General features: G+C 49.2%; 43 protein-coding genes (1 of these 43 cut by a window edge). 25 read left to right on the plus strand and 18 right to left on the minus strand.

The window, feature by feature from the left end; all coding sequences use genetic code 11:
* The 9 genes from P6910_RS26430 to oppF form a co-directional block, all read left to right on the plus strand.
* A protein-coding gene (locus P6910_RS26430) for a gamma carbonic anhydrase family protein (protein ID WP_317144207.1) crosses the window boundary here: on the plus strand, nt 1-103 show its 3' portion. 437 nt of this gene lie to the left of the window's left edge; only the last 103 of its 540 coding nucleotides appear in the window; its start codon lies beyond the left edge, outside the window; the stop codon is at nt 101-103.
* A 119-nt stretch (nt 104-222) separates the two neighbouring features.
* Nucleotides 223-444, plus strand: coding sequence for a hypothetical protein (locus P6910_RS26435; RefSeq protein ID WP_317144208.1), 222 nt, complete (start codon nt 223-225; stop codon nt 442-444).
* 65 nt (nt 445-509) lie between these two features.
* Complete coding sequence (locus P6910_RS26440) at nt 510-920, plus strand: hypothetical protein (RefSeq protein ID WP_317144209.1); 411 nt, start codon at nt 510-512, stop codon at nt 918-920.
* 157 nt (nt 921-1,077) lie between these two features.
* Complete coding sequence (locus P6910_RS26445; protein ID WP_317144210.1) at nt 1,078-1,668, plus strand: YhgN family NAAT transporter; 591 nt, start codon at nt 1,078-1,080, stop codon at nt 1,666-1,668.
* Between the two features lie 662 nt (nt 1,669-2,330).
* Nucleotides 2,331-3,968, plus strand: a complete 1,638-nt coding sequence (locus tag P6910_RS26450; protein WP_317144211.1) for an ABC transporter substrate-binding protein — start codon at nt 2,331-2,333, stop codon at nt 3,966-3,968.
* Nucleotides 3,969-4,144: 176 nt separating this feature from the next.
* The gene (oppB, locus tag P6910_RS26455) at nt 4,145-5,071 is read left to right on the plus strand and encodes an oligopeptide ABC transporter permease OppB (protein ID WP_317144212.1); all 927 of its coding nucleotides are present in this window, start codon (nt 4,145-4,147) and stop codon (nt 5,069-5,071) included.
* Between the two features lie 18 nt (nt 5,072-5,089).
* Nucleotides 5,090-6,034 (plus strand): oligopeptide ABC transporter permease OppC, encoded by a 945-nt coding sequence (gene oppC, locus P6910_RS26460; RefSeq protein ID WP_317144213.1) that lies wholly within the window; start codon nt 5,090-5,092, stop codon nt 6,032-6,034.
* A 1-nt stretch (nt 6,035) separates the two neighbouring features.
* A complete protein-coding gene (locus tag P6910_RS26465; protein WP_317144214.1) occupies nt 6,036-7,031 on the plus strand; it encodes an ABC transporter ATP-binding protein in 996 nt (331 codons plus the stop codon).
* Nucleotides 7,028-8,053 (plus strand): murein tripeptide/oligopeptide ABC transporter ATP binding protein OppF, encoded by a 1,026-nt coding sequence (gene oppF / locus P6910_RS26470; RefSeq protein ID WP_317144215.1) that lies wholly within the window; start codon nt 7,028-7,030, stop codon nt 8,051-8,053. The genes P6910_RS26465 and oppF overlap by 4 nt, the downstream gene beginning before the upstream one ends.
* Before the next feature lie 47 nt (nt 8,054-8,100).
* Here oppF and P6910_RS26475 read toward each other — a convergent pair whose 3' ends face one another.
* Together P6910_RS26475 and P6910_RS26480 are read right to left on the minus strand one after the other, a co-directional pair.
* Nucleotides 8,101-8,715 (minus strand): DUF4143 domain-containing protein, encoded by a 615-nt coding sequence (locus P6910_RS26475; protein ID WP_317144216.1) that lies wholly within the window; start codon nt 8,713-8,715, stop codon nt 8,101-8,103.
* Nucleotides 8,702-9,097: an AAA family ATPase gene (locus P6910_RS26480; protein ID WP_317144217.1), complete on the minus strand. Its 396-nt coding sequence runs from the start codon at nt 9,095-9,097 to the stop codon at nt 8,702-8,704. The genes P6910_RS26475 and P6910_RS26480 overlap by 14 nt, the downstream gene beginning before the upstream one ends.
* Nucleotides 9,098-9,518: 421 nt before the next feature.
* Between P6910_RS26480 and speE the strand changes: the two genes are divergently transcribed.
* Genes speE through speB form a run of 4 tightly spaced genes read left to right on the plus strand, consistent with a single transcriptional unit; the run spans nt 9,519 to nt 14,232 of the window.
* Nucleotides 9,519-10,397: a polyamine aminopropyltransferase gene (gene speE, locus P6910_RS26485; protein WP_317144218.1), complete on the plus strand. Its 879-nt coding sequence runs from the start codon at nt 9,519-9,521 to the stop codon at nt 10,395-10,397.
* Nucleotides 10,390-12,372 carry a biosynthetic arginine decarboxylase gene (gene speA, locus P6910_RS26490; protein ID WP_317144219.1) on the plus strand — a complete coding sequence of 661 codons (1,983 nt, stop codon included), beginning with the start codon at nt 10,390-10,392 and terminating at the stop codon, nt 12,370-12,372. Before speE ends, speA begins: the two co-directional genes overlap by 8 nt.
* On the plus strand, nt 12,372-13,301 hold the full coding sequence (locus tag P6910_RS26495; protein ID WP_317146595.1) for an adenosylmethionine decarboxylase: 930 nt from the start codon (nt 12,372-12,374) through the stop codon (nt 13,299-13,301). The genes speA and P6910_RS26495 overlap by 1 nt, the downstream gene beginning before the upstream one ends.
* 4 nt (nt 13,302-13,305) lie before the next feature.
* Complete coding sequence (gene speB, locus P6910_RS26500) at nt 13,306-14,232, plus strand: agmatinase (protein ID WP_317144220.1); 927 nt, start codon at nt 13,306-13,308, stop codon at nt 14,230-14,232.
* Between the two features lie 12 nt (nt 14,233-14,244).
* On the opposite strand, the gene P6910_RS26505 is transcribed toward speB, so the two are convergent.
* From P6910_RS26505 to P6910_RS26520, 4 genes are all read right to left on the minus strand, one after another.
* Nucleotides 14,245-14,910 carry a YiiX/YebB-like N1pC/P60 family cysteine hydrolase gene (locus P6910_RS26505; RefSeq protein ID WP_317144221.1) on the minus strand — a complete coding sequence of 222 codons (666 nt, stop codon included), beginning with the start codon at nt 14,908-14,910 and terminating at the stop codon, nt 14,245-14,247.
* A gap of 158 nt (nt 14,911-15,068) precedes the next feature.
* Nucleotides 15,069-15,428 (minus strand): type II toxin-antitoxin system ChpB family toxin, encoded by a 360-nt coding sequence (locus P6910_RS26510; protein ID WP_317144222.1) that lies wholly within the window; start codon nt 15,426-15,428, stop codon nt 15,069-15,071.
* Nucleotides 15,425-15,682: an AbrB/MazE/SpoVT family DNA-binding domain-containing protein gene (locus P6910_RS26515; protein WP_317144223.1), complete on the minus strand. Its 258-nt coding sequence runs from the start codon at nt 15,680-15,682 to the stop codon at nt 15,425-15,427. Before P6910_RS26515 ends, P6910_RS26510 begins: the two co-directional genes overlap by 4 nt.
* A 336-nt stretch (nt 15,683-16,018) precedes the next feature.
* Nucleotides 16,019-16,162 carry a hypothetical protein gene (locus P6910_RS26520; protein ID WP_317144224.1) on the minus strand — a complete coding sequence of 48 codons (144 nt, stop codon included), beginning with the start codon at nt 16,160-16,162 and terminating at the stop codon, nt 16,019-16,021.
* Between the two features lie 43 nt (nt 16,163-16,205).
* Between P6910_RS26520 and P6910_RS26525 the strand changes: the two genes are divergently transcribed.
* A complete protein-coding gene (locus P6910_RS26525; protein WP_317144225.1) occupies nt 16,206-16,460 on the plus strand; it encodes a hypothetical protein in 255 nt (84 codons plus the stop codon).
* Between the two features lie 256 nt (nt 16,461-16,716).
* Here P6910_RS26525 and aroE read toward each other — a convergent pair whose 3' ends face one another.
* The 7 genes from aroE to P6910_RS26560 all read right to left on the minus strand — a co-directional run bounded on the left by aroE (nt 16,717) and on the right by P6910_RS26560 (nt 23,176).
* Complete coding sequence (gene aroE, locus P6910_RS26530; protein WP_317144226.1) at nt 16,717-17,553, minus strand: shikimate dehydrogenase; 837 nt, start codon at nt 17,551-17,553, stop codon at nt 16,717-16,719.
* A gap of 31 nt (nt 17,554-17,584) precedes the next feature.
* Nucleotides 17,585-18,553, minus strand: coding sequence for an oxygen-dependent coproporphyrinogen oxidase (hemF, locus tag P6910_RS26535; protein WP_317144227.1), 969 nt, complete (start codon nt 18,551-18,553; stop codon nt 17,585-17,587).
* A 54-nt stretch (nt 18,554-18,607) separates the two neighbouring features.
* On the minus strand, nt 18,608-19,153 hold the full coding sequence (locus P6910_RS26540; RefSeq protein ID WP_317144228.1) for an L-threonylcarbamoyladenylate synthase: 546 nt from the start codon (nt 19,151-19,153) through the stop codon (nt 18,608-18,610).
* A gap of 66 nt (nt 19,154-19,219) precedes the next feature.
* Nucleotides 19,220-20,371, minus strand: coding sequence for a 5-(carboxyamino)imidazole ribonucleotide synthase (locus P6910_RS26545; RefSeq protein WP_317144229.1), 1,152 nt, complete (start codon nt 20,369-20,371; stop codon nt 19,220-19,222).
* A gap of 4 nt (nt 20,372-20,375) precedes the next feature.
* Complete coding sequence (gene purE, locus P6910_RS26550; protein ID WP_317144230.1) at nt 20,376-20,861, minus strand: 5-(carboxyamino)imidazole ribonucleotide mutase; 486 nt, start codon at nt 20,859-20,861, stop codon at nt 20,376-20,378.
* 149 nt (nt 20,862-21,010) lie between these two features.
* Nucleotides 21,011-22,141 carry a DNA-processing protein DprA gene (gene dprA, locus P6910_RS26555; RefSeq protein ID WP_317144231.1) on the minus strand — a complete coding sequence of 377 codons (1,131 nt, stop codon included), beginning with the start codon at nt 22,139-22,141 and terminating at the stop codon, nt 21,011-21,013.
* Nucleotides 22,142-22,147: 6 nt separating this feature from the next.
* A complete protein-coding gene (locus P6910_RS26560) occupies nt 22,148-23,176 on the minus strand; it encodes a LysM peptidoglycan-binding domain-containing protein (RefSeq protein WP_317144232.1) in 1,029 nt (342 codons plus the stop codon).
* Between the two features lie 359 nt (nt 23,177-23,535).
* Between P6910_RS26560 and P6910_RS26565 the strand changes: the two genes are divergently transcribed.
* On the plus strand, nt 23,536-23,760 hold the full coding sequence (locus P6910_RS26565) for a hypothetical protein (protein WP_317144233.1): 225 nt from the start codon (nt 23,536-23,538) through the stop codon (nt 23,758-23,760).
* A 207-nt stretch (nt 23,761-23,967) separates the two neighbouring features.
* Here P6910_RS26565 and P6910_RS26570 read toward each other — a convergent pair whose 3' ends face one another.
* The gene (locus tag P6910_RS26570; RefSeq protein ID WP_317144234.1) at nt 23,968-24,744 is read right to left on the minus strand and encodes an SPRY domain-containing protein; all 777 of its coding nucleotides are present in this window, start codon (nt 24,742-24,744) and stop codon (nt 23,968-23,970) included.
* A 394-nt stretch (nt 24,745-25,138) separates the two neighbouring features.
* On the opposite strand from P6910_RS26570, the gene P6910_RS26575 reads away from it, so the two are divergent.
* The 10 genes from P6910_RS26575 (at nt 25,139) to P6910_RS26620 (ending at nt 37,967) form a co-directional block, all read left to right on the plus strand.
* Nucleotides 25,139-26,977, plus strand: coding sequence for an extracellular solute-binding protein (locus P6910_RS26575; protein WP_317144235.1), 1,839 nt, complete (start codon nt 25,139-25,141; stop codon nt 26,975-26,977).
* 278 nt (nt 26,978-27,255) lie between these two features.
* Nucleotides 27,256-27,765 carry a peptide deformylase gene (gene def, locus P6910_RS26580; RefSeq protein ID WP_317144236.1) on the plus strand — a complete coding sequence of 170 codons (510 nt, stop codon included), beginning with the start codon at nt 27,256-27,258 and terminating at the stop codon, nt 27,763-27,765.
* A gap of 126 nt (nt 27,766-27,891) precedes the next feature.
* Nucleotides 27,892-28,839, plus strand: a complete 948-nt coding sequence (gene fmt, locus P6910_RS26585; RefSeq protein WP_317144237.1) for a methionyl-tRNA formyltransferase — start codon at nt 27,892-27,894, stop codon at nt 28,837-28,839.
* A complete protein-coding gene (rsmB, locus tag P6910_RS26590) occupies nt 28,839-30,215 on the plus strand; it encodes a 16S rRNA (cytosine(967)-C(5))-methyltransferase RsmB (RefSeq protein WP_317144238.1) in 1,377 nt (458 codons plus the stop codon). The genes fmt and rsmB overlap by 1 nt, the downstream gene beginning before the upstream one ends.
* Nucleotides 30,212-31,585: a Trk system potassium transporter TrkA gene (gene trkA, locus P6910_RS26595; protein ID WP_317144239.1), complete on the plus strand. Its 1,374-nt coding sequence runs from the start codon at nt 30,212-30,214 to the stop codon at nt 31,583-31,585. Before rsmB ends, trkA begins: the two co-directional genes overlap by 4 nt.
* Nucleotides 31,586-31,767: 182 nt before the next feature.
* Nucleotides 31,768-33,216: a TrkH family potassium uptake protein gene (locus tag P6910_RS26600; protein ID WP_317144240.1), complete on the plus strand. Its 1,449-nt coding sequence runs from the start codon at nt 31,768-31,770 to the stop codon at nt 33,214-33,216.
* 220 nt (nt 33,217-33,436) lie between these two features.
* Entirely contained in the window at nt 33,437-34,402 is a 966-nt protein-coding gene (gene glyQ / locus P6910_RS26605; RefSeq protein WP_317144241.1) for a glycine--tRNA ligase subunit alpha, read from the plus strand.
* On the plus strand, nt 34,402-36,519 hold the full coding sequence (glyS, locus tag P6910_RS26610; RefSeq protein ID WP_317144242.1) for a glycine--tRNA ligase subunit beta: 2,118 nt from the start codon (nt 34,402-34,404) through the stop codon (nt 36,517-36,519). The genes glyQ and glyS overlap by 1 nt, the downstream gene beginning before the upstream one ends.
* Before the next feature lie 130 nt (nt 36,520-36,649).
* Nucleotides 36,650-37,210 (plus strand): D-glycero-beta-D-manno-heptose 1,7-bisphosphate 7-phosphatase, encoded by a 561-nt coding sequence (gmhB, locus tag P6910_RS26615; RefSeq protein ID WP_317144243.1) that lies wholly within the window; start codon nt 36,650-36,652, stop codon nt 37,208-37,210.
* 16 nt (nt 37,211-37,226) lie between these two features.
* Nucleotides 37,227-37,967 (plus strand): lysophospholipid acyltransferase family protein, encoded by a 741-nt coding sequence (locus P6910_RS26620; RefSeq protein WP_317144244.1) that lies wholly within the window; start codon nt 37,227-37,229, stop codon nt 37,965-37,967.
* 71 nt (nt 37,968-38,038) lie between these two features.
* Here P6910_RS26620 and lpcA read toward each other — a convergent pair whose 3' ends face one another.
* The 4 genes from lpcA to dnaN all read right to left on the minus strand — a co-directional run bounded on the left by lpcA (nt 38,039) and on the right by dnaN (nt 43,550).
* On the minus strand, nt 38,039-38,617 hold the full coding sequence (gene lpcA, locus P6910_RS26625) for a D-sedoheptulose 7-phosphate isomerase (protein ID WP_317144245.1): 579 nt from the start codon (nt 38,615-38,617) through the stop codon (nt 38,039-38,041).
* A gap of 146 nt (nt 38,618-38,763) precedes the next feature.
* Complete coding sequence (gene gyrB, locus P6910_RS26630; protein ID WP_317144246.1) at nt 38,764-41,178, minus strand: DNA topoisomerase (ATP-hydrolyzing) subunit B; 2,415 nt, start codon at nt 41,176-41,178, stop codon at nt 38,764-38,766.
* Nucleotides 41,171-42,325 carry a DNA replication/repair protein RecF gene (gene recF / locus P6910_RS26635; protein ID WP_317144247.1) on the minus strand — a complete coding sequence of 385 codons (1,155 nt, stop codon included), beginning with the start codon at nt 42,323-42,325 and terminating at the stop codon, nt 41,171-41,173. The genes gyrB and recF overlap by 8 nt, the downstream gene beginning before the upstream one ends.
* A gap of 121 nt (nt 42,326-42,446) precedes the next feature.
* Nucleotides 42,447-43,550: a DNA polymerase III subunit beta gene (dnaN, locus tag P6910_RS26640; RefSeq protein ID WP_317144248.1), complete on the minus strand. Its 1,104-nt coding sequence runs from the start codon at nt 43,548-43,550 to the stop codon at nt 42,447-42,449.
* Nucleotides 43,551-43,635 lie beyond the last annotated feature (85 nt).

The raw sequence follows: 43,635 nt of genomic DNA on the forward strand, positions 1-43,635 counted from the left end.
TCCAGCCCAGAAGGCTCGCCCAATCAGTGAAAAAGAGAAGGCCCTCTTCTCTTACGGTGCTGACAACTATGTGAAGTTGAAAAACGAATACTTAGGCCTTTGAAAGGTTATTAAAAATAAATTTAATATAATTAAAATTCACTTTCGCCCAAAGTATTACAGACGCTTGAACTATCCAGACCTAATCTTCCCATATCAGCAAATGATTTGGGGAGATTCACTATGAACGAAGCCATTAAACCCATCAACACAGCGGCCACTCAACAGTCCCACTGGATCGCCGACAGCCAACTGGATAAGCAGGAAATCTACAACGCTGAGAAGCAGGCTGAGAAATTCCATGAAAACCTCAGTGCCCAAACCGCTGAACAGCATTCTGGATATACGAAAGATAAACAATCCAGGCTGGCATTGTTGCTGAGCCAAAAGAATTTTGTTATCTAAGCCTATGCAAGTTAAAAGGTCTGCTAAGCTGACGACTCAATTCACCTAAACAGGCTCCATGATTTATGTCCTTAGAAGTAAGACTCGAAAAGCTTGAAGCCCAGCATAAAAATCTTGACGCAGATATGCACAGTCTGGCCAGGGTGTGTGCAGACATAAAAAACATTGCGCTCACTAATCAGCATGATATTACCGGATTAAAGTTAGATGTCTCAGGGGTGAAGACGGATCTTGCTGCCGTGAAGGCATGCATAGCCGCTCTGACAGAAGCGACCCACGTAGGGTTCAAGAGGGCGGATGAACAACACAACACGTTCGTCAAGGAAACCCGGCAACGCTTTGATGAACATGATAAACGCTTTGACCAAGTCGATCAGCGCTTTGACAAAGTCGATGAGCGCTTTGACAAGGTCGACGAGCGTTTTGATCGGCTCGAGTTACTCATTCGTCAGAGAATTCCCAATACGCAAAACTAATCACTTTCGAAAACTCACCCTCCACAAAAAGCCCGCCAGATTTTAATGGCCGGGCTTTGTCGTGTAAAATCGACAAATCAGGATTGGTTTTTTTAAAGGCCAGATGTTATAAGCCCGCTCAATTTTTTTATTCTAATTCTGAGTTTAAGCTAAACCGATGGAAATCTACTCCACAGCCATATTGCTGTTCCTGATTATGGATCCGCTCGGCAATATGCCAATCTTTATCTCTGTTCTAAAAGCTGTGCCCCCCAGGCGTCGGGTCAAAATTCTGATGCGGGAAATGCTGATCGCCCTGTTGATTCTGGTGATTTTCCTGTTTGTCGGTGATGCCATGCTGCAGGTACTGCACCTCAGGCAGGAAGCGGTCAGTATTGCAGGGGCGATTATCCTCTTTATTATCGCCATCAAGATGATTTTCCCTCCCAGCCGAGGTGGTGGCATCATGGGTGACACCCCCGATGGCGAGCCTTTCATCGTACCTCTGGCCATCCCTTTGATTGCCGGTCCTTCCATACTGGCCACCCTGATTCTGCTGGGTAATCAGCACCCGGGAGAACAGGCCAAACTGGTGACGGCACTACTGATCGCCTGGGCTGCATCCGCAGCCATCCTGATGTGCTCTAATCAATTTATGAGAGTCCTGGGCAACCGAGGTGTATTCGCTATTGAGCGATTGATGGGGATGATTCTGGTGATGCTTTCTGTGCAAATGTTTATGGATGGTATTGCCAAATATCTGGGATGATTCTCAACCGCTTGGAGGCTGTCACATGTCAGCCTCCAACGTCAGAACTCGTGAAATTATTCTTAATTTATATCTTCCATACAAAATACTTATCGCCTGCTGCGCTGTAAAAAAAGTGTAACTTCACCAGCATAAAAAAACTTCATTACCCTTATGAAAAAAACTTATAACCATAGATCAAAGAAAAGTAAGTTTATTCATCTGTATTTTTGTAAATTTCAACAAGTCTAACTTTTTTGAACGATTCAATTTTTACGCACTTACGTTCAAAAACCTTCTTGATCCTTTTTACAACTTTTAGTTATATTCGGTTACCCGACCACTGTGATTCGGTTTTTCTGTATTAAAAACACATAATCCGAAGAGACGATGACCAGGGTTGGGGAAGATTTCCGTGATCTGTTTTTCGGGATCAATGCTACACCCGGCGGAATTGACGACAGTAGTCCATCAAATAAAAACAACCACCAGTAGATGACTCTTTACTCAGGTTGAGAACATTGAACAAGGTGTTATAAAACGGCAATACACAGGATCGTGTGTTACTCGTCTTGCTCTGACACATCCGTCAGCAGCAACAGCACCCGCCCATTACCATAACTCCAATCAGAATTATGCGTTGACCGTTATCAAACCGGTCATCGAATGAAGGGGATAACAATATGAAGAAGCCACTCAAGGCTCTGACACTTGCCGGTATTCCGGCTTTGACTCTGACCGCCAGCCTCATGGCCGTCACCAGCGCCAACGCCGCTGTCGTTCCAGCAGGCACACAGTTGGCACAGGCCCAGGAACTGGTCCGCGGTAACGGCTCAGAACCTGCTTCTATCGATCCTCAGAAAGTAGAAGGTGTTCCAGGCTCTAACATCACCAAAGATCTGTTTGAAGGTCTGGTAACTCAGGATGCTGAAGGCAACACTATCCCGGGACAGGCTGAAAGCTGGACTGTTTCCAAAGACAATAAAGTATTTACATTTAAAATTCGTGACAACGCTAAATGGTCCAATGGTGACCCGGTAACAGCGGGCGATTTTGTCTTTGCTTTCCAGCGCGCGGTTGATCCTGAAACAGCCTCCCGTTATGCCTGGTTCATGGAAATCCCAACCATCGTTAACGCTTCTGCTATTGTCAAAGGCGAGAAGCCAGCAGACAGTCTGGGCGTTAAAGCTATTGACGACAAAACCTTTCAGGTCACTCTGGAACAGCCTGTTCCTTACTTCATCAAAATGTTGGCTCACCAGACCACTTTCCCTGTTCCCCAGAAAGTTGTTGAAAAGCTGGGAGACAGCTGGACCCGCCCGGGCAACATGGTATCCAACGGTGCATACAAACTGGCTGACTGGCGTGTAAACGAAAAAATCGTTCTGGAGCGTAACAATAACTACTGGAACAATAATGAAACCGTTATCAACAAGGTGACATACCTGCCTCTCCAGAACACTCCAGAGCTGAACCGCTACAAGGCCGGCGAAATGGACATGACTTACGTGATTCCTATTGAACACTTCAAGTCCCTGAAAAAGCAGGCACCCAGTGAAGTGAAGGTAACTCCATACCTGGGTACCTACTACTACAGCTTTAACACGGAACGTAAGCCTTTTGACGATGCCCGTGTTCGTAAGGCTCTGTCCTACGCCATCGATCGTGATGCGATCACCCAATACGTGAAAGGTCAGGGTGAGAAGTCTGCTTACACCTTCACCCCTGATACCATCAGCGGCTTTGTACCACCAACCACTGAATACAGCAAAATGGCCCAGGCAGAGCGTAATGCAGAAGCCAAACGCCTGATGACTGAAGCTGGATACGGTCCAAACAAGCCGCTGGAACTGGAAATCCTGTACAACACTGACGAAGCTCACAAAAAAATCGCTATCGCCATTTCTCAGATGTGGAAGCCACTGGGTGTGAAAACAACATTGGTTAATCAGGAGTGGAAAACATTCCTCGACTCCCGAAACGACGGCAAGTTCGAAGTAGCCCGTGGCGGCTGGATCGGCGACTACAATGAAGCCTCTACCATGCTGGATCTGAATACCTCCACCCACGGTCAGAATGACTCCAGGTTTGTTAACGAGATGTATGACAAGCTGATGGCGGAATCCAGAGTTGTGACCAGCGACGAAGAGCGCTCCCATCTCTACACTGAAGCCGAGAAAGTTCTGGCTGATGAGATGCCTGTCGCTCCTATCTACCAATACGTAACCAGCCGACTGGTTAAGCCATACGTCGGTGGTTACCCAATGAGCAATGTTGAGGACAACGTTTACACCAGAGATTTGTATATCAAGAAGCATTAATCTCTCTGGCGTGGAAAACCCTTGGTTCCCACGCTCTTGAGGGATGTCGCAAAACCTCCGGTTGCCGGACTGAAGCCGGTCAACCGGAGGCTTGGCAACAGCCTCTCCTGCATGGAAACAAGTTTTACATACAGTCAGGGACACATAGTCGTCTAAGACTAACAAAGAGTGTACCTATGTTTATATTTATTCTGAAACGCATCGGCGTTGCGATTCCGACACTGTTCATTCTCGTTCTTTTGTCGTTCCTTCTGATGCAGATGGCTCCGGGCAGCCCTTTCACGGGCGATTTCAATATGCCACCGGAGATCCTGGCCAACCTTGAAGCCAAGTACCACCTCGACAAGCCGCTCTGGCAACAATTTGCCTATTACCTGAAAGACCTTCTGCAGGGCGACCTGGGACCGTCTTTCAAGTACAAGGATTACACTGTTAACGAACTGGTGGCCCAGAGCTTTCCGGTTTCCCTGACCATTGGCTCACTGGCGTTTTTATTCACCGTTATTGTGGGGGTTGGACTGGGAACTCTGGCAGCCCTGAAGCAAAATTCCTGGATCGACTACACCATTATGACGTTCTCCATGGTGGGCGTCGTACTTCCTTCTTTTGTGATTGCGCCACTGATGGTACTGATCTTCTCCATCAGCCTGAAGTGGTTGCCTGCGGGTGGCTGGAACGATGGTAGCTGGCAGAACATGATTCTTCCTGTCGCCGCCATGGGTATTCTTTATGTAGCGGCAATAGCCCGAATCATGCGTTCCAGCATGATTGAAACCCTGAACAGCAACTTTATTCGTACTGCCAGGGCCAAGGGTTTGCCAAAGCATCACATTATTCTCAAACATGCCCTGAAACCCTCATTGCTGCCTGTTGTTTCTTATCTGGGTCCGGCTTTCGTCGGCATTATCACTGGCTCAGTGGTGATTGAAACCGTGTTTGGCCTGCCGGGCATGGGCCAGCACTTTGTCAACGGAGCACTGAATCGGGATTACTCGCTGGTATTGGGACTGACGATCATCATTGGTTCACTGACCATCCTGTTCACCGCTATCGTCGATATTCTCTATGGGCTGATCGATCCAAAAATCAGGGTGGGGGGTTAAACCATGGCGTCTATTTCCATGAAAACCGGCACTGTGAATAACATGGTGAAAAAAGAGAGCCACAAGGCTGTGGAAAACTTCTCCGAACAGCTTGCCAACGAGCGGTTGGAGATTGAAGGGCGCAGCCTCTGGGCCGATGCCCGCCGACGCTTTCTGAGTAACAAAGCCGCGGTCGCCAGTATGATTGTTCTGGCAGCCGTCACTTTGCTCATTATCTTTGGCCCTGCGGCCAGTCAGTTCACTTATGAAGAAATTGACTGGGCCAATATGGCTGCACCACCCTCTATGGAAACCGGTCATTTCTTTGGTACCGACCACCTCGGTCGGGACCTTTTCGTACGGACCCTTGAAGGCGGACGAATCTCTTTCATGGTGGGTGCACTGGGGGCTCTGGTGGCCGTTATTATCGGAACCATTTATGGTGCCATGGCGGGCTTCCTGGGTGGCCGTGTTGATAACCTGATGATGCGGGCCCTGGAAATTCTTCAGTCTTTCCCGTTTATGTTCCTGGTTATCCTGATGATCACCTTCTTTGGACGCTCCATACTGCTCATCTTTATTGCCATAGGGGCCGTCTCCTGGCTGGATATGGCGCGTATCGTCAGGGGTCAGACCCTGAGCTTGAAGAGCAAGGAGTTTGTCGAAGCAGCCATCATCAGTGGCGCCAATTCCAGCCAGATTATTTTCCGTCACCTAATTCCTAACCTGCTCGGTATTGTGGTGGTTTACGCCTCCCTGCTGGTGCCCGGAATGATCCTGTTTGAATCCTTCCTGAGCTTCCTGGGACTGGGTGTTCAGGAGCCCATGACCAGCTGGGGCGCACTGGTCAACGAGGGCGCCATCTCTATGGAAGTGGCAATCTGGCAACTGGCCTTCCCGACTGCTTTTCTGGTGATTACCCTGTTCTGTTTCAACTTTATTGGCGACGGGCTCCGTGATGCCCTGGACCCGAAGGATCGTTGATATGCAACTATTAGATGTCGATAACCTGCGGGTTCGATTTACGACACCCGACGGGGATGTCACAGCCGTAAACAATATGACCTTTTCTCTGAACGCTGGCGAAACACTGGGTCTGGTAGGAGAGTCCGGGTCAGGTAAAAGTCAGACCGCTTTTGCCCTCATGGGACTGCTGGCCAAAAACGGCATTATTGAGGGTTCTGCCAAATTTGAGGGCCAGAACATTCTCGGTCTGAGTGAAACAGAGCTGAACCGTATTCGTGCCCAAAAGATCTCCATGATCTTCCAGGACCCCATGACCTCACTGAATCCCTACATGAAAGTAGGGCCTCAATTAATGGAAGTTTTACAACTTCACGAAGGCATAAGCAAAAAAGAAGCCTTTGAAGAATCCGTAAAGATGCTGGATGCGGTAAAAATTCCTGAGGCTCGCAAGCGAATGAATATGTATCCCCATGAATTTTCAGGCGGCATGCGTCAGCGGGTTATGATTGCCATGGCGTTGCTGTGTCGTCCCAAACTGTTGATTGCTGACGAACCGACCACCGCACTGGACGTCACCGTTCAGGCCCAGATCATGGAGCTGTTGAATGAGCTGAAGACCGAGTTTAACACCGCCATCATTATGATCACTCACGACCTGGGGGTTGTGGCCGGCATCTGTGACAAGGTACTGGTGATGTACGCCGGTCGTACCATGGAATATGGCACCACCAACGAGGTCTTCTATGATCCTCGTCATCCTTACTCCCGAGGCCTGCTGGGTGCGATTCCACGACTGGATACAGAGGGTGAAACTCTGCCCACTATTCCGGGCAATCCTCCGAACCTGTTGAGCCTTCCACAGGGCTGTCCTTTCCAGGAGCGTTGCCCCCACGTCATACCACGTTGCCAGCAGGAAGCGCCGCCACTGGAGAGCTTTGGCGAAGGTCGTCAAAAAGCCTGTTTCTGGACACCCGACAACCCCGTAAATACTTCCGGCAGGGGGGTGGCAGCATGAGCCTTCAGCCAGCTATAAAAAGCCCTCAGCAAGCTATAGAGAGCCCTCAGCCTATTTTGAAAGTGCGGGATGTTAAGGTTCATTTCCCGATTCATAAAGCCAAAAACTGGCCCTGGGAGAAATCCCCGGTCCTCAAAGCCGTTGATGGTGTCAGTTTTGATCTCTTCGAAGGAGAAACCCTGGGCGTCGTAGGTGAGTCCGGTTGCGGCAAATCAACACTGGCTCGCTCGATCATTGGTCTGGTGAAGGCTACGGAGGGTGAAATTCTCTGGCAGGACGGCAATATTGCCGGGCTACCGGAAAAAGCCATGAAAAATATCCGTAAGGATATCCAGATGATTTTTCAGGACCCTCTGGCATCACTGAACCCGAGAATGACCGTAGGCGATATCATTGCCGAGCCTCTTCGAAACTATTATCCGGATCTCTCGAAAGATGAGATTCTTTCCCGGGTTCGTGAAATGATGGCCAGGGTGGGCCTGCTGCCCAATGTTATTAACCGCTATCCCCATGAGTTCTCTGGTGGTCAGTGTCAGCGTATTGGTATTGCCCGGGCACTGATTCTCAAGCCGAAACTGGTGATCTGTGATGAGCCGGTGAGTGCTTTGGACGTGTCCATCCAGGCTCAGGTGGTTAACCTGCTGAAAGAGCTTCAGCAACAGATGGGGCTGTCACTGATCTTTATTGCCCACGACCTGAGCGTAGTCAAGCACATCAGTGACCGCGTACTGGTGATGTACCTGGGTAATGAGGTAGAGACCGCCAAGGCCGAGCCGATGTACGATGCCCCCCGTCATCCTTACACCAAAGCGTTGTTATCGGCGGTGCCTATCCCTGATCCGAAAATGGAAAAAGAGAAGGAGATTGAACTGCTGGAAGGCGACCTGCCATCACCTATCAACCCACCCAGCGGCTGTGTCTTCAGAACCCGCTGCCCGATAGCAGAAGCCAGCTGCGCCGAGCATCGTCCAAGATTGATGGATGTAGGCAACCAGCATTTTGCGGCCTGTCCCAAGGCCTGAACCTGTACTTCTTGCCATATCTGCTGACGTGGATATGGCTCCCTTTCTCATAAACCTGCAGAGCAAAACAGACAACTGACCGGCAAAGCCATTAGCTGATCCGAGAAGGACAGTACCCTGTCTCCGTAATAGACAATAACACCCCGTTGAATACATCCTGTTTTTATCAGCATTTCCTGAGCCGCAAACATTTCCTTCTTGATCGTTAAGCCTGCTTTCACTTCAATACCTGTCGCTCGTCCGTTATGTCCGGACAAAATAAAATCCAACTCTCGTTTGTTTTTGTCACGGTAATGAAACAGTTGACAGTCCTCATCACTGACAGCGATGGCTTTCAGCAATTCTGAGCAAACCCAGGTTTCCATCATTGGGTCCATCAGATTTTTATCAGCCTGAAGCAAATCTTCACTGATACCTCTTAGGGCACAAAGCAGTCCAGTGTCCACAAAATGGATTTTGGCCTGCTTGACACTTCGTTTCAGCTCATTACGATGCCAGCCGGGAACTCGCTTCACCAGATAAAGATTTTCCAATGCCGAAACGTACTTCTGTACCGATTTAATATCCATCTGCAAAGCCTTTCCAAGACTGGCATAGTTCAGAGCATCTGATGAAATACAAGCTAACAGCTTCAGTAGTTGGACCATTTCATCCGAACTCAACTCGCCCAGCCAGAGAATCTGCCAGTGTGGGCAGCGTCATAAGATCAACAGAACCAGTCAGAATAAAAGAACCAGGCCGACGATCTTCATCCACTAACAATTTGATAGTACGAATCAGTTCAGGGGCCCTCTGAAACTCATCAATAATGACCGGGCGTGATTGTTGACGCAGCAAGCCAATAGGATCATCACGGGCAATGGAGAGAATATTTTCATCATCCAAAGTTAGATAACTACCCTTTTCCTTTAACTCGCACATTTCCAGAAGATGCTTGCTCAGAGTAGTCTTTCCAGACTGCCTTGGACCGGTTATCACCACTACGGGTGTATCAGTCAGGCATTCCTGAAGATGACGTTCAACAGCTCTGGTGATATAGGACATATTTTCGACCAAAATGGATTTTAAAACCGACTATTATGGATTTTTATTGAGACTAAAATGGATTTCCAATAGAAATATAATGAATTTAAATACTCAGTCATATTCCCTGTCAGCTGGTTTGCGGCGAAACCCATGTCTCCGCAAGCCACTCAGACTCAACAGCTGAAAGCTCGACATCTCCCCTGAAGGAAGCTGATTAATTATGCTTCGGGGGTTGTCATCTGGGCATTTCAAGGGTTTAATTCGCGCATTCTAAACAGCCCTGAGCTTGATCAAGGATCGAGCCTTCCGACAGAGTGAAACGCTTAATAAGTGGTTCCCATTCACTGTTGGTTCTTAATTTCCAGTTTCTCTATCCCTGTCCTGACTGGCTGGTTGGACCTTCCCGTTATTGAAGGTCGGTTTTAAAAGGAAAGGCATCATGCTAAAAGACAATACATACCTCGAAACCCTCTATGATGGCTACGGCCAGAGCTTTTCCGTCGATGAGATGTTGTTCGAACAAAAAACCGAACACCAGCATCTGGTCATATTCAACAATAAGATGTTTGGTCGCATGATGGCACTGGACGGTGTTATCCAGACCACAGAAAAAGATGAGTTTATCTATCACGAAATGATGACTCATGTACCGATCCTGACTCATGGTAGCGCCCGACGTGTTCTGATCATTGGTGGTGGTGACGGTGGTATCCTGCGTGAAGTGCTGAAGCACAAAAGCATTGAACACGTCACTATGGTTGAGATTGATGGCGCAGTGGTCGATATGTGTAAAAAATGGCTGCCTGATCACTCCGCTGGCGCTTACGAAGATCCACGGGCCCACCTGGTGATTGACGACGGCATCAACTTTGTCAGTGACTGTGAAAAAACACCTGACGGCAGCTTTGACGTCATCATTTCTGACTGTACAGACCCCATCGGTCCCGGTGAAGTGCTGTTCTCTTCAGAGTTTTATGCTGGCTGCAAACGTCTGCTAAAAGAAGGTGGCATCTTTGTCGCTCAGAACGGCGTCTGCTTTATGCAACTGGATGAAGTAGAGACTACCAGCCGTCGTCTGGGTCATTATATGGAAGACTGCTACTTCTACAGTGCTGCTGTACCCACTTATGTAGGTGGTACCATGACCTTTGCCTGGGGCTCCGACAATCCCGAAGCCCGTCACGTTTCTCTGGCAACGGTGACTGAACGTTTTGAAGCCTGCGGTGTCGAAACACGTTATTACACTCCCGCTATCCACAAGGCAGCTTTTGCTCTGCCCGGATACGTAGAAAAGGCGATACAGAAGGTCAATGACTAACCCAGTGATGCCCGGCTTTCCAGAAGGCCCGATTAACAACCTTGACACGGTGAACAGAGAAAGAGGATGGAGCGTGGAAGCCTCACGCTCCACCTACAATGCCCGCTATTGGAGCCAGGGATACTTCGATATTAACGATGATGGCGAAGTCGTCTATCTGCCCAGGGGCAGACCGGCAGTCAGTCTCAATAATATTGCCGCGCAACTGGTACGCAAAGGTGCATCATTGCCCATCCTGGTACGTTTCCCGGAGATTCTCCACGATCGGGTTAACACACTGTGTGATGCCTTTAACCAGGCCATTGGGGAATATGGCTATCGCAATGATTACCTTGCGGTTTACCCCATCAAGGTGAATCAGCAGCGAGCCGTGGTTGAAGAGATTCTGGAAAGTCAGGCCGCCAGACAGGATCGCCAACTGGGTCTTGAGTCTGGCAGTAAACCTGAGTTGCTGGCGGTACTGGCCATGGCCAAGCGTGCCAGCTCTGTCATTGTCTGCAATGGCTACAAAGACAGAGAATACATTCGTCTGGCACTGATTGGTGAAAAACTGGGGCATCAGGTCTATATCGTTCTGGAAAAAATCACCGAACTGGAAATGGTTCTTAAAGAGGCCAATGAACTGGGTGTCACCCCAAGGCTGGGGCTTCGTGTTCGCCTTGCTTCCCAAGGCAAGGGAAAATGGCAGGCCAGTGGTGGCGAGAAATCCAAGTTTGGTCTGTCTGCCAGCCAGGTACTGAATGTCATCAAGCGGCTAAAAGACAGTGGCAACATGGACTCTTTGCAGCTATTGCATTTCCATCTGGGCTCCCAGATGTCAAATATTCGTGATATCCGCAAGGGCATCAGCGAATGCGCGAGAGTTTATGCAGAACTTTATCGCTTGGGTGCACCGATCCATTGCCTGGACGTGGGCGGCGGTCTGGCTGTGGACTACGAAGGTACCCGAAGCCAGAGTACCTGCTCCATGAATTACAGCCTCCAGGAATATGCGAACAATATCGTTTATACCCTGGGGGATCTTTGCGCCGAACAGGCCATTCCTGTTCCCAGGATTATATCCGAGTCGGGTAGGAACCTGACGGCCCATCATGCCGTTCTGATCACCGACGTTGTGGGTGTTGAAAGCTACGAGCCGGAAGAACCTGATGCACCGGGCAAAGAGGCTCCACAACTTCTCCATAACATGTGGCGCTCCTGGCAAGATCTGGTGAAAGGTGTTGAGCAACGGGCACTGGTTGAGCTGTTCCACGACACCCAGAGTGACCTTTCAGAGGTTCATACCCAGTTCGGAATCGGTCTGCTGGATCTTGAGCAAAGAGCTTGGGCAGAAAGTATTAATTTGAGAATCTGTTATGAGCTGTCCAGACGACTGTCTCATAAAAACCGCTCTCACAGACCTCTGATTGATGAGCTGAGTGAAAAACTGGCTGACAAATTCTATGTCAACTTTTCACTGTTTCAATCTCTACCCGATGCCTGGGGGATTGATCAGGTTTTCCCGGTGCTGCCACTTTCCGGCCTGAACCGTCCACCGGAAAAGCGGGCCGTTATGCTGGATATTACCTGTGACTCCGATGGCACCATTGACCAGTACGTTGATGGTCAAGGTATTGAAACCACTCTGCCGGTACCTGAGTGGCACCCGGACAAGCCTTATATGATTGGTATTTTCCTGATCGGAGCCTATCAGGAAATTCTGGGTGATATGCACAACTTATTTGGCGACACCGACACGGTATCTGTTCGTGTCACGGATCTGGGATTAATTGAGATGTTTGATTTCCAGACCGGAGACACAGTAGAAGACGTTCTCAAGTACGTCAATCTGAAGCCGGAAAGCTTCCTGCATACCTATAAGAAACTGGTGGAAGAGTATCTGCCAGAATCCAGTCGTGCCTCTGTGCTGGCAGAGCTGGAAGCAGGCCTGAAGGGCTACACCTACCTTGAACACTTGGGAGGAATTGAGCTGTGATGTTCTTCGAAGGCTCCGAAAAAAAAGTAGAAGTCATTACAGCGGCTGAAGCCGGTTCGCTGCGTGGACTGGGCAAAAACTTCTGGTCCGATATGGTAGCCAGGGCTCAGGCGGACATTCTGACGACCCTGAGCAATGACTACTGCGACGCTTACCTGCTGTCTGAATCCAGCCTCTTTGTCTGGGAAGATCGTTTCCTGATGCTGACCTGCGGAACCACAACTCTGGTCGATGCCTTCCTGTTTTTTCTGGAACATGTGGCTGACGAACACATTCTGTTTGCCAGCTTTCAGCGCAAAAATGAGTACCTTTCACATCTGCAGAAAACCTCTTTTGAGGAGGATATTAACCGGATTCAGTCTGAGCTGGAGGGTAGCGCTTTCCGTATTGGTAGTCTGGACAGTCACCACAACTATATCTTTCATCTGAATCGTCCCTATCAGCCTGAAGCCGATGACCAGACCAGTGAATTACTGATGTATCACATCAAAGGTGGGAGCGCTCGATATCTGCGCAGTGAAGGGCAAACGATTGAAGGTATCCGAAAACTACTCAGACTGGATGAAATATTGCCCGGTTTTGATCTGAGTGACTGGCTGTTTGAGCCTTTTGGATACTCTCTCAACGCCATCAGAGGTGATCGTTACGCCACTTTTCATATCACACCTCAGGAGGACAGCTCCTATGTCAGCTTTGAGACCAACCTGAATATGGAAGACGCTGCTATTCTGGAAAGTCTTCTGGAAGCCCTGCGCCCGGGCAGCTGGGATCTGATTGGCTTTAATGCACCGGCTCCCCTGCGGGAAAATGGTGAGTTCAGCTGTCTGACAGAGTGCCTTCTGCCTTTGGCCTGTGGTTATGATATGAGTTTTAATCATTACCAGCATACAGAGCAGCGCTCACTAAAGGCCGTGGAACTGACGGGATAAGACCATGACTACGCTGAAAAGAAAGGAAGACCACTCCCTTTACGCTAATGCCTTTGGCTTTCTGCGGCTGTCGCTGGATTTCAATCCTGTTCAGTCTGGTGCTGACCTGATCATTACCGGCATTCCGTTTGATCTGGCGACTACAGGCCGCAGCGGTGCTCGCTTTGGTCCTGAGGCTATTCGCAAGGCTTCAGTCAACCTGACCTGGGAAGGCAAGCGCTGGCCCTGGTTCTTCAACCTGAAAGACCATCTGTCTTTGGCTGACTGCGGTGATCTGGTCTTTGAATGCGGTAACGCTCAGGATATGAGCGATACCCTGTTCCAACATGCTGACCGGTTATTGTCTGTTGGCAAACGTATGCTGACGTTTGGCGGCGATCACTTTATTACCCTGCCTTTGCTCAGAGCCCACGCCAAACATTATGGCCCTCTGGCACTGATTCATTTTGATGCTCATACCGATGACTATGACCAAGGTGGTAAATTTGACCACGGAACCATGTTTTATCATGCCCAGGTTGAAGGGTTGATTGATACCTCGGCTTCGACCCAGGTTGGTATTCGAACCAATTACGATCACAAGAACACCCCCTTCAACGTTCTGGATGCCAGTTACGTTAACAGTGCCCCAGTGGCAGAGATAGTTGACAATATACGTAAAAAAACAGGTAATCGTCGTGTTTACCTGACCTTTGATATCGACTGTCTGGACCCGGCTTATGCTCCGGGAACCGGAACCCCGGTTTGTGGCGGCCTGACCTCTGACCGGGCTTTACAGCTGCTCAGAGGTCTTGAAGGTCTGGATATTGTGGGCATGGATGTGGTTGAAGTCGCGCCAGCTTACGATCACGCCGATATTACCGCTCTGGCAGGTGCTACGATAGCTCTTGAGATGCTTTATCTTCAGGCAGCCCAATCAAGAGCCACCTGACAAATATCCGGCTCAGGCAAGCTGCCCGTTGATGCTTTGCCTGGCAGGGAGTTGTCCGACCACTCTGACCACTTCAAGCTTATCGGAACATGAGAGCAGGGCAGGGTGTGAACCCGGCTCTCCTTCCGGTATCGGCTGTCCCATCTTCTTATAAAAGTCTATCCAGTAAGGAAATAGTTCTCCGGTTTCCAGATCACGGAACCCCATGGGGGTTTCCGGAAATACCGACTCTCCCTTGTTGGCAGACCTGAACGCTTCCAAAATAAGAGCACTACAGTACCAAGCTCGGTCACTGATATCGGATCGAGCATGACCCTCCGGAGAGAAGTTTCTGTTGTAGGGCGAGTGCAATTGCTCATCAGCAAAGGCCAACGCTTTATCAACTAAAGCAAGCCATGGAGACTTGAGACGAGCCAACAGAATGCAAGGCCGCCCCAGTCCATCACACACGGATTTGTCGATAAACTGATTCAGGCTTATTGTCTGAACCTTTGGCATGACCGCTTCAACCAGCTCCCCGTCTTCCCTAGCAATGGCGACATGATTCAGAGCCATACCGTTGTAACCGGCAAACAGTCTGCTGATAACCCACTCCAGCTCTCCTCCCTTGCGCAGTTGAAACAGAAGGTCGCCTTTTTGCAGTTCTGGAATGGAAATTGCCTTTGGCTGCTCAGTCATTTATCAAAATCCTCATAAAATCTGATGAGAGATTTCTGGAAATATTCAGGTTTTCTGCAGCCTCAGCCGCCGAAAGATTCATAGGCTCAAGAATATCGGGCCTTAGAATTTCCCCGGATGCCCCGTCCTCTATTTCTGATTCATTCAGCCACAGGACGCTATTCAATAACAGTTTGAAGCTTTGCCAGGACTTCATTAACCAGTACTTCAGGGGCACTCTCAACCTTCCTTGATGGCCTTGCCCTAAGATCAATCATCCTCACACCATTAAGGAGCACCACTCCCTGAGTCTCTGTTCCCGTTCCCGTTCCCGTTCCCGTTCCCATCAATGGAACAGTAAAACCCTGCACACGGGAATAATTACCTCCCTGGGTAATTGGGGCAACCAGCACAGAGCCCAAGCGATTAAATGCTTTTACGGAAAGTACAAGACAAGGTCGGCTCTCTCCCTGCACTTCAGATCCTGACACTGGGCTTAGATTCACTCGGATAATATCGCCACGGTCGTAAAGGCTCAAAGTGCTTCATCCCCAACAGGCGGGATTGAATCCCATTCGGTTAACTCTTCCGGCATGGCGGCTGACAGATCGCACTGGGCCAGCAATTCATCCAGTGAATAGCGTGGCCGCTTGGTGGCCTTGGTAATCACCAGACTGTTTTTCACTTCCTCAATAACGATACTGTCACCATCCTTCAAATTCAGCCTGCGCAGTAGTTCTGACGGTATGATGGTTCCTGATGAATTGCCTATTTTTCTGATGACTGTATTCATTCTGAGCTTCCTTATGCTTAACATGTTATAACTTATTATAACATGCTATCAGAATGCTAAAATGCTCATTGTTTTTTAGCCAGCTGACTGATTGCTTTCATTTGGGAGCACTACCGGCGCTGACTTTGCAGCTCTTCTCCAAGCCTGCTCAGCTGCAAGTATTTTCCTGCTGATTCGCTATAAGCTCCCCGGGTACTTCCTCTTGGGGGCCGACCTGAAAAATTGCAATGCTTTGCAGGTTCTTTGTAATCAGGCACTACGAATGTTCATCTCTGGCTTTATGGCGATGGCAGGGTATTTTTTTAGCAGCTTTTTATCATAGATTTGTTTTTATCATCAGGGACGTCCTTCGTTTCGCCACCCGTTCGTTTCTTCGTGATGAGTTTTTGGTAACTGGCTCCAGCGGTTTCTGATGCGTTCAAGGGTATCCAGCTTTTTCGGGTAATGGGTTTCCAGTAGTTCCCTTACTTCTTGCTCCATAGAACGGTTAGCAAAATCGTCGTAAACCCTCGCCCAATCGAGGGTGTCGCAAAACTCTCTCCAGCGTTGGAACGAGTTGACTCCCGTCATTCCCGACTTCATTCTCGTCATTCCCGCGAAGGCGGGAATCCACACTGACTCTCCACCAAAACCATACTGCCCGATGCCCCCCTGGCCTTGTCATCCCCGAGAAGGCAGAGATCCACCATTGGCGCTGGATTCCCGCCTTCGCGGGAATGACGACCTCAGAGCATGGGAACGAGCTGTTGGAGTTTTGCGACACCCTCCGAAGGGTTAGGAGTTTTACACCGACCGCCTAGGCAAACTCTTCCTGGGTCATATCGAGCTGCTGGCGAATGCCTTTGATGTCCAGGGGGGGTCATCTCATGGACGATTGCCCCTGTATTTTCACCTTTTGTGTAGGCCACGGCCTCTTCAAGGCCCTGGATGATGCTGTTCGCTGCGCTTTTCATTTTTTCCATCTTCTTTCGAGCTTACGGATCGCCTGTACCCTTCATGATCTCGCCAGCCTCGGAGTTTGGCTGCTCAGTCGTTTAACCCCCAGAGAGCTCATTTCTGAGCATTTCCAGAATTGGAATGGTCTCCGGACGGATACCTCTCCAGATAGCAAACTGCTCTGCGGCCTGTTCTACCAACATACCCAGACCATCAATCACGGTTCCCGCCCCCTGATCCAATGCCCAGCGGTTGAATACTGTATAAGAAGCTGAATACATCATGTCATAACAACAGGTCGAAGCAGCAATGACTGTTGGTGGAACAGGAGGCAGATCACCATGCAAACTGGCAGAGGTTCCATTGATGATAATATCAAAATGACCTTCCAGTTCTGTAAAGCCGGAAGCTTTTACGGGTTGCTCCGGAAACAGGTCAGCCAAGGTCTCGGCCTTACTGAAAGTGCGGTTGGCAATCACCAGTTCGGTCGGCTTCTGTGCAAGGATCGGCTCAAGGATACCTCTTACCGCACCACCAGCCCCAAGAACCAGCACCCGCGCTCCTTTGATTGAAACACCGTTGTTGACCGTCAGGTCCTGAACCAGACCGAGTCCATCGGTATTGTCTCCGTTGAGAGCACCTTGTTCATCCAGCCAGAGGGTATTAACTGCCCCGGCTTTCTCAGCCCTTGGCGTTCGCACAGTTGATAGCTGCCAGGCCTGCTCCTTGAAAGGAACCGTTACACTCAGACCCAGATAACCACCATTGTCAAAAAAGCGTTTAACGGCCTCTTCAAAGTCATCAACCGGAACCAGTTGGGCGTTGTAACTCAGCCTGTGCCCCAGGGACTCGGCAAACATGGCATGAATTCTGGGCGACTTGCTGTGCTCAATGGGGTTTCCCATCACAGCGTAATGATCAACAGGTATGGCCATTGTTTTTTCTCGGGGAGTGTCACTTTAAATATCAGACCCAGTCTCTGGGTTTCAGGAATTCATTGTACAAACGGGCCTCTTCTGTCCCGTCTTCCGGGTGCCAGTTATAGTCCCAGCGCACAACAGGTGGCAGAGACATCAGGATAGACTCGGTGCGGCCACCGGATTGCAGACCAAATAGTGTGCCACGGTCGTACACAAGGTTGAACTCAACATAACGCCCGCGCCGGTACTCCTGAAAATAACGGTTCTGTTCTGTATATTCACTGTCTTTACGCCTCTGAACAATGGGCAGATAAGCATCGATATAACTGTTGCCTACTGCCTGCATAAACTCGAAGCAGCGTTCAAATGGCCATTCGTTGAGGTCGTCGTAGAACAGACCGCCGACACCACGGGGCTCGTTCCGATGCTTCAGGAAGAAGTATTCGTCACACCATTTTTTGAAGCGGGGATAGACCTCTTCGCCAAAGGGTTCGCATGCTGATCTGGCCACCTGATGCCAGTGTATGCAGTCTTCTTCGAAACCGTAATAAGGTGTCAGGTCATAACCACCGCCGAACCACCAGACCGGGTCAGCCCCTTCTTTTTCGGCAATCAACAGACGAACATTGGCATGAGACGTTGGCACAAACGGATTCCTGGGATGAATCACCAGAGAGACCCCCATGGCCTGAAAACTCCGGCCTTCCAACTCGGGTCTTTTCGCGGTTGCGGAAGGGGGCAGTTTATCGCCTTTTACCTGTGAAAAGTTCACTCCCCCTTTTTCAAACAGAGAGCCACCTTCAATAACCCGGGCACGGCCACCCCCACCACCGTGGTAATCCCAGGTTTCTTCACGAAAAACAGTACCAGTGTCTTCTTTTTCCAGGGCGTTACAGATAGCGTCCTGCAGTGACAGCAGGTATCGCCTGACCCGCTCTATCTGTTCATGGCTGTCTAAAGACTCGCTGCTGTTTTCCGAACTTGTGGCTTTTCCGGTTTGGGCATCGGTCACCATAATACTCCCTGGGCTGGCTGGATAAAAAAGAGACGCAGTTTAACAGAGCCGGAATCAACCGGCCCGAATCAGTCGTCCTGTCTGAAGATCACGAATTTCAGAGGGTTCGGTCTGTGGGCCCGTTCCACCGGAGACAATCAGAGATACCTGATTCCCCATCTGTTCCTGAACCTGCTGCTCAGTCGTTAGAGGAGATTCTCCTGCCCGGTTGGCAGAGGTGGATACCAGTGGCTGGCCGGCCTGTTCACAGAGCTTCTTAACCACTGGGTGAGCACTGACCCTGACAGCGACCGTATCGAACTTGCCACGTACCCAGTCCGGTGTCCATTGCTCAGTATCAGGCAGCAGCCAGGTATAAGGCCCCGGCCAACTGGCTGATAAGGTTTCAAGCTGTGCTTCGGTCAGGTTGGAAAGCAGGGGCGCAATCTGTTGTTGAGATGAGGCAATCAGTATCAGCCCTTTTTCAACAGGGCGATGCTTGATAGCCAGCACTTTGTAAACAGCTTCCCGATTCCAGGGGTCACATCCGAGCCCCCAGACCGCTTCCGTAGGGTAGGCTATGACCCCCCCCTGTTCGATAACAGCCTGAACTTTAGACATAGTGTTTCATCAACTTGATCAGCGAGTAGCGGAGTTTAACAAGGCTGCAAAAGCGCCGCCAGCTGATCAGGATTGACTCAGGCTCCTGTTGATGACTTCCCGACACATTTCGTGCAGGGCAGGGTAGGCTGTCTGATCGAGCCACTCTGTCAGCTTACAGAGCTTGTTTTGCACACTAACTGTACTGCCACCACACACATTGATGTGGCCCATTTTGCGACCAGGTCGTTTTCCTTTGCCGTACCAGTGAATATGAGCCCCCTCCATGGCTATCACAGCTTCGGGAAGCGTGTCTTCACCCAAAATGTTGATCATAGTGGTTTCACGGATAAGACGGGTACTGCCCAGGGGCATTGCACAGATAGCGCGCAGATGATTTTCAAACTGACAGGTTTCAGCTCCCTGCTGAGTCCAGTGCCCGGAGTTGTGGACCCTTGGCGCTATTTCATTGACCAGCAGGGAGCCATTGACATCAAAGAACTCCAAAGCCAGCACTCCGACGTAGTCCAGACTCTCGGCTACCGCAATGAACATCTGCTTTGCCTGTCCCTGCAAAGCCTGATCAGTGATCGCAGTAGAAAGACTCAACACCCCGTTAGTATGTACATTCTCGGCCAGAGGGTAGACCGCAACCGTTCCATCTGCGCTTCGGGCACCGACCATTGAGACTTCACGATCAAAAGGGACAAACTCTTCGGCAACAATAGCCTGATGGTCGGTGGCTGCAATGCATTCAGCCATTTCTGTCCAGATGGCATCAGCCTGATCAGCCTCTTTTAACCGCCACTGTCCCTTACCGTCATAGCCGCCCAGAGCAGTCTTGAGCACCATGGGCAGACCCACATGCTCAATGGCTTCCACGTAGTCTTCGTATGAGTGAATGACAAAGTATCGGGCATTTTGAACGCCTGCATCGTCCAGCCGTTTTTTCTCGATTCGGCGATCGCCACCGGCCTCAATAGCTTTTGTAGATGGCAGGAATTTACCGCTTTTCTCACAGATAGCCAGAATATCGAGGGGAATGTGCTCAAATTCTGCAGTAACGACATCAGCCTGCCTGATTGCCGATTCCAGGTCATCACCGGTGGTCATTTGAGTCAGTGGGTGAATCACTGTTTTGCTGCTTACATCATAAGCACTGATTTGAATGTTCAGCGGTGCGCCAGCCAATGACATCATTCGTGCCAACTGACCGGCCCCCAGCACTAAAACCTGCATCAGATTAATCCTCGGCCGGATTGGGATTAGCCAGAACCGTGTCCGTTTGTTCTTTGCGGAAAGCTTCTACTTTAGCCATGACCGCTTCGTTGTGGGTACCAATGATTTGAGCGGCCAGAATACCGGCATTGGCTGCACCTGCCTCGCCAATGGCCAGAGTTCCTACGGCAATCCCTTTGGGCATCTGGGCGATGGACAGTAATGAGTCCATACCTTTCAGTGCTTTGGACTGAACAGGCACACCCAGAACAGGCAGGCTGGTGAAAGCTGCTGCCATACCGGGCAGGTGAGCCGCACCACCCGCACCTGCGATGATGACTTTGAGGCCCCGTTCTTTTGCGCCTGTGGCGTAGTCAGCCAACAGCTGGGGAGTCCTGTGTGCTGAAACCACTCTGGTTTCATAGCGGACTCCAAACCGATCCAGCATTTCTGCTGCCAGTTTCATCGTTGGCCAGTCTGACCTGGACCCCATGATAATGCCGACTTCCATCTCAAACTCCTGTAAGCCGTGTAATGGTCGGTGGATGATTCGGGGTAGATTATAAGAAGACTTGTACGTTTGAGCGAATAAGCATTAGAAAATCTTGCAATAAAATCTCAATGGTCGGGAAAATGATTGTTTTTTGTTCAGATTGAGAACTACCCCGTCCGGATATAACCACCAGGCACCGACTCAATAAAACCTTCCAGCTCCATTTCAGTCAGAATGACAGAGACTTCGTCAAACGAGAGCCCTGATATCTGGCAGATCAGATCCACACTGACGGCTTCACCGTTCATGCTTTCCAGAATGACTCTTTGTACCCCTGACAAATCAGAGCGAGCCGGTTCAGGTTTAAGAGTGGGTTCAACGAAAGCCCGGAGATAGCTCTGCAACTCAATCAGGATATCCTCAGCCGATTCAACCAGAACAGCACCTTCCTTTATGAGCTTATGACAGCCACGGCTGAGAGGATTTAACACAGAACCCGGTACAGCAAAGACTTCGCGCCCCTGCTCGGCAGCCAGTCTGGCAGAAATCAGGGATCCGCTGTTCAGTGCTGCCTCAACCACCAGTACACCCGATGACAAGCCACTGATGATGCGGTTTCTTCTTGGAAAATGCCCGGGGTTAGGTGTCGTTCCCAGGGGAAATTCGCTCACGAGAGCACCCTGCATTGCTATAGCCTGATAAAGGTCGCCATGGCTTCTTGGATAAACCACATCCACCCCGGTTCCCAGAACCGCTACGGTACTGCCATAACTGCCCAGCACTCCCTGGTGAGCAGCTGCATCTATCCCCAATGCCATACCACTGGTAATGACCAGTCCTTTTCGAGACAGATCCTTAGCCAGTTCCTGAGCGAATCGACGACCCTGGGGGGTTGGTCTGCGGCTGCCGACAATGGCCAGCTGGGGCTCATTCAAGAGTTCGATATTACCGATCACGTAAAGCAGGGGAGGTGGGTCACTTAGCTCTTTGAGAGCAGCAGGGTATTGAGGCGATTGCAGGGTAATTATGTGATGAGCCTGGCTGGATTCCAGCCAGAATCGACAATGGTTCAGACGTTCAATAATATCAGGGGTCTCAGGATTTCCTGATAATTGCGCCGCCAGCTTTTCCGGCAGACCCATCCTCAATGCCTGATAGGAGGCTGACAGAATAGCGTCTGCTGAACCAAACTCCCGGAGCAGACTATTGAATCGAACTGCTCCTAATCCCGGCTGAAACGAAAGCAGTAGCCATTTGCGTAAAGGCTGCCAGATGGAATCATGGATTTGCTGAGTCATTGTACCTCAGGGGCTTTTCAGAGTGTCTCCTACACCTATTTCTTCATAGGCAGTCAGCACAATACCATAGCTCACTTTTTCAAAAGGACGATAAATCATGATCATGCCGACTCTCTCAGGAGGCAGATTGACCATTTCACCGCTGATCTGATCCTTAACCTTCAGGTTCTTGTAGGCATTGAGTATATCACCCTGACGCAAGCCCTCCCGGATACCCCGATTAATTATAACGCTGTTGAACTGACCGACTTTTTTCACCCCATCAACCACAAAAACAATTTTGCCTTCCACCTGCGCATCAGGTGCTCTGGGAAAGAAGGTAGTTTGAAGGCTGAAAGTGTCTGCTGGCACCACTTTATCACCCGGTCTAACCTCCTGCTGGCTTGTCTGGATGTTCAGGCTGGCAATGCCATTGTCGACTTTTTGCAGAGAGGCATCGGCCACTTGACGGCCAATAATACCCAATACTTCACCGCTGTCAGGATCCTTCAAAACGTCTCCGGTTCGAAGAATGTCGAGATTCTTGTCCAGAGAGCCTACTTGTCCCCGGACATAAACCTTGTCTCCCGCACCGGTTATGATTCGTTCCTGTCTGGAAGCAAAAATATAAGGAGCACCGTCTAACGCCCGTTTGGAGGTAAATACCCGGCTGCTCTTGAGAAAGGCATCGATTGCGCTGAGCGGGATAGCAGGAATAGCGGCTGCAGCAGGCAATGTTCTTACTTTTGGGCTGAGCTTGATGGTTCTGCCACTCTCGCCACGACGAACAATCGTCAGCCTTGGACGACCATCGATGTAAACCAGGCTCACCAGATCACCGGGAAAGATAAGATGGGGGTTGTGAATCTGGGGGTTTGCGTGCCAGATTTCAGGCCATAGCCAGGGACTTTTCAGAAAGCGGTTGGAAATTTCCCACAGCGTATCCCCTTTTTTTACCATGTAATCCCGGGGAGAATCTGACTTGATCGGACTCTCGTAAGCTATCCCTGATGACGACAGGCAGAGCAGAAGAACGCCCAGTACTATGCTTCTCATTGGTTACCGATCCCTTGCACTTGTTGTTGGTTTTATCCCAGCAGTTTATCAACGGGTCCTGTCATCGGGCAATCAAACGCTTCAATACGAAGAGAATCTGCCCACAGAATTGTGACTTCTCCTTTTTATTTCGCTGTACCCATAGCCGATAAAACAACAGATCGGGGACAAGACTGAAACACTATTGTTCTCGACCGGCAACGGTCTTTCTGTACTTCAGAGCAAATCAGGAAACTATCCAAACCAGTGATTTTTGCTTACATCAGGAAGGCTGGAAAACGACCAGGGAGGTGTTAGGTGTCTTTCTGCTATTTTTTGCTAAGCTGTCGCTCTTTGATATTTTCATGAGGAAGTAAGTTATGGGTGCCAAGGCCAAACCGCAACCCAGCGAGCTAGACCACGTTCGGGATACATTGACTGACTCAGTTGGCTTAGCCGGTGAAACCCGGTCTGATGTTAAGGCTCTGGACCGCAAGGTTGACGCAGTCGATAGCAAAATTGACCATTTCAAACAAGAAACCCGTGAACGCTTCGACAAAATAGAAGATACTCTCACCATCATCGTCAACCACCTCAAGAAATAAGCCAGGCCACCTAACGACAAAAACCAGTGGATTGCCTGTCGGCAACCACTGATTTAAAGGATATATGGGAAACCTGAATAAAACTTATTATTTACCAATGGTTGCTTGGGGAGTAATAGGGCTTGAAACTGTCGGCAGGGGACTTCAATTAGTCGAGAATAAAGTGATGAAAATACCTGTTAAAGCTGCCAGCAAAGGTTATATGCTTTACTGGATGCTATTGCTATCGTAACCTTTTACGTCGTCTGTCACTTCTTTACCAGCAATGAATTTCTTTAATGGTGGAGCGGTAGGAAGGTGGTCAATCTGCTCTTCAAATTGAACCCGACTTCTGACTGACAACTTTGACAGTTCTTGTAGCGAAAGGGGGGTATTTGAGCCTTTGATATATTTGACGGCGATCCTTGCGCCAATACAAGTAACGCTCACAGCCAGAAAAACGGTTTTATGCTTTAGCCCCGAAAACGCATCTCCCAAATACTTCCCGTTGATTCTGAAGCCGACGGTCCCTGCATTCATATCTATTATGCAGCTTATCGTTTTCGGCGCTGCAAATGTACTGTTTGATTCGTCTTTGGGGTAATTGCCTATAGTTTGGCCATTATGAAGCAGTTTGTTGTTTATTATATCCCAACCCCATGAGGACTCTGTGCTACCAAGAAGGTTTGTGTTTCCTATTCCATGGTCAGGGGTTCCAGCCAGTGCGACCCCAATTACCGGATGAGAGCCTCGCCTAAATGTCGGCCATTCAATGTCCAGAATATGAATGCCTTTCGAAAAGCCGGTATCCGTCATGGCAATCTCTGTTCTTTGCCTAAAACAGTCAAGGCGTACTAATTTTGTTGGCTCATCCTCGAAGATGTGAATATAACGGCCGCTTTTGGCTTTATCCCAAATGGTGGGAATGAAGAAATTATTACCATTTTGACGTTCCATGGCTTTTAAAGATAGGGATGTATGACCACACTCCGGCAATGGGACCATTTTATCAACTTTCCTTCCTTTCCAAAAAGTATTGCGATGTCGAGCTGTGGTTCCTTGACTGGTCTGGGAGCTGGAACTTAGACACGATATTGGCAAACACGACAAATATTGTGAAATACGGCTTGGTGGATTCATAATCACATCCCCTTTAATTAATTACTATTTGTTTTGATAACTTTAAATTGAAAAAGTTCCTTTTTTGCCCGAATTTTTGCCACTCCATCGATAACATTCTGATTTTAAAAAATTAATAAGTCGTGCCAACCATTAATTAGAATGTGGTATATATTTGACAATCAGATGGTTGTATCTTATTGGTGAACTTGGTGGTGCTTGGTGCCCCTTTAATAATGGAGCGATGGGATTAGACTTTCATAGGTTTTTCAATAAAAAAATGAACACAAAAGGACTGTTTCTAACTGGCTGGCTATTACTGCTTAGCTCGCTGCTCTTTGGAGAGGTGACCATTCACAAGTCACATGGCCTGTCGCGTTTTCACGACCTTAAATACCCGGCCAGCTTCAAGCACTTTGACTATGTGAATCCCCAAGCGCCCAAGGGAGGAATTGTCAGCCTGTTTGCCCATGGTACCTTTGACTCATTGAACCCATACGCTCCCCAGGGCAATACACTTTCCGGCCTGCCTTCATTCGCCTACATGCGTTATGGCTTTACCGAGTTGAACGAGCCATTGATGGTAGGATCAGGACAGTATGCGCCTTCGGGAGATGAACCCAGATCGGCCTACGGATTGATCGCTGAAAGCGTTGAATACCCTGATGATAATCAATGGATTATCTTCAACCTTCGCCCCGAAGCCCGTTTCCATGACGGGCATGAGATCACTTCGGAAGATGTCATCTTTTCATTCAAAGCCCTCAGTGAAAAAGGAAGCCCCCGATACAAAATGCAACTGGACTCTATCGCTTCGGTGGAGGCACTGGGCCAGAGAAAAGTCCGCTTTAACTTTAAACAGCCGGGTTCCCGCCAACAGTTATTCCACGCAGCAGAGCTTCCCATTCTGCCAGCCCACTTCTGGAAGAACAGGGCCATCGATAAATCAACCCTGGTGCCTCCTCTGAACAGCGGCCCCTACAGAGTCAGCCATGTGGAACCCGGCAAGCTGATTGTGTTCTCAAGAGTCAAGGATTACTGGGGCAGGGACTTACCCGTTAACAAGGGAAAATATAATTTCGACACGGTGATCATACACTTCTACCGCGACTTTCAGATGGCCATGGAAGCATTCAAATCCGGTGGGCACGATCTGCATCTTGAAGTCGTCGCCAAGAACTGGCAGTACGCCTACGACTTCCCCGCAGTCATCGACGGGCGTATAAAAAAACGAACCATTCCCCACCAGATGGCTTACGGCAGCAGCTTTTTCTTTTTCAATACCCGTCGTCCATTATTCAGGGATGTCCGGGTTCGCCAGGCCATTACCCTGATGTTTGATTATGAATGGACGAACCGGGTGATCTTTCATAATGCCTACCGTCGTTCTCACAGCTACTTTCCCAACAGCTCTCTGGGAGCTATTGATAAGCCAACTCTGGCCGAGCAGAAGCTACTGTCGTCATTAACTCCCTCATTACCGAACCCGATTGTCACTCAGGCATTTCTTCTTCCCATAACGTCTGGAGATGGACAGCTAAGAAAACAAAAGAGACAATCCCTTTCCCTATTGAATGAAGCAGGCTGGACCCTGAAAAACAATCAGCTGATCAACAACATCACTCAACAGCCTTTTGTTTTTGAGTTTATTGAAACCACTCACGCTACTGACCGCTATCTCTTGCCTTTCAAGAAAAACCTCGAGTCGATCGGAATCACCATGAAATACACGGTCATGGACTCCAGCCAGTATTACGCCAGAATGCGATCCCGGGACTTTGATATGATTGCACAACTACTGCCGCAGACACTCTCGCCGGGCTTGGAACTGATCGATTATTTCCATTCAAGCCGGGCCAATGACAATAGCTCCAGAAATTTTGCCGGCATTGACCATCCGGTCGTAGATCAACTCCTTCAGAAACTGACTGAAGTGAATTCACAACAAGAACTCCAAACGCTGATACGCTCACTGGACCGGGTGCTGCTATGGAACTACTACGGCATCCCGAAGTGGCACTCCACTTACATGAGGGTGGCACACTGGGACAAATTTGGCTGGCCCGAGCAACTGCCGGAATACACCACCAGCTTCAGCACCTGGTGGCAAAAGCCCTGAGCACCCAAACTTGACCTTGCTTGCCGATATCTGACTGATTACCAGGCACTTGCTAGACCATGGAAAGCACACTCCGATGCCGCACTCTTCTTGAGCCCGTGACCATCTAATCATTTCCCCCGACAACATCGCTTAAAACACAGATATCACCTCTAAAAGTTCATCGCCTGACCGCAAATAAGCACTTAAAAATGGAACATTCGCACTTAAAACTACCTATATACCTAAAAGAAATTTAAAATTACTTTTTAATTTAATAAAACAGCTTGAGAATCCGCATGGCGCTTCTTGAAATCCTCCAATACCCTGACGAAAGACTTCGCACCATTGCTGAGCCCGTGGCCGATGTAAACGACGATATTCGTAAAATCGTCGACGACATGCTGGAAACCATGTACAAATCCAAAGGCGTTGGTCTGGCGGCCACTCAGGTCGATATCCATCTGCGTATTGTGGTGATGGACTTTTCCGATGATAACAACGAACCAATGGTTCTGATCAATCCAACATTCGAACCTCTAACCGAAGAGTTGACGGATCTGTCTGAAGGCTGTCTGTCCATCCCGGGATTCTTCGAGCTGCTGGATCGCCCGGCTCAGATTTGTCTGACCGCATTGGACAGAGACGGAAACGAGTACTCAAAAGACCTCGATGGTCTGGCTGCTGTCTGCGTACAGCACGAGCTGGATCACCTGAATGGCAAACTGTTTGTGGATTATCTGTCCCGCCTGAAGCAGGAACGTATTCGCAAGAAGCTGGTGAAGAACAAGCGCCTTGCCACAGCTTAATGACTCTGATGATCTCCCGGAAGATGCAGGAACAGTCGCTCCGGGAGACTCAGATTTTACTCAGGCCCTTACTTTATCTATCATCGCCGCCATCCCAATCGTTCTGTCGAGCCTTTAGAAAACCCAATGAAAAGTCTTCGTATTGTCTTTGCCGGTACTCCGGATTTTGCCAGCGCCCACCTTCAGCCGGTTCTGGACAGTCAGCATGAAGTCATTGCCGTATACACCCAGCCAGACAGACCGGCAGGGAGGGGCAGAAAACTCAAGCCCAGCCCGGTGAAAGCGCTGGCATTGCAACATGAGATCCCGGTGTTTCAGCCACATTCTCTGAAAAAAGATGAAGCCGCCCGGGAACAACTCGCTGCGCTCAAGCCCGATCTGATGATTGTAGTGGCCTATGGTCTGATACTTCCGAAAAGTGTTCTGGATATTCCAACCTTTGGTTGCATCAATGTGCATGGATCAATTCTGCCGCGCTGGCGTGGTGCAGCCCCTATTCAGCGAGCTATTGCTGCGGGTGATGAAGAGTCCGGTGTCACCATCATGCAGATGGATGAGGGTCTGGATACTGGCGATATGCTGATTAAAGCCCGCTGCCCGATTCACACAACAGACACATCTTCCGATTTGCATGACCGTCTGATCGAAGTAGGGCAGCCGGCTCTGATTGAAGCCGTTAATGCCGTTGCTGAAGGTACTATCAGTGCAAAAAAGCAGGATGATGGCAATGCCAGTTACGCCCATAAAATGAGCAAGGACGAAGCCCGTATTCAATGGAACAGACCAGCAACTGATCTGGATTGTCTGATACGAGCATTCAACCCCTGGCCAGTGGCGACAACAGAGCTGGAAGGGAACACCATTCGGGTCTGGGAGGCAAAGCCTGTTACAGGAAACCATAATTTGGCTCCCGGTACCCTGATCAAGGCTGACAAATCAGGCCTGGATATTGCTACTGAAGAAGGCATACTGCGTCTCACTAACGTGCAGTTATCTGGCAGCCGTGCCATGCCAGTACAGGACCTGCTCAACAGCCGCAGGGATATGTTTGTACCGGGGAAAAAATTCAACTGATGGCTAAACAATCTTCCGTTCGACTGGCGGCAGCCAAAGTAATCAGCCGTGTTGTTTCCGGTGAATCCCTGAGCCAGGTATTACCAGAATATCAGGAAGGTCTGCGCAAGAAAGACCAACCGCTTCTGGCAGAGCTTTCTTACGGCACACTGCGTTACTATTTTCGGCTGGAGAACTGGCTCAGTAGCCTGATGGACAAACCACTGAAATCAAAAGAACAGACTATTCACAGTCTGATTCTGGTAGGGCTCTACCAGTTGTTCTATACCCGCATTCCAGCACACGCCGCTATTGGAGAAACCGTTCAGGTCACCCGCATGATTGGGAAAGCCTGGGCCCGGGGGCTTGTCAATGGTGTTCTACGTTCCGCCCAGCGTCAGGAAGAAACCCTTAATGCACTGGCCGAATCCAACGACATCTGTCTCACAGCTCACCCCCAATGGCTGGTCGGCAAGATCCGCAAGGCCTGGCCGGGGCACTGGCAGGATATCACCCGGGCCAATAATCAGTCTCCGCCTATGACCTTGCGGGTCAATGAGCGGCATTTAAAGCGTGATCGATACCTGAAAAAGTTACTGGATGACTGCATCCAGGCTTCGTCTTCTCTGGTATCCCCCCAGGCAATAACCCTGACCCGGGCCCTCCCGGTGGATCAGCTGCCCGGCTTTTCGGACGGTGTGGTCAGTGTTCAGGATGAATCCGCTCAGCTTTCCGGAAACCTGCTGCCTGTTAAAGAAGGTGATAAGGTTCTCGATGCCTGCTGTGCTCCGGGAGGCAAAACCTGCCAGCTGCTAGAAATGTTTCCGAGTATTGAACTCGATGCTCTGGATATAGATGAGAAACGACTGGCTCGTGTGCAGGAAAATCTGGATCGTATTGGCCTGAAAGCCCGGCTCATGACCGGTGACGCTACTCAGCCCGAGCAGTGGTGGGATGGACAGAGTTACGATCATATTCTGCTGGACGCTCCCTGCTCAGCAACCGGTGTCATCCGCCGCCATCCGGATATTAAACTGCTTCGCAAACCCGAAGACATTGACGCATTGGCCGAGCTTCAAGGCAAGATTCTTAATACCATGTGGTCATTGCTGAAACCCGGTGGCACACTGCTCTATGCAACCTGTTCTATCATGCCTGCTGAAAACAGCAAACAGATTGCCGCTTTCCTCGAACATCAGGAAGATGCCGAACTGCAACCCCTTCCGGGAGAATGGGGACTGGATACTGGCTTTGGCCGACAGATTCTACCCGGTTCAGGTGACGGCTTTTTCTACAGCCTGCTGAAAAAAGTGGACAATGATTCTGACGAAACCGTTGAACGCTCTGAGCAGACAAACAGCCTTCAGCCAATAAAAAGCCATCAGGAAAGTCTATGAAAATCATCATTCTCGGTGCCGGACAAGTAGGCGGAACCCTGGCTGAAAACCTGGCCAATGAAGAGAACGACATCACGGTTGTGGATGCCAACGGAGAGCTTCTCAGAGAGTTGCAGGATCGTATTGATATCCGGACTATTCAGGGTATGGCCTCGTTCCCCTCTGTACTCAAACAGGCCGGTGCTGATGATGCCGACATGCTGGTGGCGGTAACCAACAGCGACGAAGTGAACATGGTGGCCTGCCAGATTGCCTATACCCTCTTTCACACACCTTCCAAGATTGCCCGTATTCGCCAGGCGGCTTACCTGAACAGGGAAAACCTGTTTGGCGATGATGCCATGCCCATCGACGTATTGATCAGCCCCGAGCAGGTGGTGACCAACTACATTCGACGCCTTCTTGAACGCCCCGGTGCCCTTCAGGTTCTCGACTTTGCCGATGGCCGTGCCCAGCTGGTGGCCATGAGAGCTTATTATGGCGGTCCATTGGTCGGCCAGGAGTTGCGCTACCTGCGTGAACATATGCCTAACGTTGACACCCGTGTGGCTGCCATTTTCCGCCGTGGTAAGGCCATCATGCCCAAGGGGACCACCGTGATCGAGGCCGACGATGAAGTGTTCTTCATCGCCGACCGCTGTCATATCCGGGCTGTCATGAGTGAACTGCAGAGGCTTGATGATGATTACAAACGTATCATCATTGCCGGTGGCGGTAACATTGGTTTGCGCCTCGCCCAGTCGGCTGAAAATGATTTCAAGGTAAAAATCATTGAGCAGAATATGGAGCGCTGTCAGTTCCTGTCTGAGACTCTGATCAAAGCCATGGTTTTCAACGGCAATGCATCCGATAAAGAGCTGCTGATTTCTGAAAACATCGAAGAGACGGATGTCTTTTGTGCCCTGACCAACGATGATGAAGCCAACGTCATGGCCGCTATGCTGGCCAAACGACTGGGCGCCCGAAAAGTCATGGCCCTGATCAATAATCCTGCTTACGTTGATCTGGTCCAGGGCGGCGAAATTGATATTGCGATTTCTCCACAGCAGGCCACCATCGGCAGTCTTCTCAAACACGTACGAAGAGGGGATGTTGTCAATGTTCACTCACTTCGTCGTGGTGCAGCAGAAGCCATTGAAGCCATTGCTCATGGCGATGAAAATTCATCCAGAGTCGTCGGTAAAACGGTTCAGCAGGTCGAGCTGCCCCCCGGAACAACCATCGGAGCCATAGTCAGAAACGATGAAGTGTTGATTGCACACGACACAACCCGTATACAGTCCGGGGATCATATCATTCTGTTCCTGACCAACAAGAAACGTATTCACGAAGTAGAACAACTGTTTCAGGTTGGACTGGGGTTCTTTTAAACGATACATTTCGACATCAGAGTCAGCGGTTTATTTTTTACCCGACTTGAAAAATGACACCCATGACTGGAGGTATTACCACATCTGGGGGGTCCGATGGGGTAGTACCAGTCTTGTGTACTTATTGATAATTGAATCAGACGGCATGGCCGTTGTCTGTATAACTAGAAAAACAGGGTCTTATGCAGTTTTCTGTCGTTTTGCCCGTCCTGGGTATTCTCTTGATGCTATTCAGCTTCTCCAGTCTTCCGCCTCTGGCAGTGGCGATGATCTATGGGGAATCTGAAATTTCACTGTTTTTATATACTTTTTTTCTGACTTTTCTTATTGGTTTCTTATTCTGGTTTCCCTTTAGAAAAATTAAATCGGACCTTCGCCCCCGCGACGGCTTTATTATCACCGTTCTTTTCTGGGTGGTCCTGGGAGGCATGGGTTCCCTGCCACTTTTATTAATGACAGACCCAGAACTCAGTGTCACTGATGCCGTATTCGAGTCCATGTCGGGCCTGACCACCACTGGCGCTACAATACTGACGGGCATCGATCACCTGCCCAAATCGATCCTCTTTTATCGCCAGCAACTTCAGTGGCTGGGAGGCATGGGTATCATTGTTCTGGCTGTCGCTATAATGCCCATGCTGGGAGTCGGTGGGATGCAGCTGTATCGGACAGAAACGCCGGGACCGATAAAGGACAACAAACTGACGCCCCGAATTAAGGAAACCGCGAAAGCACTCTGGCTTCTCTACCTGACATTAACGGCAGTGTGTGCACTGGGCTACTGGCTGGCAGGTATGAACCTTTTTGATGCCGTGAGCCACAGCTTTTCCACCATAGCCATTGGTGGATTCTCAACCCATGATGCCAGTATTGGCTATTTTGAATCACCACTGATTAATGCCACGGCTACCTTCTTTATGCTGGTAGCCGGTGTTAACTTTGCCCTCCACTTTTTCGCCTGGCGCAACAAATCTACTTACCATTACTGGAAAGACCCCGAGTTTCGCACTTACTTGCTGATCCTTCTGGTGGTTTCATTGATTACGGTGGCAGGCCTCTACCTCTCTGCCACTTATGATCTGGCAAACTCCCTTGATTACGGTATTTTTGAAGTGGTTTCTGCTGCCACGACCACCGGTTATGCCACCAGCGGTTTCTCAGCCTGGCCAACATTCCTGCCACTCCTTCTCTTTATGACCAGTTTTATCGGGGGATGTGCTGGCTCGACGGCAGGAGGGATTAAGGTGATTCGTGTGCTGCTGATCTTCAAACAGGGAGTAAGAGAACTTCGTCGTCTGGTTCATCCTAACGCTGTTTACTCCATCAAACTGGGTGGCAAGGCTGTTCACAGTCGAGTCGGTGAGGCGGTCTGGGGGTTCTTTGCCACCTATGTATTCCTGTTTGCGGTTATGATACTGGCTGTGATGGCAACAGGTGTTGATTTGACTACCGCTTTTTCTACCGTCGCTTCCAGCATGAATAACCTGGGCCCCGCTCTGGGAGAAGCCGCCGAAAACTACAGCACGCTCCCTGATACAGCAAAATGGATTCTCTGTTTTGCCATGCTGCTGGGTCGTCTGGAAATCTTCACGCTGCTGGTACTGTTCACACCCACATTCTGGAAATACTGAAACGAGAAAAGTTATTCACAATAGCTAACAGCTTATCCACATTTTCTTCAGAACTCCATGATCCTGTCCCGTGGAGTTTTCCGGATATTATTGCTCTCTTATACACAAGGACCTCATTTCCAGAGGGATACAACGGTATCCGCTCAAGAGCCAAAACGTTATAATCCGCTGCTGTTTCCAGAAAATTAAAGCCTAATTTGAGCCTCCATGAGGTAGTACTGTGACTTCTCAAAGCACGCCTGATATCAAGACATTCCAGGGCCTTATTTTGGCCCTTCAGCAGTTCTGGGCTCGCCAGGGCTGTGTCATTATGCAGCCGCTGGACATGGAAGTGGGTGCAGGCACCTTCCATCCAGCGACGTTCCTTCGCGCTATCGGTCCGGAAAACTGGAATTCTGCCTATGTGCAGCCCAGCCGTCGTCCAACGGATGGTCGTTATGGTGAGAACCCAAACCGTCTTCAGCACTACTATCAGTTCCAGGTGGTGATGAAACCTTCTCCGGATAACATTCAGGAACTTTACCTGGACTCCCTGAAAGAGCTGGGCATTGATCCCCTGGTTCATGACCTTCGCTTTGTAGAAGACAACTGGGAATCCCCCACACTGGGCGCCTGGGGTCTGGGATGGGAGGTTTGGATGAATGGCATGGAAGTCACACAGTTCACCTACTTCCAGCAAGTGGGTGGTATTGAGTGCTATCCGGTGACTGGCGAGATCACCTACGGCCTTGAGCGTCTGGCCATGTATATTCAGGGTGTTGATAACGTCTACGATCTGGTTTGGACTGAAGGCCCACAGGGCATAGTATCTTATGGCGACGTCTTCCATCAGCAGGAAGTAGAGATGTCTACGTTCAACTTTGAACAGGCTGACACTCAGGAACTGTTCCATCAGTTCGATTTTTATGAAGGTGAATCCATACGTCTGGTCGAGGCTGGATTGCCTCTGCCTGCCTACGAGTATGTCCTGAAAGCTTCCCATACATTCAACCTTCTGGACGCCCGGCACGCCATCTCGGTGACAGAGCGTCAGCGCTTTATTCTGCGAGTCAGAACGCTCGCCAGAGCTGTAGCCAAAGCCTACTTTGACGCTCGCCATAACCTCGGCTTCCCACTGGCCAGTGAAGATATCCGTGAAGAAGTTCTGGCCAGTCTGAAAGCCAGCAAGACACAGGAGAAGAAGTAATGATTCAGAAAGATTTCCTGGTCGAGCTGGGAACAGAAGAGCTGCCTCCAAAAGCGCTTAAAAGCCTTTCCAAGGCTTTCACCCAGGGCATTGTTGATCGCCTGAAGAGTGCTCAACTGTCTTTTGACAGTTATGAAGCCTTTGCCGCACCTCGTCGTCTGGCTTTGCTGATAAAAGGACTGGAAACGGCTCAGCCTGATCAGCAGCTTGAGCGCCGCGGCCCTGCGATAAAGGCCGCCTTCGACGCAGAAGGCAAGGCCACCAAAGCCGCCGAAGGTTTTGCCCGTTCTAACGGAGTATCTGTTGATCAGCTGGAAAAGTTGGAAACCGATAAAGGTGGCTGGCTTGTCTACCGTGGAGTTCAGCAGGGTTCCGAAACCATTCAACTACTGCCAGACATGGTCAGTCAGTCTCTGAATGAACTGCCTATTCCCAAGCGAATGCGTTGGGGCGCAAAACGCACCGAGTTTGTTCGCCCTGTCCACTGGTTAGTCATGCTGATGGGTGACAAGGTAGTCGATTGCGAAATTCTGGGCCTGAAATCAGGTAATCAAACTCGAGGCCATCGATTCCATGCGAACGAGCCCCTGACCATTAATCAGCCTGCCGATTATCAGAACCTCCTGAAACAGCAGGGTAAGGTGATGGCTCTCTTTGAGGAAAGACGCAGTCTTATTAAAACACAGGTAACAGAACTGGCTGCCGAATTAGGTGGCGAAGCGGTTATCGATGAAGATCTTCTGGATGAAGTGACCGCGTTGAATGAGTGGCCTGTTGCCCTGTCCGGTCGTTTTGATGATGAATTCCTGGAAGTGCCTGCTGAAGCCCTGATCTCTTCAATGAAGGAGCATCAGAAGTATTTCCACGTCCTATCAAAAGAGCCGTCTCTTAAAGGAATACTGCTTCCCCATTTTATAACCATTTCAAATATCGAAAGCCTGAAGCCTGAATACGTAGTATCCGGTAATGAACGGGTAATAAGACCTCGCCTCGCAGATGCCAAATTTTTCTTTGACACAGATAAAAAAACCACGCTTGAAGGACGCAGGGAGACCCTGAAATCCATCGTTTTCCAGGCGCAGCTGGGATCGCTGTTCGATAAGAGCGACCGTATTGCAAAACTGGCGGGTTTTATCGCTAAACAGGAAGGTGGGCAGGAACCTCTGGCTGTCCGTGCCGGAGAACTCTGCAAATCAGATCTGACTTCAGAAATGGTTCTGGAATTCCCGGAGCTGCAGGGCATCATAGGGCAATACTACGGTGAAAATGATGGCGAACCACAAGAGGTATGCCTCGCTCTGAACGAGCAGTACATGCCACGCTTTGCAGGTGATGAACTCCCCTCTAACCTGACAGGTTGTGCCGTAGCGATTGCTGACAAAATCGATACCATCACCGGCATTTTTGGCATCAATCAGCCACCTTCAGGCAATAAAGATCCGTTTGCTCTGAGAAGAGCTACCCTGGGTGTCCTGCGAATTATTGTTGAGAAGAAGCTGGATCTGGACCTGCGTGATCTCATTAACCAGTCTGTCGAAGGTTATCAATCACAAGGGGTTGAGCTGCCAGCAGCCAGCGGAAAACCTTTAGCAAATAATGAACTGCTGACAGAAACTGTTCTGGATTTCATGCTGGAGCGTTTCCGCTCCTGGTATCAGGACGAACAGATTCCTGTTGAAGTCTTCCTGTCTGTTAAGGCCCTGAAACCTTCTCACCCCTTCGACTTTGATCAACGTGTCAAGGCAGTGCATCGCTTTAGCCAGATGGACGAAGCCGAAACCCTTTCTGCAGCTAACAAGCGTGTTTCCAACATTCTGGTGAAAGCCGGTGATTTGGTCATTCCTGACTCTGTTGACCCTGCACTGATGACAGAAGTTGCAGAGAAGGCTCTGGCCACAGCGCTGGCCGACAGCAAAGAAAAAGTCGCACCGATTGTGGAACAGAGACAGTACACAGTCGCCATGGAAAGCTTGGCACCACTGAAGGACTCTGTAGACCGCTTCTTTGATGAAGTATTGGTCAATGCTCAAGATGAGCAGGTTCGTTTGAACCGCTATGCACTTTTGAAACAATTACGCAGCCTTTTCTTACACGTTGCAGATATTTCATTACTATAGGTTGCACTCGGGACTGCCTTTGTTGCAGAAATTCTGATCAAAGCTTGATACAGTGGAGTGCGGCATTTATGCCGCACTTTTTCTATCTGTTGGAAAAGTATTTCAGGTATGAAGCCTGCTGACTGAAATTATGAGTAAACTGATCATTCTTGACCGCGACGGCGTCATCAATAAAGACTCCGATCACTACATTCGTTCGGTGGCTGAGTGGATTCCTATACCAGGCAGTATTGAAGCCATCGCCAGACTGAGCAGGGCAGGGTATTCCATTGCCATTGCAACCAACCAGTCAGGCCTTGCCAGAGGTTACTTTACTGAAGAAACCCTTGAGGCCATGCATCAAAAAATGCAGGATCTGTTAGCCTTGGAAGGTGGCAAGATAGATTGTATTCGATACTGCCCCCATGGCCCTGACGATCAATGTCGCTGTAGAAAGCCTCTGCCTGGCATGATTGAACAGATCGAAGAAGCTCTGAACATATCCGCATCATCTGCCTGGGTGGTCGGAGATTCGCTTAGAGATCTTCAGGCAGGACAGGCAATGGGATGTAATGTAGCTCTGGTGAAAACCGGCAAGGGCGTCAGAACGATGAATAAAGGAGAAGGTCTCAATAATGTACCCGTATTCGAAGACCTGGCCACATTTAGCCGCTTTATTCTCGAATCTTCACAGGTCAGTATTCAAGGATAAACAAGATAGGTTTTAAATGACAATCGTCGTTCAATATACAAGAACAGCGTTATTTTATTTTCTGTTGGCCACCTTTACTGTTTTCTGGTCCATTTTACTGTTTTTTGCTATTCCATTTGTTCCTGTGAATAGACGCCACAAGTTATTGGTAAAGTACTGGGCGGTGATGGCTATGGGACTGGCCAGATTTATCTGTGGGATAAAGTATGAAGTACACGGGAAGGAAAATATTCCTGATACCCCCTGTGTCATGATCAGTAATCACCAGAGCACCTGGGAAACGTTTTTTCTGCAGATGCTTTTCAGTCCTCAAGCTCCGGTTCTTAAAAAAGAGTTATTAAAAATTCCATTCTTTGGCTGGTCCATCAGACTCATTAAACCGATCGCTATTAATCGTGATGATCCCAGGGCCGCATTAAATGATGTAGCAGAGCAGGGTACTGCTGCTTTACACGATGGCCGTTGGGTTCTCATTTTTCCGGAAGGGACCCGCAACCCTGATGGCCAGTTAGGCAAGTTCTCAAGAGGTGGTGTCAATCTGGCAAGAAAGGCCGGTGTTAATGTACTCCCCATTGCCCATAATGCCGCTACTTGCTGGCCTATGAACAGCTTTTTGAAAAAGCCCGGTACCATTCAGCTTCATATAGGAACGGTCATAGAAACCACAGACAGGACGGCACTGGAGATTAATAATGAGGCTCAGAGCTGGATTGCCAATACACTCGATAACATTAACGGGAAGTCGAAACAGGTTTAAGCAAAAAACATCATTCATCACCGGATAGGGTAGACAGGTGATGAATGATTTAGAGCCTTATCAAATTAGTATCAGGCAGCCATGTGTTTTTCAATCAGTTGAATGATGATGTGAATGGCTTTGATGTGAATTTCCTGAATGCGGTCAGCATAACCGAAGTGGGGTACGCGGATTTCTATATCCGCCAGACCGTCCATTTTCCCACCGTCCTTACCCGTCAGAAGAATCACTTTCATCCCTTTTTTTCGGGCTGCTTCAACCGCTTTTAAAATATTTCCAGAGTTACCACTGGTGCTGAGCCCGAACAGTACATCACCTTCAAAGCCCACACCCTCCAGATAACGTGAGAATACATAGTCATAACCGTAATCGTTGGAGACACAGGAAAGGTGACTGACATCAGAGATAGCAATGGCCGGGTAGGCAGGACGGTTATCACGATAGCGACCAGTCAGTTCTTCAGCAAAGTGCATGGCATCGCAATGAGAGCCTCCGTTACCACAGGAGATAACCTTTCCACCCTGCTTAAAGGATTCCGCCAACAGGTTCGCCGCACGGTCTATGGCATCAATACAGGTTTCATCATTGAGAAAACGCTCCAGAACCTGCTGGGCTTCTTCGAGTTCTGCACGAATTACTGAATGGTACATGGTTATCAACTGTCAAATCAGAGGCCTAAAGTATACTGCTGATGCATTAACGCCGCAGCATAACTTTATTTGCCTGGAAGGGGATTAATAGATTAGGCTCAGAGCCACTTTTTCAAGTGGCCCCCGGACCTGCAACGATGGGGTAATTAAATGTCGAGATTAGCCACGTTCAACGCATTAGACTCAATAAAGTCTCTGCGAGGCTCAACCTGATCACCCATCAATGTATTGAAGATCTGGTCAGCTGCGATAGCATCTTCAATGGTCACCTTCAGCATTCTTCGTACTTCCGGATCCATGGTGGTTTCCCAAAGCTGCTCGGGATTCATCTCACCCAGGCCTTTGTAGCGCTGAATGTTGTGGCGTTTGGTAGATTCAGTCATCAGCCACTCCAGACCTTCCTCGAAGGTTTGTACCGCCTTTTTGCGCTCACCTTTCTGGATGAATGCGGTCTCTTCCAGCAACCCCTGTAGCTTGGCTCCGAGAGCTTTGATCGAGCCGTAGTCACCGGAACCAAAGAAGTCGACATTCCAGATGTATTCCGTGGGTACACCGTGGGAAACGATGGTGACTTTGGGTAACCATACCTGATGCTCCCGGTCTTCAAACAGCTCAAAACTCATCTCACGACCAGCCAGCTTCAGCTCCTGAATGCGAGTATTCAGGGTATCCAGCCAGGTCTGCATTTTTGTCTGGTCTTTCAAGTCTTCCTGGGAAACGGCATCCAGATAAACCATCTCTTTCATGATTTCAGAAGGGTAAATGCGAGACAGACGCTCAATGGTCGCAATGACTTTTCTGTATTCTTTTACCAGAGATTCCAGAGCTTCATCACCAATACCCGGTGCATTTTCATTGACGTGCAACGTGGCATTTTCCAGGGCAGACTGGGTTAAATAGTCATCCAGTGCAATATCGTCTTTCAGGTATTGCTCCTGTTTGCCTTTCTTCACTTTATAGAGAGGTGGCTGAGCAATATAGACATAGCCATTTTCAATCAGCTCTGGCATCTGACGGAAGAAGAATGTCAGCAGCAGGGTTCGAATGTGCGAGCCGTCAACATCGGCATCGGTCATGATGATGATGTTGTGATAGCGCAGTTTCTCAATATTAAACTCAGTGCGACCAATGCCGCACCCCATTGCGGTAATAAGGGTGCCGACCTCCTGGGAGGAAAGCATCTTGTCAAAACGCGCTTTTTCAACGTTCAGGATCTTACCTTTCAGTGGCAGGATGGCCTGTGTTTTCCGGTTTCGACCTTGTTTGGCAGAGCCGCCCGCAGAGTCACCCTCCACTATATAAAGTTCGGAGAGAGCAGGGTCTTTTTCCTGGCAGTCAGCCAACTTTCCGGGCAGTCCTGCTATATCCAGGGCACCTTTCCTGCGGGTCATTTCACGGGCCTTACGGGCCGCTTCACGAGCTCTGGCTGCATCCAGCATCTTGTTTACAACTGCTCGGGCTTCTTGTGGGTTTTCCATCAGATAATCCGCAAGATAGCTGCTCATCTCCTGCTCAACAGCTGTTTTCACTTCAGAAGAAACCAGTTTGTCCTTGGTCTGGGATGAGAATTTGGGGTCTGGAACCTTGACCGAAATAATCGCTGTGAGACCTTCACGAGCATCATCACCGGAAGTGGAAACTTTCTGGTTTTTAGCAAAACCTTCGCGCTCAATGTAGCTGTTCAGGTTTCGGGTCAGGGCGGCTCTGAAACCGGCAAGGTGGGTACCACCATCTCGCTGGGGAATGTTATTGGTGAAGCAAAAAATGTTTTCCTGAAAGCCATCATTCCACTGCAATGCCACCTCTACACCAATGCCATCTTCCCTTGTTTTTGTGAAGTGGAAGACCTTGTTGATATTGGTCTTATTGGTATTCAGATATTCAACGAAGGCACTCAGGCCACCGTCATAACGGAACTGGTCTTCTTTACCAGTACGCTCATCAATCAAGCGAATAAAAACGCCAGAGTTCAGAAAAGAGAGCTCTCTCAGCCTTTTTGCCAGAATGTCATAGCTGAACTGAATATTAGAAAAAGTCTCCTCAGAGGGTACAAAATGAACCTCTGTACCGCTCTTTTCAGTCTCTCCTATCACCTTCATGGGTTCCTGTGGAACACCGTGAGAATAAACCTGCTGATGAACCTGACCATTCCTGCGGATGGTCAACTTGAGCTCTTTGGAAAGGGCGTTTACCACAGATACACCAACACCGTGCAGACCACCAGAGACCTTATAAGTGTTGTCATCAAACTTACCGCCGGCATGGAGTACCGTCATGATCACTTCCGCGGCAGACACACCTTCTTCTTCGTGAATATCTACAGGGATTCCCCGACCGTTATCACGAACGGTAATGGATTCATCCGGATGGATAATGACGGCAATTTCATCACAGAAGCCTGCCAGGGCCTCATCTATTGAATTGTCTACCACCTCAAACACCATGTGATGAAGGCCGGTACCATCATCGGTATCGCCAATGTACATGCCCGGGCGCTTACGAACTGCATCCAGACCTTTCAGTACTTTAATATTGGACGCATCGTAATTTTGTTCACTCATACTCTTTCTCCAGCGATTCAGTCTGGCGAATCTCACGCCCAGATTCCAAGTTCACAGATCCCTGTTTCACGTGAAACACTTTAAGATTAATTTCAGGCTCCCAGCAATCTACCAGTGCGCCCGGCTCTGCGCAGGTAATAAATACCTGACTCTGCATATTCTGTAATATTCTGCACATGGCTTTTCTGTGGGGAACGTCCAGCTCTGAAGGTAGATCATCCACAAGAAAAACACACTGGCTGCCGGTCATTTTTGAAAAGAGATAACCTTGTGCCAGCTTTAACGCACAAACGACTAATTTAAGCTGGCCACGAGAAAGAATATCAACGGCATTACTTCCTTCGAGTCGCACCCTTATATCCGCTCGTTGTGGCCCTGATTGTGTGTATCCGGTCTGAAAATCACGAACTGTATTTTCTTTTAACACCTCAGCTAGAGGTCGCTCTCTGTCCCAACCCCGGTAATAACCAACCTTGATATCAGCTAACGAGGTCAGCTGGCTTAGAACATCCTGAAAAACGGGTGTCAGTCGATCAAAGTATTGCTGCCTGAGCTGATCTACAGCCTCAGCTGCTTTTACCAATTCCACATCCCAGACAGACAGCTGAGATGAGCAGGATGAACCCGTTATTTTACCATGGCGAAGCAAACTGTTCCGCTGTTTAAGCACTTTTTGAGTTCGCTTCCAAAGAGGTAAGAATTCATGATGTTTCACGTGAAACACCCCCCAATCCAGAAACTGTCTTCTTTGCTTGGGTGAACCTTCCAAAAGTTTGAAGGTATCAGGATTAATAATTTGTAAAGGTAGAAGTCTGGCCAACTCAGACGTTGACTTAAGAGTTTCTCCCGCGACCCGAATTTGAAAATTTTCTTCTTCTATATCTCGGGAAACGCCAACCGGTATCAGTCGATCGTTATTGGATTGAATTTGTGCAAATACGGTGCATTTACCCTTTTTATGACGAATGACCGGTTTAAGTCTGGCACTCCGGAAAGATCGAGCCAAACCCAAGAGATGAATAGACTCAAGAATACTGGTTTTCCCACTGCCATTAAGACCGTAGAGAATGTTGATATCCGGGGAAGGGGAGAAGGTAGCGGATGCCAGATTCCTGACATCCTTGATCATCAGCTTGTGAATCGTCATCGGCTTGAACAACCTTCGGAGATGAGACTTTTCACAATGGCTTTCAATGATAAGAGGGCCTTTTTTTCTGAAAAGGCCCAGAGCAGTAAAAAGGCCTTCAATGATGGTAAAAACACCTTCATTAAAGTCTCATAGGCATAACAACATAAGTGGAATCACTGGCGTCAGACTCTTCCAGCAGGGCACTGCTGTTAGGATCAGAAAGGGTAATCTTGACGGATTCACCCGATATAACAGACAACACATCCAGCAAGTAACTGACGTTAAAGCCCATCTCCAGAGTTTCACCATGGTATGCAAGACTGATCTCTTCTTGCGCTTCTTCCTGCTCAGGGTTGTTTGCTATTACCTTCAGCAGCCCATCGGAAAGTATCAGGCGAATACCACGATACTTTTCATTGGAAAGAATAGAAGCACGCTGGAAAGCCTGACGAAGCTCCTGACGATCACCAATAATAATCTTGTCACCACCACGAGGGATAACACGGTCATAATCCGGGAACTTTCCATCCACCAGTTTGGAGGTGAATATAAAGTCTCCGGTTTTCGCTCTGATATGGTTGGCACCCAGAGTAATATGAACCATCTCGTCTCCTTCTGTCAGAAGACGGGCCATCTCCATAATCCCCTTACGCGGAACGATAACCTGATGACGATCTTGCTGATTAATATCAGCATCAACTATACACATAGCCAGACGATGGCCATCAGTAGCAACAAAACGCAGCGTATTCTGGCTGACTTCTATCAGCATACCATTCAGATAGTAACGAACGTCCTGTTGCGCCATGGCAAATCCAGAACGATCAATCAATCGGCGCAAACGGCTCTGACCAATAGTAAAGGTCATGGAACCCGGTTCTTCGTCAATGCTCGGGAATTCATTGGCAGGCAAAGTCGACAGAGTAAAACGAGAACGGCCTGCTTTCAGTTTGACCCTTTGATCATCCTCGGAAAACTCAATCAAAGCGTTTTCCGGAAGAGATTTACAGATATCCATCAGCTTTCTGGCTGGAACGGTAATTTCTCCCCCCTCAGAGACCTCATCCAGTGTCACTCTACCGACCAGTTCTACTTCCAGGTCAGTACCTGTCAGAGAGAGTTGATCACCGTCCACCACCATCAGGACGTTGGACAATACAGGTAGAGTCTGTCTGCGCTCAACAACACCCGCCACCAGTTGAAGTGGCTTGAGCAATGCTTCCCGATTAATGGTAAATTTCATCGCTTTCCTTTCTCTTGGCTATCTGGAAGGAAGTCACAGTGACCTTCTTCCTGAATTCATTAAATATCTGCTGGCTGAATCAAAA

This window comes from Endozoicomonas sp. 8E (assembly GCF_032883915.1).
Taxonomy (GTDB): domain Bacteria; phylum Pseudomonadota; class Gammaproteobacteria; order Pseudomonadales; family Endozoicomonadaceae; genus Endozoicomonas_A.

Excerpts from the sequence above, each read along its gene's own strand:
- P6910_RS26435 (WP_317144208.1), top strand. The coding sequence starts at position 223 with ATGAACGAAGCCATTAAACCCATCAACACAGCGGCCACTCAACAGTCC.
- P6910_RS26440 (WP_317144209.1), top strand. The coding sequence starts at position 510 with ATGTCCTTAGAAGTAAGACTCGAAAAGCTTGAAGCCCAGCATAAAAAT.
- P6910_RS26445 (WP_317144210.1), top strand. The coding sequence starts at position 1,078 with ATGGAAATCTACTCCACAGCCATATTGCTGTTCCTGATTATGGATCCG.
- P6910_RS26450 (WP_317144211.1), top strand. The coding sequence starts at position 2,331 with ATGAAGAAGCCACTCAAGGCTCTGACACTTGCCGGTATTCCGGCTTTG.
- oppB (WP_317144212.1), top strand. The coding sequence starts at position 4,145 with ATGTTTATATTTATTCTGAAACGCATCGGCGTTGCGATTCCGACACTG.
- oppC (WP_317144213.1), top strand. The coding sequence starts at position 5,090 with ATGAAAACCGGCACTGTGAATAACATGGTGAAAAAAGAGAGCCACAAG.
- P6910_RS26465 (WP_317144214.1), top strand. The coding sequence starts at position 6,036 with ATGCAACTATTAGATGTCGATAACCTGCGGGTTCGATTTACGACACCC.
- oppF (WP_317144215.1), top strand. The coding sequence starts at position 7,028 with ATGAGCCTTCAGCCAGCTATAAAAAGCCCTCAGCAAGCTATAGAGAGC.
- P6910_RS26480 (WP_317144217.1), bottom strand. The coding sequence starts at position 9,097 with ATGTCCTATATCACCAGAGCTGTTGAACGTCATCTTCAGGAATGCCTG.
- speE (WP_317144218.1), top strand. The coding sequence starts at position 9,519 with ATGCTAAAAGACAATACATACCTCGAAACCCTCTATGATGGCTACGGC.
- speA (WP_317144219.1), top strand. The coding sequence starts at position 10,390 with ATGACTAACCCAGTGATGCCCGGCTTTCCAGAAGGCCCGATTAACAAC.
- P6910_RS26495 (WP_317146595.1), top strand. The coding sequence starts at position 12,372 with ATGTTCTTCGAAGGCTCCGAAAAAAAAGTAGAAGTCATTACAGCGGCT.
- speB (WP_317144220.1), top strand. The coding sequence starts at position 13,306 with ATGACTACGCTGAAAAGAAAGGAAGACCACTCCCTTTACGCTAATGCC.
- P6910_RS26505 (WP_317144221.1), bottom strand. The coding sequence starts at position 14,910 with ATGACTGAGCAGCCAAAGGCAATTTCCATTCCAGAACTGCAAAAAGGC.
- P6910_RS26515 (WP_317144223.1), bottom strand. The coding sequence starts at position 15,682 with ATGAATACAGTCATCAGAAAAATAGGCAATTCATCAGGAACCATCATA.
- P6910_RS26520 (WP_317144224.1), bottom strand. The coding sequence starts at position 16,162 with ATGGAGCAAGAAGTAAGGGAACTACTGGAAACCCATTACCCGAAAAAG.
- aroE (WP_317144226.1), bottom strand. The coding sequence starts at position 17,553 with ATGGCCATACCTGTTGATCATTACGCTGTGATGGGAAACCCCATTGAG.
- hemF (WP_317144227.1), bottom strand. The coding sequence starts at position 18,553 with ATGGTGACCGATGCCCAAACCGGAAAAGCCACAAGTTCGGAAAACAGC.
- P6910_RS26540 (WP_317144228.1), bottom strand. The coding sequence starts at position 19,153 with ATGTCTAAAGTTCAGGCTGTTATCGAACAGGGGGGGGTCATAGCCTAC.
- P6910_RS26545 (WP_317144229.1), bottom strand. The coding sequence starts at position 20,371 with ATGCAGGTTTTAGTGCTGGGGGCCGGTCAGTTGGCACGAATGATGTCA.
- purE (WP_317144230.1), bottom strand. The coding sequence starts at position 20,861 with ATGGAAGTCGGCATTATCATGGGGTCCAGGTCAGACTGGCCAACGATG.
- dprA (WP_317144231.1), bottom strand. The coding sequence starts at position 22,141 with ATGACTCAGCAAATCCATGATTCCATCTGGCAGCCTTTACGCAAATGG.
- P6910_RS26560 (WP_317144232.1), bottom strand. The coding sequence starts at position 23,176 with ATGAGAAGCATAGTACTGGGCGTTCTTCTGCTCTGCCTGTCGTCATCA.
- P6910_RS26565 (WP_317144233.1), top strand. The coding sequence starts at position 23,536 with ATGGGTGCCAAGGCCAAACCGCAACCCAGCGAGCTAGACCACGTTCGG.
- P6910_RS26570 (WP_317144234.1), bottom strand. The coding sequence starts at position 24,744 with ATGGTCCCATTGCCGGAGTGTGGTCATACATCCCTATCTTTAAAAGCC.
- P6910_RS26575 (WP_317144235.1), top strand. The coding sequence starts at position 25,139 with ATGAACACAAAAGGACTGTTTCTAACTGGCTGGCTATTACTGCTTAGC.
- def (WP_317144236.1), top strand. The coding sequence starts at position 27,256 with ATGGCGCTTCTTGAAATCCTCCAATACCCTGACGAAAGACTTCGCACC.
- fmt (WP_317144237.1), top strand. The coding sequence starts at position 27,892 with ATGAAAAGTCTTCGTATTGTCTTTGCCGGTACTCCGGATTTTGCCAGC.
- rsmB (WP_317144238.1), top strand. The coding sequence starts at position 28,839 with ATGGCTAAACAATCTTCCGTTCGACTGGCGGCAGCCAAAGTAATCAGC.
- trkA (WP_317144239.1), top strand. The coding sequence starts at position 30,212 with ATGAAAATCATCATTCTCGGTGCCGGACAAGTAGGCGGAACCCTGGCT.
- P6910_RS26600 (WP_317144240.1), top strand. The coding sequence starts at position 31,768 with ATGCAGTTTTCTGTCGTTTTGCCCGTCCTGGGTATTCTCTTGATGCTA.
- glyS (WP_317144242.1), top strand. The coding sequence starts at position 34,402 with ATGATTCAGAAAGATTTCCTGGTCGAGCTGGGAACAGAAGAGCTGCCT.
- gmhB (WP_317144243.1), top strand. The coding sequence starts at position 36,650 with ATGAGTAAACTGATCATTCTTGACCGCGACGGCGTCATCAATAAAGAC.
- P6910_RS26620 (WP_317144244.1), top strand. The coding sequence starts at position 37,227 with ATGACAATCGTCGTTCAATATACAAGAACAGCGTTATTTTATTTTCTG.
- lpcA (WP_317144245.1), bottom strand. The coding sequence starts at position 38,617 with ATGTACCATTCAGTAATTCGTGCAGAACTCGAAGAAGCCCAGCAGGTT.
- gyrB (WP_317144246.1), bottom strand. The coding sequence starts at position 41,178 with ATGAGTGAACAAAATTACGATGCGTCCAATATTAAAGTACTGAAAGGT.
- recF (WP_317144247.1), bottom strand. The coding sequence starts at position 42,325 with ATGACGATTCACAAGCTGATGATCAAGGATGTCAGGAATCTGGCATCC.
- dnaN (WP_317144248.1), bottom strand. The coding sequence starts at position 43,550 with ATGAAATTTACCATTAATCGGGAAGCATTGCTCAAGCCACTTCAACTG.